The sequence below is a fragment of the Amycolatopsis sp. NPDC000009 genome (genome assembly GCF_055563465.1).
The window spans coordinates 73,010-130,369 of the sequence record NZ_JBVHDI010000022.1 but is presented as its reverse complement, the minus strand read 5'-3'; the positions used below and the strand labels follow the sequence as shown (position 1 = coordinate 130,369).

51 protein-coding genes and 1 pseudogene (1 of these 52 running past the window's edge) are annotated in these 57,360 nt (G+C 65.1%); 26 read left to right on the top strand and 26 right to left on the bottom strand.

Annotation, left to right across the window (positions count from 1 at the left end; all coding sequences use genetic code 11):
* Positions 1 to 280: the 3' portion of a WD40 repeat domain-containing protein gene (locus ACZ3HL_RS37560; RefSeq protein WP_465536216.1), read on the top strand. The gene continues 572 nt to the left of window position 1, outside the view; the window shows 280 of its 852 coding nt (coding positions 573–852); its start codon lies off the left edge, out of view; the stop codon is at positions 278 to 280.
* Between the two features lie 606 nt (positions 281 to 886).
* Positions 887 to 2,056, top strand: coding sequence for a hypothetical protein (locus ACZ3HL_RS37555; protein ID WP_465536215.1), 1,170 nt, complete (start codon positions 887 to 889; stop codon positions 2,054 to 2,056).
* Positions 2,057 to 2,516: 460 nt separating this feature from the next.
* Here the strand turns inward: ACZ3HL_RS37555 and ACZ3HL_RS37550 are convergent, their stop codons facing one another.
* A complete protein-coding gene (locus ACZ3HL_RS37550) occupies positions 2,517 to 3,401 on the bottom strand; it encodes a hypothetical protein (RefSeq protein WP_465536214.1) in 885 nt (294 codons plus the stop codon).
* Between the two features lie 756 nt (positions 3,402 to 4,157).
* Between ACZ3HL_RS37550 and ACZ3HL_RS37545 the strand changes: the two genes are divergently transcribed.
* Entirely contained in the window at positions 4,158 to 4,595 is a 438-nt protein-coding gene (locus tag ACZ3HL_RS37545) for a hypothetical protein (protein WP_465536212.1), read from the top strand.
* Positions 4,596 to 4,608: 13 nt separating this feature from the next.
* Here ACZ3HL_RS37545 and ACZ3HL_RS37540 read toward each other — a convergent pair whose 3' ends face one another.
* Positions 4,609 to 5,736 (bottom strand): hypothetical protein, encoded by a 1,128-nt coding sequence (locus tag ACZ3HL_RS37540; RefSeq protein ID WP_465536210.1) that lies wholly within the window; start codon positions 5,734 to 5,736, stop codon positions 4,609 to 4,611.
* Between the two features lie 147 nt (positions 5,737 to 5,883).
* On the opposite strand from ACZ3HL_RS37540, the gene ACZ3HL_RS37535 reads away from it, so the two are divergent.
* Positions 5,884 to 6,615: a sugar phosphate nucleotidyltransferase gene (locus ACZ3HL_RS37535; RefSeq protein ID WP_465536209.1), complete on the top strand. Its 732-nt coding sequence runs from the start codon at positions 5,884 to 5,886 to the stop codon at positions 6,613 to 6,615.
* Here ACZ3HL_RS37535 and ACZ3HL_RS37530 read toward each other — a convergent pair.
* The 3 genes and pseudogenes from ACZ3HL_RS37530 to ACZ3HL_RS37520 all read right to left on the bottom strand — a co-directional run bounded on the left by ACZ3HL_RS37530 (position 6,581) and on the right by ACZ3HL_RS37520 (position 11,099).
* Positions 6,581 to 9,313, bottom strand: coding sequence for a WD40 repeat domain-containing protein (locus tag ACZ3HL_RS37530; RefSeq protein ID WP_465536260.1), 2,733 nt, complete (start codon positions 9,311 to 9,313; stop codon positions 6,581 to 6,583). The two genes, ACZ3HL_RS37535 and ACZ3HL_RS37530, sit on opposite strands and share 35 nt — an antisense overlap.
* A gap of 42 nt (positions 9,314 to 9,355) precedes the next feature.
* A pseudogene (locus ACZ3HL_RS37525) lies at positions 9,356 to 10,024 on the bottom strand (NB-ARC domain-containing protein); the annotation flags it as partial.
* Between the two features lie 121 nt (positions 10,025 to 10,145).
* Positions 10,146 to 11,099, bottom strand: coding sequence for an aldo/keto reductase (locus ACZ3HL_RS37520; protein WP_465536207.1), 954 nt, complete (start codon positions 11,097 to 11,099; stop codon positions 10,146 to 10,148).
* A 743-nt stretch (positions 11,100 to 11,842) separates the two neighbouring features.
* On the opposite strand from ACZ3HL_RS37520, the gene ACZ3HL_RS37515 reads away from it, so the two are divergent.
* On the top strand, positions 11,843 to 14,284 hold the full coding sequence (locus tag ACZ3HL_RS37515; RefSeq protein ID WP_465536205.1) for a hypothetical protein: 2,442 nt from the start codon (positions 11,843 to 11,845) through the stop codon (positions 14,282 to 14,284).
* A 612-nt stretch (positions 14,285 to 14,896) separates the two neighbouring features.
* Here the strand turns inward: ACZ3HL_RS37515 and ACZ3HL_RS37510 are convergent.
* Positions 14,897 to 15,025, bottom strand: a complete 129-nt coding sequence (locus ACZ3HL_RS37510; RefSeq protein ID WP_465536203.1) for a hypothetical protein — start codon at positions 15,023 to 15,025, stop codon at positions 14,897 to 14,899.
* Between the two features lie 505 nt (positions 15,026 to 15,530).
* Here ACZ3HL_RS37510 and ACZ3HL_RS37505 point away from each other — a divergent pair.
* Together ACZ3HL_RS37505 and ACZ3HL_RS37500 are read left to right on the top strand one after the other, a co-directional pair.
* Positions 15,531 to 17,927 (top strand): NACHT domain-containing protein, encoded by a 2,397-nt coding sequence (locus ACZ3HL_RS37505; RefSeq protein WP_465536201.1) that lies wholly within the window; start codon positions 15,531 to 15,533, stop codon positions 17,925 to 17,927.
* Positions 17,928 to 18,020: 93 nt separating this feature from the next.
* On the top strand, positions 18,021 to 19,658 hold the full coding sequence (locus tag ACZ3HL_RS37500; protein ID WP_465536200.1) for a hypothetical protein: 1,638 nt from the start codon (positions 18,021 to 18,023) through the stop codon (positions 19,656 to 19,658).
* A gap of 168 nt (positions 19,659 to 19,826) precedes the next feature.
* Here ACZ3HL_RS37500 and ACZ3HL_RS37495 read toward each other — a convergent pair whose 3' ends face one another.
* The 4 genes from ACZ3HL_RS37495 to ACZ3HL_RS37480 form a co-directional block, all read right to left on the bottom strand.
* Positions 19,827 to 20,501, bottom strand: coding sequence for an integrase core domain-containing protein (locus tag ACZ3HL_RS37495; protein ID WP_465536198.1), 675 nt, complete (start codon positions 20,499 to 20,501; stop codon positions 19,827 to 19,829).
* Positions 20,502 to 20,782: 281 nt separating this feature from the next.
* Positions 20,783 to 22,696, bottom strand: coding sequence for a DUF7380 domain-containing protein (locus ACZ3HL_RS37490; protein WP_465536197.1), 1,914 nt, complete (start codon positions 22,694 to 22,696; stop codon positions 20,783 to 20,785).
* Between the two features lie 229 nt (positions 22,697 to 22,925).
* On the bottom strand, positions 22,926 to 25,001 hold the full coding sequence (locus ACZ3HL_RS37485; protein WP_465536195.1) for an ATP-binding protein: 2,076 nt from the start codon (positions 24,999 to 25,001) through the stop codon (positions 22,926 to 22,928).
* A gap of 404 nt (positions 25,002 to 25,405) precedes the next feature.
* A complete protein-coding gene (locus tag ACZ3HL_RS37480) occupies positions 25,406 to 26,275 on the bottom strand; it encodes a hypothetical protein (protein ID WP_465536193.1) in 870 nt (289 codons plus the stop codon).
* Positions 26,276 to 26,417: 142 nt separating this feature from the next.
* Here ACZ3HL_RS37480 and ACZ3HL_RS37475 point away from each other — a divergent pair, with 142 nt between their 5' ends.
* The 4 genes from ACZ3HL_RS37475 to ACZ3HL_RS37460 are packed head-to-tail and all read left to right on the top strand — an operon-like array spanning position 26,418 to position 29,010.
* On the top strand, positions 26,418 to 26,714 hold the full coding sequence (locus ACZ3HL_RS37475) for an acyl carrier protein (protein WP_465536191.1): 297 nt from the start codon (positions 26,418 to 26,420) through the stop codon (positions 26,712 to 26,714).
* A complete protein-coding gene (locus ACZ3HL_RS37470; protein ID WP_465536189.1) occupies positions 26,707 to 27,120 on the top strand; it encodes a helix-turn-helix domain-containing protein in 414 nt (137 codons plus the stop codon). Before ACZ3HL_RS37475 ends, ACZ3HL_RS37470 begins: the two co-directional genes overlap by 8 nt.
* On the top strand, positions 27,113 to 28,135 hold the full coding sequence (locus tag ACZ3HL_RS37465) for an ImmA/IrrE family metallo-endopeptidase (protein ID WP_465536187.1): 1,023 nt from the start codon (positions 27,113 to 27,115) through the stop codon (positions 28,133 to 28,135). The genes ACZ3HL_RS37470 and ACZ3HL_RS37465 overlap by 8 nt, the downstream gene beginning before the upstream one ends.
* Positions 28,135 to 29,010 carry a hypothetical protein gene (locus ACZ3HL_RS37460; protein WP_465536185.1) on the top strand — a complete coding sequence of 292 codons (876 nt, stop codon included), beginning with the start codon at positions 28,135 to 28,137 and terminating at the stop codon, positions 29,008 to 29,010. Before ACZ3HL_RS37465 ends, ACZ3HL_RS37460 begins: the two co-directional genes overlap by 1 nt.
* Here ACZ3HL_RS37460 and ACZ3HL_RS37455 read toward each other — a convergent pair.
* The 3 genes from ACZ3HL_RS37455 to ACZ3HL_RS37445 form a co-directional block, all read right to left on the bottom strand.
* A complete protein-coding gene (locus ACZ3HL_RS37455; protein WP_465536184.1) occupies positions 28,988 to 30,061 on the bottom strand; it encodes a nucleotide kinase domain-containing protein in 1,074 nt (357 codons plus the stop codon). The two genes, ACZ3HL_RS37460 and ACZ3HL_RS37455, sit on opposite strands and share 23 nt — an antisense overlap.
* 208 nt (positions 30,062 to 30,269) lie before the next feature.
* Positions 30,270 to 31,046: a hypothetical protein gene (locus ACZ3HL_RS37450; RefSeq protein WP_465536183.1), complete on the bottom strand. Its 777-nt coding sequence runs from the start codon at positions 31,044 to 31,046 to the stop codon at positions 30,270 to 30,272.
* Positions 31,047 to 31,701: 655 nt separating this feature from the next.
* Positions 31,702 to 32,289, bottom strand: coding sequence for a helix-turn-helix domain-containing protein (locus tag ACZ3HL_RS37445; RefSeq protein WP_465536182.1), 588 nt, complete (start codon positions 32,287 to 32,289; stop codon positions 31,702 to 31,704).
* A gap of 60 nt (positions 32,290 to 32,349) precedes the next feature.
* On the opposite strand from ACZ3HL_RS37445, the gene ACZ3HL_RS37440 reads away from it, so the two are divergent.
* On the top strand, positions 32,350 to 33,354 hold the full coding sequence (locus ACZ3HL_RS37440; RefSeq protein WP_465411702.1) for an alpha/beta hydrolase family protein: 1,005 nt from the start codon (positions 32,350 to 32,352) through the stop codon (positions 33,352 to 33,354).
* 140 nt (positions 33,355 to 33,494) lie between these two features.
* On the opposite strand, the gene ACZ3HL_RS37435 is transcribed toward ACZ3HL_RS37440, so the two are convergent.
* Positions 33,495 to 33,803, bottom strand: coding sequence for a hypothetical protein (locus ACZ3HL_RS37435; protein ID WP_465536180.1), 309 nt, complete (start codon positions 33,801 to 33,803; stop codon positions 33,495 to 33,497).
* Between the two features lie 457 nt (positions 33,804 to 34,260).
* Here ACZ3HL_RS37435 and ACZ3HL_RS37430 point away from each other — a divergent pair, with 457 nt between their 5' ends.
* Positions 34,261 to 35,205 carry an RNA-binding protein gene (locus tag ACZ3HL_RS37430; protein ID WP_465536178.1) on the top strand — a complete coding sequence of 315 codons (945 nt, stop codon included), beginning with the start codon at positions 34,261 to 34,263 and terminating at the stop codon, positions 35,203 to 35,205.
* 256 nt (positions 35,206 to 35,461) lie between these two features.
* Positions 35,462 to 35,785, top strand: coding sequence for a hypothetical protein (locus ACZ3HL_RS37425; RefSeq protein WP_465536177.1), 324 nt, complete (start codon positions 35,462 to 35,464; stop codon positions 35,783 to 35,785).
* Here the strand turns inward: ACZ3HL_RS37425 and ACZ3HL_RS37420 are convergent.
* Complete coding sequence (locus ACZ3HL_RS37420; protein ID WP_465536175.1) at positions 35,782 to 36,846, bottom strand: DUF6348 family protein; 1,065 nt, start codon at positions 36,844 to 36,846, stop codon at positions 35,782 to 35,784. The genes ACZ3HL_RS37425 and ACZ3HL_RS37420 overlap by 4 nt on opposite strands.
* A 438-nt stretch (positions 36,847 to 37,284) precedes the next feature.
* Between ACZ3HL_RS37420 and ACZ3HL_RS37415 the strand changes: the two genes are divergently transcribed.
* Positions 37,285 to 37,437, top strand: a complete 153-nt coding sequence (locus tag ACZ3HL_RS37415; RefSeq protein ID WP_465536173.1) for a hypothetical protein — start codon at positions 37,285 to 37,287, stop codon at positions 37,435 to 37,437.
* A gap of 333 nt (positions 37,438 to 37,770) precedes the next feature.
* A complete protein-coding gene (locus ACZ3HL_RS37410) occupies positions 37,771 to 38,313 on the top strand; it encodes a YrhB domain-containing protein (RefSeq protein WP_465411706.1) in 543 nt (180 codons plus the stop codon).
* Positions 38,314 to 38,488: 175 nt separating this feature from the next.
* Here ACZ3HL_RS37410 and ACZ3HL_RS37405 read toward each other — a convergent pair whose 3' ends face one another.
* Genes ACZ3HL_RS37405 through ACZ3HL_RS37385 form a run of 5 tightly spaced genes read right to left on the bottom strand, consistent with a single transcriptional unit; the run spans position 38,489 to position 40,971 of the window.
* A complete protein-coding gene (locus ACZ3HL_RS37405) occupies positions 38,489 to 39,085 on the bottom strand; it encodes a DUF3558 domain-containing protein (protein ID WP_465536171.1) in 597 nt (198 codons plus the stop codon).
* Positions 39,082 to 39,813 carry a hypothetical protein gene (locus ACZ3HL_RS37400; RefSeq protein WP_465411708.1) on the bottom strand — a complete coding sequence of 244 codons (732 nt, stop codon included), beginning with the start codon at positions 39,811 to 39,813 and terminating at the stop codon, positions 39,082 to 39,084. The genes ACZ3HL_RS37405 and ACZ3HL_RS37400 overlap by 4 nt, the downstream gene beginning before the upstream one ends.
* Complete coding sequence (locus ACZ3HL_RS37395) at positions 39,810 to 40,193, bottom strand: hypothetical protein (RefSeq protein WP_340682540.1); 384 nt, start codon at positions 40,191 to 40,193, stop codon at positions 39,810 to 39,812. The genes ACZ3HL_RS37400 and ACZ3HL_RS37395 overlap by 4 nt, the downstream gene beginning before the upstream one ends.
* Positions 40,190 to 40,501 carry a hypothetical protein gene (locus ACZ3HL_RS37390; protein WP_465411709.1) on the bottom strand — a complete coding sequence of 104 codons (312 nt, stop codon included), beginning with the start codon at positions 40,499 to 40,501 and terminating at the stop codon, positions 40,190 to 40,192. Before ACZ3HL_RS37390 ends, ACZ3HL_RS37395 begins: the two co-directional genes overlap by 4 nt.
* The gene (locus tag ACZ3HL_RS37385; protein ID WP_465411710.1) at positions 40,498 to 40,971 is read right to left on the bottom strand and encodes a YbaB/EbfC family nucleoid-associated protein; all 474 of its coding nucleotides are present in this window, start codon (positions 40,969 to 40,971) and stop codon (positions 40,498 to 40,500) included. Before ACZ3HL_RS37385 ends, ACZ3HL_RS37390 begins: the two co-directional genes overlap by 4 nt.
* A gap of 474 nt (positions 40,972 to 41,445) precedes the next feature.
* On the opposite strand from ACZ3HL_RS37385, the gene ACZ3HL_RS37380 reads away from it, so the two are divergent.
* From ACZ3HL_RS37380 to ACZ3HL_RS37370, 3 genes are all read left to right on the top strand, one after another.
* Positions 41,446 to 42,393 (top strand): cold-shock protein, encoded by a 948-nt coding sequence (locus ACZ3HL_RS37380; RefSeq protein ID WP_465536169.1) that lies wholly within the window; start codon positions 41,446 to 41,448, stop codon positions 42,391 to 42,393.
* Positions 42,394 to 43,035: 642 nt separating this feature from the next.
* Positions 43,036 to 43,296 carry a hypothetical protein gene (locus ACZ3HL_RS37375; RefSeq protein WP_465536167.1) on the top strand — a complete coding sequence of 87 codons (261 nt, stop codon included), beginning with the start codon at positions 43,036 to 43,038 and terminating at the stop codon, positions 43,294 to 43,296.
* A 93-nt stretch (positions 43,297 to 43,389) separates the two neighbouring features.
* Positions 43,390 to 43,890: a phosphotransferase family protein gene (locus ACZ3HL_RS37370; protein WP_465536165.1), complete on the top strand. Its 501-nt coding sequence runs from the start codon at positions 43,390 to 43,392 to the stop codon at positions 43,888 to 43,890.
* A 348-nt stretch (positions 43,891 to 44,238) separates the two neighbouring features.
* Here ACZ3HL_RS37370 and ACZ3HL_RS37365 read toward each other — a convergent pair whose 3' ends face one another.
* The 3 genes from ACZ3HL_RS37365 to ACZ3HL_RS37355 all read right to left on the bottom strand — a co-directional run bounded on the left by ACZ3HL_RS37365 (position 44,239) and on the right by ACZ3HL_RS37355 (position 46,640).
* Positions 44,239 to 45,105, bottom strand: a complete 867-nt coding sequence (locus tag ACZ3HL_RS37365; RefSeq protein WP_465536164.1) for a hypothetical protein — start codon at positions 45,103 to 45,105, stop codon at positions 44,239 to 44,241.
* Positions 45,102 to 45,470 carry a hypothetical protein gene (locus tag ACZ3HL_RS37360; RefSeq protein ID WP_465536162.1) on the bottom strand — a complete coding sequence of 123 codons (369 nt, stop codon included), beginning with the start codon at positions 45,468 to 45,470 and terminating at the stop codon, positions 45,102 to 45,104. The genes ACZ3HL_RS37365 and ACZ3HL_RS37360 overlap by 4 nt, the downstream gene beginning before the upstream one ends.
* Before the next feature lie 570 nt (positions 45,471 to 46,040).
* Positions 46,041 to 46,640 (bottom strand): TetR/AcrR family transcriptional regulator, encoded by a 600-nt coding sequence (locus ACZ3HL_RS37355; protein WP_465411726.1) that lies wholly within the window; start codon positions 46,638 to 46,640, stop codon positions 46,041 to 46,043.
* A 93-nt stretch (positions 46,641 to 46,733) separates the two neighbouring features.
* Here ACZ3HL_RS37355 and ACZ3HL_RS37350 point away from each other — a divergent pair, with 93 nt between their 5' ends.
* On the top strand, positions 46,734 to 48,224 hold the full coding sequence (locus ACZ3HL_RS37350; RefSeq protein WP_465536160.1) for a carboxylesterase/lipase family protein: 1,491 nt from the start codon (positions 46,734 to 46,736) through the stop codon (positions 48,222 to 48,224).
* A 430-nt stretch (positions 48,225 to 48,654) separates the two neighbouring features.
* On the top strand, positions 48,655 to 49,605 hold the full coding sequence (locus ACZ3HL_RS37345; RefSeq protein WP_465536158.1) for a DUF3048 domain-containing protein: 951 nt from the start codon (positions 48,655 to 48,657) through the stop codon (positions 49,603 to 49,605).
* Positions 49,606 to 49,803: 198 nt separating this feature from the next.
* On the opposite strand, the gene ACZ3HL_RS37340 is transcribed toward ACZ3HL_RS37345, so the two are convergent.
* Together ACZ3HL_RS37340 and ACZ3HL_RS37335 are read right to left on the bottom strand one after the other, a co-directional pair.
* Complete coding sequence (locus ACZ3HL_RS37340; RefSeq protein WP_465536156.1) at positions 49,804 to 51,072, bottom strand: vanadium-dependent haloperoxidase; 1,269 nt, start codon at positions 51,070 to 51,072, stop codon at positions 49,804 to 49,806.
* A 703-nt stretch (positions 51,073 to 51,775) separates the two neighbouring features.
* Positions 51,776 to 52,336, bottom strand: coding sequence for a peroxidase-related enzyme (locus tag ACZ3HL_RS37335; protein ID WP_465411730.1), 561 nt, complete (start codon positions 52,334 to 52,336; stop codon positions 51,776 to 51,778).
* A gap of 137 nt (positions 52,337 to 52,473) precedes the next feature.
* On the opposite strand from ACZ3HL_RS37335, the gene ACZ3HL_RS37330 reads away from it, so the two are divergent.
* The 4 genes from ACZ3HL_RS37330 to ACZ3HL_RS37315 all read left to right on the top strand — a co-directional run bounded on the left by ACZ3HL_RS37330 (position 52,474) and on the right by ACZ3HL_RS37315 (position 55,441).
* On the top strand, positions 52,474 to 52,869 hold the full coding sequence (locus ACZ3HL_RS37330) for a BlaI/MecI/CopY family transcriptional regulator (RefSeq protein ID WP_465411731.1): 396 nt from the start codon (positions 52,474 to 52,476) through the stop codon (positions 52,867 to 52,869).
* Positions 52,866 to 53,807, top strand: coding sequence for a M56 family metallopeptidase (locus ACZ3HL_RS37325; RefSeq protein WP_465411732.1), 942 nt, complete (start codon positions 52,866 to 52,868; stop codon positions 53,805 to 53,807). The genes ACZ3HL_RS37330 and ACZ3HL_RS37325 overlap by 4 nt, the downstream gene beginning before the upstream one ends.
* 78 nt (positions 53,808 to 53,885) lie before the next feature.
* Positions 53,886 to 54,617 (top strand): DsbA family protein, encoded by a 732-nt coding sequence (locus tag ACZ3HL_RS37320; RefSeq protein ID WP_465536154.1) that lies wholly within the window; start codon positions 53,886 to 53,888, stop codon positions 54,615 to 54,617.
* Positions 54,614 to 55,441, top strand: a complete 828-nt coding sequence (locus ACZ3HL_RS37315; protein ID WP_465536152.1) for a cytochrome c biogenesis CcdA family protein — start codon at positions 54,614 to 54,616, stop codon at positions 55,439 to 55,441. Before ACZ3HL_RS37320 ends, ACZ3HL_RS37315 begins: the two co-directional genes overlap by 4 nt.
* 129 nt (positions 55,442 to 55,570) lie before the next feature.
* Here ACZ3HL_RS37315 and ACZ3HL_RS37310 read toward each other — a convergent pair whose 3' ends face one another.
* Entirely contained in the window at positions 55,571 to 56,062 is a 492-nt protein-coding gene (locus ACZ3HL_RS37310; RefSeq protein ID WP_465536150.1) for a hypothetical protein, read from the bottom strand.
* Positions 56,063 to 56,385: 323 nt separating this feature from the next.
* On the opposite strand from ACZ3HL_RS37310, the gene ACZ3HL_RS37305 reads away from it, so the two are divergent.
* On the top strand, positions 56,386 to 56,982 hold the full coding sequence (locus ACZ3HL_RS37305; RefSeq protein WP_465536148.1) for a hypothetical protein: 597 nt from the start codon (positions 56,386 to 56,388) through the stop codon (positions 56,980 to 56,982).
* The last annotated feature ends 378 nt before the right edge of the window (positions 56,983 to 57,360 follow it).

Sequence of the window (57,360 nt, the reverse complement as noted above, 5' to 3'; positions counted from 1 at the left end):
TCACCTAGCAAGTTCCAGCGGTGACAGGTACGTCCGGCTGTGGAACGGCCTGACCGGCGAAGCACTCGCGGTCCTCGACATACCCCACGACGTCCTCGACCTGCACTGGACACCGAACAGCCAGCACCTCGTCGCGACGACCGGACGCAACACCATCCACACGTGGACCTTGCCAAGCGATGTGCCGGCACTCATCGCTACCGCTGAACAGCACACCGACCACACACTCACGCCGATCGAGCGTGAGAGATTCGGTCTCGGCCCAGACGGTCAGGAGTAGCGATGCCCCCCAACATCCGGGGGCAGGCAGAATGACGGTGGAGCAGGAGAACTGGTCTCGGCGAGGCCGGCTCCGGAACCGGCGGATACGGCGGCGCGACGAGTCTCAGAGGTCGAGCGCCGGGTGGCGGCGCTATGATCAGCGCCGCCACCCAGCCGGGTACCCACCCAGCCCGAGGAAGTCTCGGGCGCGCGGATCATCGCATCCAGCACCGACAATCCCGCCACATTCACCACCGCCACACTCCGGCATACGTCATACACCGCCTATTTACCGCCGACACTGTGTACGGCATGTCGCTCAACGATGCAGGTCACGCGATGTTCGATGTGGACGGTCAAGAGGCGGGACTGCGCCGTTCGAGGGACGACGAGGGCTGCGGTGAGGAGCCGCCCGCAGGCCGGTCGCAGGGGAGGTGCGGGATGGTGCGCAGGCCACGACCGGACAGGGCCCGGGTCCGCCGAGAAGGCCCCTTGCCTGTGTCGACGGTGCCTCCGCGGTACCGGGACTGCACCCGTCAGGCCGCCCGTAAGGGCATTGCGGGCCGTCACGGGTCCGTTCGACGCTGTCCGACAGGAGTTCTTCCGGTGCAGCGGGGAGCGGCGAATGCACGAACGGGCGGAATCGGACCGGGACGCACCTGTCGCTGCTCCACAGCGAGTGGTGCCCGCCGCACGGCAGAGCCCGGAGACGGCGATCGTCGCGTTGCAGCGCACAGCGGGCAACTCGGCGGTGGTTGCCGCGCTGGCCACTGGCGGGCCGCTTTTCGTTCAGCGGGGCAAGAAGGAGAGGAAGGCAAAGCGGCAAGCGGCGAAGGAGCAGGAGACCGCCAAGTCGGACCGCCGCCGGAAGGGCAAGAGTAAAGCGGCCGAGAAGGTGCAGGAGGACGAGCGGGAGAAGGAACGGGAAGATGAGCGGGAGGACGAGCGTGTCGAGGCCAAGCCCTCTTCGGAAGACGCCAGGTACCACGCCGCCCTCAGCTACCTGGACAAGGAGCAGCGGGCCAGGCTGGCGGCGAATCCGCACGGCCGCGCACTGTTCATGTTGAAAGTCGACGAACTGATCGGCCTCGGCCAGGAAATACCCGTGAATATGCCCGAGGAGGAGGGCGCGCCCACCTCTGCCGACGTGGAGGAGGGCGAGTCCGACTCGGCCGAGAGGACACCGGAAGACCTCGACCGGGCCTACTACGAAGACGTGGTTCGCACCGCCTTCACAGGCGCCGCTTTCGGCTCGGGCTTCGACGAAGGCGGTGGCGCGCACAGCACCTGGGCGTTCAAGAGGACCACTTCGCAGCAGGCCGCTCTGCGGCTGGCCCCGGACTCACCGTGGGGGATGCAGACTTCGCTGCACCACAAGATCTCCCGCCACCAGCTGGGCAAACTCCACCAGCGGGCGCAGGACGACCAGGACGCCGGCCCGTTTCGCGATTACCTGGCGGGGCTCGCCGAGAGGATGAGGAAGCCCCCGGGCGTCGATCAGCGCAGGTTGTTGCAGAACATGCCGGGTAATTTGGAGATGGGGCCCCAGGCCGAACAGCGGAAGGACGACCCCGGTTCCGGTTTCGACGGCAACTACGCGAGCGGCAAGCTGACCCCGCGTTCGAGTCGGCTGGACCAGGTCGACGGGATGATCGACGAGCAGAAGATCGACTGGCGTCGAGTGGCAGCCCTGCTGGCCGAGGTAGAAGTCCTGCACGGCGGCGAGGACCTGAGCCCGCCCGACCCAGGCAAATGGGCGAAGAGCGGTTCGAAGTGGCACAAAAAGAACGACTGATGGCGAACAACTGGCGGCTTGAACCGGACTCGCCAGCAGCTCACCGAAGCCGGCGACCGATGCGCCGGAGTCTTGCGGGTCGAGGCGGCACTGGCGCCGCAGGACTCCCGCAAGCAAGCGGACGCCAACTTCTACCGCGCGATCTGGGCCCCGATCTCCGGGCCGGTGAAGCCCTCAGGGGTCGATCTCCGCCCCAGCTGGGACGGTGGCGGCGATGGCGAACAACGTCATGCGCCGCATCGAGACCTTCAAAGCCATCGCCTGCCTGGGACCACTGGGCCCACGGCCACGACGGCTGCGCCTGGGCAAAGATCACCGGAGGCATGCTCCTGGGCCTCGGATTGGGAAGGTAGGCCAACGAGTACTCGCCGCTGCTGTTGAGCTCTTTGCTGATATGACGCAGCGCAGGACATGCGGGCCGCCTGGCGGGCAATCGCGAAACTGACCAGCGGATTGGGGCCTAGTCAGGCCACCGCGACCTGTCGCAGGATGGCTGATGACGGAGCCGCCGCGTCCCGGGCGGGGCAGCGCCCTCCAGGCCGAGGGCATCCTGCTGGCCGAACCCGGCCGCGCCGAGCCGCTCTACCTCGCGGCCGATCCGTGTGATCACCGTGCCCAGCGGCACGTGTCGCAGGTTCGGGTGCACGTCCAGCTCACCGCGTCGGATCGTCCCCAGCACCTCCACAACGGCCTGGCTGAAGTACCCGTTATAGGCGGGATCGCGGGGTCCGGTCGCCGCGATCACCCAGGCGCGGGCGGGCTCGGCGGCGCCTTCCAACCGCCAGCCATGCCGGGTCGCCGAGCCCGAATAGCACAGATCCAGCAGGAACAGCGTCGGCGGACGATCCGGGAAATCCTCGACCCATGACAGCCAGTTCTCCACCCTCGTGTCCAGGTCATGGCCGCCGTCAGCGCCGATCGCATACAGACCGGACGGCAGTACCTCGCCGTGGCTGAGCAGGTGTACCACCAGCACGTCCCCCGGCCCGGCCGACGTGATCACCGATCGCAGCCGCTCGGCGAGCTCAGCGGACCCGACCACCGTAGCGAATGCCCGCCGCCGGCAGGAGCCGGCGAGCACCACTAACGAGGCGATGATCAGCAGTTGTGGCATGGTGTCCTTGGCCCCGGCGCACCCCTCCCCCTTGTCCCAGGCAAGGCGGACGACCAACTCACGCAACTCATCATCGACCCTTGGCCGTCCAGGCTGGTTGGGGTAGGTCCATTTCCGGGGAACCAGGCGGCGATGCCACGCCAGCAACGTGCCCGGCGTGACGATGCGGTGACGGCGCAGGTCACGGGCAATAGCCGCGCCAATGCTGACAAGACCGCACGATCTGGCCACGAGGGACGCGGTCGGCGGACCTGACGCCGCAGGATCGACACCTCGTGCCGGAGCACCAGTATCTCGACATCCTTGGCCCTAGCGGACCGAGCAAGTAAACCTACCAGCCGAACAACCTAACCATGATCAAATACATCAGTCGAAACAGCACAGCCGGAGAGCATCGCATAACCCTCACACGAACAAAACAGCAGGTTAGCGAACCACGGTCGAGTTATGGCACGGTACAGGCGATCGCGAAGAGCGCCACTCCACCCTCAACGAAATTCGGTGGCAACGGTGGCGAAGAGCCGAATTCCCGTTTCACACCGCGTTCCTGGTGTTGCTGGCGGTGGTCTTCGGGTGTCTGATCGGCGGTCTCACGTTCGCCGCCTCGTTCAACCTTCCCTCTGCGGTCATCGCGGGGCTCAGCACCGCGGGCGTTGTCCTGTACTTCAGCAACAAGATGATCGACCGCCAGCAGTGTCGAGAACCGAGATGCTCGGTGATCCGCCACTCGCCGTCGAGCAGCCTCGCTGACGCAAGATGACCCAAATGTCCGTGCAGGAGCACCTTTGCCTATTCGACGAGTCGGCCAGCGAGATCTTCGGCTCCCGACTGCAAGGTCGAGATCAAGCTGGTCCTCTACCTCAACGGCAGCAGGCCACCCGAGGACTGCGCCCTGGGGAGGGATCACCCCTAGCAACCCTGGTCCGCCAGATCAGACTGGAAATGAATCGATGGCGAGCCTACCCTCTCAGCAACGAAAGGGGCGCAATGTCCGCGAGAGTTCGCCACGTATGCACTTGGTCGGTCGCCGTCGGTTCTTCGCTGACCATCATCGCCTTGATTATCACAGCGATTTTCGATCTACAGGTGGGTGACAGCACATCTAGTGTGATCGCGGGCGTGGCTGCTGTCATCGGACTAGCGATCTCAATGATCACCTTAATCAGGGCTTCGGACCCGGTTCGGACACCCACAGCAACACCCGCTCAGGTTCGTTCAAAGGGCCGAGGCGCTATTGCAGCGGGTGGTAACATTCACGGGAACGCGATCGGCAAGAACGCCAAGGTAACGGGCACATCGAGTGCATCGGCTCCAGCCACCTCCCCGACCTCACCCCGGACCGATGTTGCCGCCGAAGGACTCAGAGCTTTGAGCGCGGGCGGCGACATCGTCGACAACGCGATTGGCGAAGACAGCGAACGATAAAGGGCGCAACGTTTCAGGATAGCCGCACGGACTCGCCAGCTTTCTGCTCGTGCTGCAAAAACCCGTGCCGGGAGTACGAGGCAAGCTGGACTAGGTCTACGACAGGTTCGCCAGGTGTGTGAGACCTGATGAGGTGTAGGAACTGCTGCATTCCGCCGTCGAACGCCCTAGGGACGACGTCGCCGTGATCCAGCAGAGAGACTCCAGGCTTCAAGCTGTAACTCTGACCGTTGAGTTCCAGTTGGTCTTCGGACTGCGTGAGGTGCAGCGCGCGTGAAGCCGTCATACCCCAGCCGTGGGGAACCACAAGTCGCGTTCCTCCCTCCAGCAGTCGCACTCTGTTCAGGCCGCCGTCAACTGGACGGAAGATGGTAATCGGCTGGCCGACCGAACTGAAAACGGGAACTTCCTCACCCGGCTCACACAGGTAGCAGCCAATAACTGCGGAGGTCGGTGTAGGCATGAAGTAGTGATGTTTGTGATACTCGTCGGTCATGCGAACCCGATCGTCGAGCAACATCGTGGCGATAAAACGGTGACGCACCACATTGAACTCCTGAAGCATCTGCGCCATCTGTGCGAAGAGTATTGCCCGGTCGCCGACGAGCAGGCGGATGCGCCGGTCGGCCCCGAAGACGCAGATCGAATTCTCATACCAGTTCCCGACTGTGGGACTCAATCCGTTGAACTGATCCTTGAATTCTTTCTCATTGCTGTGCAGCAGCAATGCGTAACGACCATCGGAGCCACGACGACAATTCAGGATAAAATGATTCCCTCGATGGAAATTCCACTGATAACTACTGTCAACCTCGATCCGCCGTCGCAATTTCTCGATAGCACGACCAGTAAAAGCGACACCCGGGTTGCGGTCCAGCCAAAATATCGACGACGTATCAATGTTCATTGTCGTATCAACAGGGACCACCGGCACGCAACATTTCCACTCTACGAAACATCCTGTGGCAAAACCACCCCCCAGGCGCAGTACATCGTAAGGAATTCCCAGGTCGGCAGCAGGTATAATCTGACACTCAGCAAGCGGATCTAGATTACGCAGCGCCGCCAAAAGTAATGACTGAGTTTTCTGCAAATAGGGAAGCAGAAGAGCCTGCGCAGGGTCATCCGCGATAATCTCCATAAGATCCGACACAACCCGCCCCCTGTCGCCTCGGTATAGATCGCCTACTATATCACGGCAGACTCTCCCACTCTAGGCACGAGTCGCCACGATCCCAATACACGGAAGGAGCAATGAACATCGTTGAAAGTAAGGTAATGTCACCCTATGCTGACTTGCGTCATCTTGGCAGGGGGCCGCGGCACACGAATGCATCCTCTCACCGAAAATCAACCTAAGATCTTGCTACCCATATCCGACGGGAAGTTCCTAGATTACCAGCTGGATTGGCTTCATCGACAGGGAGTCGCTCGGGTCGTATTCTGCCTCGGCTATCTCTCCCATCTCATAGTGACCTATTTGAGGACGTGCCCCTGGAGGGACGTCATGGACCTGCGGGTGTCAGATGAACAGAAGCAGGCGCTGGGAACCGCAGGCGCAGTACGGCTCGCGATCGAAGCCGGACTCCTCGGGGATTCCTTTCTCACTCTGTACGGCGACACGCTTCCAGACATGGATCTGCCATCTGCTGTCGATGCGTGGCAGGAGAGCGGTCTGCAGGGAATGCTCACGGTTTACCGCGTCATTTCTGGAGCGGAAAAACCAACTGCACTCATTGAAGATAACAAGGTGACCGAGTTCGCGCGCGGCGGGCACCGCGATAATCAGCAGCTGTCACACGCAGACTACGGCGTGTCGGGATTTCACCAGGAGACATTCCAGGAGCTGACTGTGGGCATGAGATCAGGATTTGCCGCGCTCCACCGAGAGCTAGCGCGAGCCAGACAACTCGCAGCCATCGAAATCGGCGAGCCACCGATCGAGATCGGTTCGCACGCTGGTTACCGGGCCGCGTTATTGTCCCTTACAGGTCGTCCATGTCGGCCTCCCTCAGCCTGAATACGTATACTCCGGCAGAACCCGCCGCGGCGAGCAGCCACGCCCGACCGTGAGATACCCACGAGAGACGTCTGAGTGGGGCTGCAACGCGAACGCCGGTGATCGCACTCCCATCACGTAACCTCCACAAACCGAGATATCCGTCCTCACCGCAGGTGGCGATCACCGAACCGAACGGCGCAATCGCACAACCGCTGACTCGCCCACGTCCGGAGTGAACGGTATAGATCCGCTCCTTACCGGCGACTTTCCAGACACACATCACACCGTCCGGCTCACCAGCTGCGACGACGTACTCGCCATCTGGCGAAAAGTCACACACCCAGAAGGCGACGTCTTCATCGGCGACGAGCTGCCCTACGGCTTCGAGCGAAGCCGTAGCCCAAAGGCGCACCGCGCCATCGTCTCCTGCGGTGGCCAGCAGATCCCCGTTTGGCGACAGCTGGCAACCGAGGGCTGAACCGGCGTGCGCGCCTCTTAGCTGCCTAAGCTCACCGGTTCGGGCCTCGTAAACTGCGGCAGCCCCACTTTCCGAAACGGACGCGTAGCTGTCGCCCTTACATGCGCACGCCCAGAGTCGGCCGCCTGGTTCGTTCAGTTCCCTGACTTTCCGGCCGAGACTGGACCAGTGGCGCACTTTCCCGTCCCCGCCGACCGACAGGTAACCGTGCCCAGTGTCCTGGACCCCGAAGACCCTTCCGTTGTGCGCCGGCCACGATCCGACAGTGGTACCGTCCGCTGCACGCATCAGGGCCATCGTTCCGTCGGCGTATCCAGCCAAAACGCCCTGCTGGTCGACCGTCGCCGAGCAGCACTCGGCAGGACTGACCTCTCCCGCGTAGCAGAATTGAAGCTTACCCGTGGTCGAGGACCACCTGCGCACGGTCGCGTCGCCGCCACAGGTGTAGATGAACGCGCCCGAGGGGTCGAAGGCGCAGCCACCAACCCAGTCTGAGTGTCCCACCAGCAGATGCTGTTCCTCACCGGTTCGCGCGTCCCACAGCCGTGCGGTGCGGTCCTCCCCCGCAGACACCAGGTACCGGCCGCACGCTGAGAAGGCGCACCATCTGACTCGCCCTTGGTGCCCCTCCAAGCGGTGAACCACCCGACCGGTCGACACGTCGATTACCGTGAGATGGCCGTCGTTTCCGGCAGCGGCCATTTGCGTCCCTTGGCGGTTGAACACGCAGCACCGAACACGGCTCGACTGAAGTGCCAGCGTCCGCACGGCGTTCGGCTCGTCGACCCCCCAAAACCGGAGGCAGCCATCCTCCCCGCAGCTCACCACGCACGAATCGTCCGGAGCGAACGTACAGCCCCACTCGTATCCGCTGTTGCTCACATAGCTCCGACGTATCTCACCTTCCCAGGGATCCCAGACGGTTACGCGGCCCAGAGTGTCGACGGAAGCGACTGCCGTGCCGTCGTGCGACCAGGAGGCACACAGGACTCGGCTCCTCCGGTCACCCATCGCCCGCACCAAGGAACCGTCCTCGACGCGCCACAAACGCACGGTGCCGTCCATCCCCGTAGATACCAGATGCCTCGAGTCAGGCGAAAAGCTGCAGGATCGTGCTCTGCGGCGGTGGCCGTGCAATGCACGCAGCGGGCGCACCGTGGCGGCGTCCCAGATGATGATTAGCCCGTCGTCGGATGCCGTGGCCAGGTGCACACCGTCTTCAGACACGGCGATGTCGCCGATTGGGCCGGTGTGCTCTGTGCGCTGGAGAAAGTTCCGGTCGGGCAGCGTCCAATGCGGCGTCAGCATTGGGAACGTCGCTGCTTGCAGTCTCCTTTCGACGAGCTCCTCAAGCTCGGGCTCGTCACATATGCGGCTGAGCAGCGTAGCCGTGAGCGCCTGCGGATCCTCGGGCACGAGAACCTGGAGGCTATCCACGAGAGACCGCTGCAGGACCTGCGCAACCTTTGCACTCGATGCCTCCAGGGCTGCCACAGCAGGGAGCGCAGATCCCAGCGCTTGAACCTGTAGTTCGATCCACCGGAGTTCGATGACGAGTGCCTCGTACTCAGACTCCAGTCCGGCGCCGAGAAGGTGGGCCAACAAGTGCTCGATGATGAACGAGGAGTCATTGCTCAACGTCCACCACGCCGTCATGGTTCGCTCCGTCGGCAACTCCCTACGCCAAGCCTCGACTAGCCTGCGGTTGACCCGCACCAGTCCGGAAGCCCCCAAGCACTCGCGGAGGTAGTTGCGCAACACGTCATGGAGCTTGAAGCACGGTTCTCGGTCCTGCCAGGACAGCTCGATCAGCCGTAGGTCTGCAACTTTGGTGATGAGGGCACCGGCTTCCGCCGAGGAGAGGCCGGCGGACTGCGTCCACAACCGCATGGCGATCGACGCCGGGACCACAGCATCATCCCGGAAGATACCGAGCTCCAGATATCGTTCCCGCTGCTTAGGCTCCAGCAGGGACAAGCTGGTCTCGACGGCACGCTCGAGGCTGCCCACTTGATCATGGGCTATCGAGCTCGTTCCCTCAGACTTGAGTATCCGGAGGGTCCACGAGGTGACCTCGTCGATGCGTCCACCGGCTTGGACGAAGATTCGCATCGTCGCGTTGATCAATCCAATGACGAGCGGCCATCCGGCGGCGAACTTCAATAGCGCAGCCGCATCGTCGGAATCCTGTGGACTCAGACCGGCCCAGAGCGCGTCAGCTGCCTCATGTGCCACCATAGGGCCAATTTCCATGGACTCGCCAGTAGGAACAACTGCACGGTTCCTCGTGGTGAACAGACGTGGTGAGCCTCTCGCGCCACGGAGAAAAGGGAGGGCTTGTTCTCGTTCCCAGACGTCGTCCACGACCAAGACAGATTGCCCCGCTTCAGCCAGCAACTCGCCAAGGACTGCACCCGCTATCAACGGGTCGGACGTGGCGGGCCGGTGTCCGCCCACTGCCTCGCAGACGTCGCCTATGTACTCCGCCAGGCTGGCGCCTGTACGTGATTGACCGAGTGTCAACCAGAGAATGCGCGATGAGACCCGCAGTCTGAGCCGGTCATCCTGGCACACCTGCGCGGCCAGCGTCGTCTTTCCCGACCCGGCTCCGCCTTCTAGGATGACAACGCGGCCAGGGCCGTCCGCGATCAGGAGGTCAACGACCTTCGCACAGACTTCAGTACGCGGTGTGGACCCCGTGGGCAGCGCGGGCGGAAGTGCACCGAAACCCACGGGTAGTTTGTCGGCGCCGGCCTTAAGAACGAAGTTGTCCACTCTGACTGCGACACTGCCCGCACCGATAGCGTTACCCGTGAGGTCTCCGCCAGCGCCGACACTGTCTCGACCCGATGCCCGCACTCCGCCTCGCGAGGGCAGCACAACGCTTCCGACCTCCTGGGCAGGTTCGTGCCCGCTATCACGAGATCTTTTGAACGGCTCACCGAACATCCCTCTCCACCACGAGCGCCTCATAGAAACCACGTCCCGTGTCCGTGACCGCTGTACCTCTCGAAAGCGTGGGACGCTCCCGTCCCGGCGTCACCAGCGAGCGCGCACCCGATCGCCATGCTCAGTCGATCCGTAGCTGGCCGATGGCGGACAAGACGGCCGGGCCGACTTCTCTCGCCGGCGCGTTGATCCAGTCATCGATCTGCTCCGGCAGGCGCGCACCAACAATGGCAGCATCGACAGATTTCTGGTGTAGGACCCAGGCAACAGCAAGCTCCGCGACCGAGCAACCCTCTTTCCCGGCCAAGGCAGCCATCTCGTCTACCCTGGTCAGCTTCGCTGTAAGCTCCTCGCCGCCGAACCTCGGCGACCGTGCCCGCCAGTCGTCCGCGGCCAGCCTGCTCTTGTCGAAGTGCCCGGAAAGCAGGCCAGACGCCAGGGGCGAGAAAGCTAGGACCCTGGTGCCATTGGCCCGGCATGCTTCCAGGAGGGGCTCATCCGCTGGACGGAAAAGGTTCAGCCCGACCTGGACCGTATCCACATGCCTCACCGCGGAACATGCCTGATATTGGTCCAGCGAGACATTGCAGAGTCCGATCCACCGGACCTTGCCCACCTCGGCCAAGCTGACAAGGGTCCCCCAAGACTCTTCCAGCGGTACTACCGACTTCGGATCAGGACGATGGACCTGATATCCGGAGACATAATCGACACCGAGCCGTCGAAGGCTGGCAACGCACTCCGCTTCGATACTTGCCGGTCGCAGGTCGGTTCGGACCCTTCCCGGCGCACCCGGATCCCACACGCGGCCGCACTTGGTGAAAACGGCGATGGGATCACTAGCCGAGCCTTTCCGGAGAGCCTGGCCCACGACCTCCTCGGAGTGCCCTAGGCCGTATGCCGGTGCAGTGTCGATCCAGCCGATCCCGGCTTCCCGCGCGGCGTGAATGGTTTCGACGGACTTATCGTCGTCGACTGGCCCCCACCCGAACTCGTATGGTCCACCCATTGCCCAAGCACCGAGGCCGATCCGGGTTACCTGGCTGTCGATGTCGCTCGCGTCCACTTCGCTCACATGTACTCCTCAATTTTCGGTCGAAACCGTGATACCGGACCAGCCCTCTTCCAGAGCACAAGGCTGTGGAGCGGTTGCGCAGCGCGAGAATAGCGAAGCATCGCGTCGACGCGCCAGGTGGTTCGCGCCGACGCAAGAGCGATCAAACCAAGTCCAGCGCAATGGGGCCAGAAGATTATTGACAGTCTTCGTGAATTTCATGGCAGGCGGTAACGGCTCGGGCTTGTTCTCCCGCTACCTGTCGACGATTGCGCTCCATAGGCCTGTGGCCGGACTCGATCCCCCGGCGAGCGCGATATGTCGAGCGCGATATGTGTTGAGCACCCCATGGCAGACCAGGTGATCAACACCTCAAAATACCGGTCGGCCCGATGTTCACCCCAAAGAGGAGCCGCGACTGTTTCACCTCCCATCACAGGACTGCTTTCATGAGTCGCAACTCTCAGCATGAACGTTTCACACGGCTGCCCCGAGACAGCTGGACTGCGCAGTCGCGCAGCCTCCGGCACATTCGCAACATTGACGGAGAGACTCTCCGGCTCGGCGACGCATCTGGATTCAAGCCCTACAGACACCTTGCCGCTCAAGCCACTCATTCAGCTCCACCGCGAGCCCGTGCACCATGAGAAGATCACAAACGCGCGTCACGATCATCATCTACGGCCACCGTCCTTCGCTGGGAGCTGCACACCCAACCGGCGCTTCCAGTCGGTCCCGGTGAGCAACCTGGGTAGATTGAACCAATGAGCGGGAAGCGACATAAGGCGCACCGGGCGAGGCAGAAGCGCGAGAAGGCGCAGCGTCAGCGTGCCCTTCCCCACGCCGTATCAGACGTGGCCACCGAGATAGCTGTAATCGCCGACCGGTTCGCCCAGTACGTCGAAAATTCGAATGGCTACGAGGGCGCCGCGGAAGCCGCTCGTCAACGGCTGCGCAAGCTGACTCAGACGATCGAGCAGCGGGCCTGCGGCTTCGACCTGCTCAAAGCGGTTTCCGCCGTGCGCGTCGGAATGATCATGAAGCAAGGGAGCCACGGGGGCCAACCGTCTGCAACAGCCCTCGAAGTGATCGCGCTGGTACTGGCGTGCCGCGACCGCTCCACCGAGCCGGCCGTTGCTCACCAGGACCCCGCTCGGTTCACACCGGATCCGCTTGAGGGAGCCGCGCGGGAGGCTCTGCAGGTGGGCAGCTTGATCGGTATGTTCGAGTCCCCGCCGGGCAGCGCGGAGCAGGCTGTTGTCTTCCGGTCGGTGCAGCGCGAGGTCAACCTGCGAAACCCGGTCTACCCGCACATGCTGCTCGACACCTTGCTAGGTCTGTTCGGCGACGAGAAGGTCAACGACGTCTGTCGCGAAGTACTGGGATTTACGGGTCTAGAGGCGGTGCACGTGATGGAGGCGGTGCGCACCGCGCCACTCTCCGCGATACGGCAGCGGTTCTCTCGTATGGAAGAGGCCCGCGACGCGTCGCTTCCCTTCCTCGAGGCATTCCGACACGAAGATCATAATTCTATGCCAGAGCCTGATCCTGATGCCGTACGCGCGGCCCGGGAGACGTTCGATGCCGTGAACGACCTGACGACGAACATCTCCGATGCCACGCTCATCGACGTCAATGCAATCGCCTCACTGACGGGATACGAGCCGACCGTCGTCGAGGCCGTGCTGGACACCTTCACCCTCGACAGGGTACTCGGACCGGACGAGACTCTCGAACGCTTCTTCAACGGCGACAATCCACTGCGGACAGCCCCGATCGTGAGCGATCCCGCCGGTCGGCGCATGCTCGTCCACGACAGCCTGGCCCTACCCGCCGTGCGGGAGGTCATCGAGACCCGGCTCAAGGCGGCGGGCCGCATGACGGCCTACGAGGACCACCGTGGGCCGTGGGTCGAGAAAGCGGCGATCGACCTCCTCGAACGAGCCCTGCCGCATGCACGCGTGTACCGGTCGCTCAACTACTTTGTCCCTGACCCGCGAGCAGCGCAGCCACAACTCGAACCGGCCGATTTCACCAAGCGCGTCGAAGCCGACGGTCTTCTGGTCATCGACGACGTCGCGCTGATCATCGAGGTCAAGTCCGTCTCCCTCACCTGCGAAGCACGCCGTGGCGTCGCACGCCGGCTCCGCGGGAAACTTCGGGACATCATCACCTCGGCCGCCGATCAAGCTGGCCGTCTTCGTGACCGCATTCTTACCGACAAGCGCCTCCGCCTTGACAACAGCGAATGGCTCGACCTCAGCGGAGTGCGCGAGGTCCACACCATCGCGGTCGGCCTTGAAGACCTGTCCGGTGTCACCACCACCATCCCCGCTCTGCTCGCCGCAGGGGTTCTCCGTCGCGACAACATCCTCTGGACCGTCTCGATACACGACCTGCGCGTCGTATGCGAACTGCTCGACCGGCCAAGCGAGCTGATCCTCTACCTCCGCCGGCGCACCCAACCGGAAACCACGTGGAAATACCGGGCAGTCGACGAGCTCGACCTCTTCATGCTGTTCCTCGAAGCACACTTCTACTTCGAACCCGATCCTGAACGCCTCAACGCAGACCTACCGTGGTCGCTCGCACCGCGGACCGGAGAGCGGCGGCGACATCGTGACCAGGTCCCCCAGGTGGTTGAGAGCAGGACCGAACCACTTGACGCCTGGTACTACGCCAAGGATGAGGGCACCAACGCAGCCAAACCCAGCTACAACGCCGACGACGCCGTCCTCCACTTGGTTGATGCCATCACCGAAGCCGCCGAACCCGGCTGGCTGGCGACCTGTGTCGCGCTGCTTAGCCTGAACAAAGCAGCGCAGAGAAAGGCCGGCCGCCGCGCCAGCGATCTGGCCAGAGTTGTCCGTCAAGATGGTCAGCACCACTCCATGACGACCATGATGGGTGACGACACCGGACGGCACATGTTGCTCATCTGGGCCTGCATCGGACGCCACGAACAACCGGCCGAAGCAGCCGAGTACCTGACGCGTTACCTGAAAGCCAAGAAGATCCAGACAGGCGCTTACCGCGCGGCCTGCCTGGTCTTCGATAGCCGCGGCCGGACCCTGCAGCAGCTTCTGTACGACAACACGCCGGTGGATCGAGAAACAGTACTCGAATCAGAACCCGGCTTGTTCCCACTCGAACGGATGAGCCGACGTATTCCCCGTCCTGGACGAGTACGCGGACCGAAGCGGTAGCACGGCACCGAGCACAACGCCAGCCCCCCCCGACAGTCGTACGAAACGACGAGCAGGACACACCGCGCAACTTGATCAACTCGCGACCACGTGCGAGTGTTGTGATCCGAGTACCGCCTCCTGGCTGTGCCCTACGCAGAGACTTTCCGCTCTGCTCGTACCAACTTCACCAGGGCGCTCGCCCGGTCTGCACCTACTCCCAGCGCCTTCCGGAGGTTCTCAGCAGAGACCGGGCGCTCATACCGCTCACGATGCCACCTCTCCTCACGCCGTGCCCGCTCCAGCAACTCGGCTTCCACGTCCACGCCTTCTGCCTGCTCCGCCGAAGTGCTGCCTAAGTCGGCGGACTCGGGGCACATGCTTCCTGTGGGTGAGCTCGTGGCGCCCTCTGATCGCGCCATCGCCGCCTGCCGGAGGCCGGATAACGCCTGCTCCGTACCGCCCACAGCTCCACCAGACACTGCGGCGGCCCAGCGCGGATAAGAGGGCGGACACTCGTGAGGCGCAGGCACGGTCGACACAACTGACGTGGGCAACGCCGGGCGGCCCGGTCCTGCTCAGCGCCGACTCGAGCTCGTCAACACCCGCAGTGCGCATCTCAAGGGCCGGTGATTAGCCGACCAGCAGTGCGGAGGTGGCAACGTAGGCCTGTTTGACCTCGGTGAAGGTGCGCCAACCATCGAAATAGGCGAGCCGCCGTTCGCTGTCGACTACGGCCTGCGCCCGGCGCACTGGTGGCATTCCTCGTCTCCGACCGCGTCAGTTTCTCCACCGGAGCCGTGTACGACATCAATGACGGAAGGGCAACCTACGGACCTTTGTGGGACACGGGGCCTTCGAGTTCCTCCAGACGTATGATGCGCGTTTCAAAATCGTTCACTCCCCCTGATTACGGACAGCCACCCCACCTGTAACGCTCAGCGCGATCCACACGACCTTCTCAAGCGTCGAACCCGATTCCCAACCTGCCATCTAGTACTTTCGCTCGAGTAGACCCGTCGTGGAGGCCCCGGAAGTTCATCGACACCAGCGCCAGCCCCGTGCACTCGGGCGACGCAGGCAGCGACGAGCGCCTCGTGCCGAGGACACCCTAAGCCCCGGAGAGATGAGCTCCGGGTTTCTTGGAGCGACTCCGCGAGACCCCGCCTTCGCTGCCCACGCCGGCACGTCAGATGATCCGGGCGACAACGACCCGGCTCGCCTCGATGGCGGCATACGTCACCCCCGACAAGACAGAAAAGTGCTCATGCCCGAATGGCTAGACTCCGGCGACAAGATCGCCTCGATCGTTGGCGGGGCTAGCGGCCTGCTGTCGCTAGTTGTTTCCGTGATGCCCCGACGCGCTCAAACGGACAGGTCTCGAAGCAAGCGCCGGTTCCTCCTCCACGGCGCGGTCGCGTCCGGTGTGCTCATCATCCCGGCGCAGTTGCTGAAGGTCATCCCGGCGGTGTATTACCTCGCAGGCCTCGCCGTGGCACTTCTGGTCACTCATTTCGTACTCGCCGCTCGTGACCACGTACCGTTCGATCCACTCATCGTAAAACTGCTGAAAGCGCAAAAGCTGCACGCGGAAGGCATCAAATACCGATTCGGCAGCTTGCACGCGCCGACGATCGGAACCGTCTACGTGGAACAGCGCGGCCGCGGCTCCGCCGACGATTCCGGCCCCGCCGAGGCCGTACCACTGACCACGTTGCTGACGGCCGCTCACAGTTCGCTGCTCGAATGTGGTCCCGGCGGCGGGAAATCGACCTTCGTCACACGCTCTGTGGCGAGCTCGACCGAGTATTGGACGACCGCGGGCCGGTTCCGCGTCCGAGCCAGAGCCCCGCATGGGCCTCACGTCGCACTTTACCTGCCTGCCACAATGCTCGTCGGCTGTTCGGTATTGGACGGCCAGCTCGCGTTCGCGCGCGAACTCGGCGTCGAACTGCCACGAGAGCTGCTCGAACGCCGGCCGTGGCGTGGCGTGCGGTGGCTTCTGCTCATCGACGGGCTCGACGAGATTCAGGACACCCACGAACGGTCCCGCGTGCTGCACACGCTGCATGACTTCCTGGACGAGGGTTCTCACCGGGTGATCGTGACCACCCGGCCGCTGAGCCCCACAGAGACCAATGAGCTGGTGGGCGCGCGGCATTTTCGGCTGCGATCGTTCACGCCGCACGATCTGGAAACCTTCGCCCTTACGTGGGCCCGGGCTCGATCACAGCTCGGTCCACCCGCCGCCTTCCTGGAGAAGTTGCGGACCTCCGGTCTTGCCGCACTCGCCCGCGTACCGCTGATCGCCACTATGACCGCGCTGCTTTACGAAGACGACCCGCAGCGCGAGTTGCCGACAAACCGCACCAAATTGTACGAGGAATTCGTGGCCCTCCTCAGGTCAGGTCGGGTGCCGGAACGCCAGGTCACCGGCAGCGACCCATTCTCCCGATGGATGGGCGAGCACCTGGACGAACTTCTCCATACGCTGGCGCGGCACACGGTCTTCTCGTCGGCCCCCCACTTGTTCGAGGAAGCTTCGAAATGGCTGCGGACACGTCTCCCGCAGTTGCCGGAATCGCATTGGCGCGGGTTGCTGCGCAGCGAACTCACGGCCAGCGGCCTCCTGTTGCAGCGGGGCACGGATGTTGAGTTTCTGCACCAGAGCATCGCGGAGTACTTGGCCGCCAGGCCCGACTCGGGCACATTCGACTTCGCCAGCTGGCGCGTGCTGATGCGTGACGCTTCTACGAGAAGTTTCGCGTTGTTTCTGGTCGGGCGCCGTCCGCAGCTGGCGGGCCGGGTGTCCCGCGAGCTGGTCGACAGCGGTTCCGGCAACGCCGACTTTGTCGCCGCGGGCCGCGTGCTGGCCGACGGCGCCACGGTCGACGAGCACCTGTTCAGCGAGATCGTGACCAGGGTGTTGAGCGTATACGCGTACGACGAGGCGCTCCTTTCGGACGGTCTGGAAATCTTGGTCACGTTGGTTAACGGCCCTGGCGTGTTGGAGAAACTGCGGACCTTCTGCGCCGATGAAACCCAGGGCGAGTGGCAACGCGCGTTGCTAGCCGACGCGCTGCTTCCGTTCCCGGCGGCAGACGGGCTCGCACTGCTGAGACGCATCGTGGTCAGTCCCACGGTCAGCAACTCGTGGACTCGCACTTGGGTTCTGCAACGCCTGGTGGCTGAAGGCGACCTCTTCGGTGAGCATCTGGCGGGGGCCGAGATAGAATTGGAGGGGCAAGCATCCTTGACGGACATCGGTCAAGTCGGGATAGAGGTCGCTCGCAAATTGCTCTCCGACCCGCGTCTGCCTGCCGAGGATCGGATCACAGTGGCGATCAGGCTCCTCGATGCGGGCGATCCCAGCGGCTTTGTGCTCGTCAACGACCGCGCACGGTCGGCCGGCACGAACTCGGCCGCGCGCTTCGAGGCGGCAAGCGCCCTGCATCGCAACAACTGCGAAGGAGCCACCGACGCACTACATACGTTGGGATGCGATCCCAACGTATTTCCGGATACCAGGCTTGCCGCGATCCGCCTGGTGTCCGAGAGTTCGCCCGACCTTGCGCGCACAGCGTTACACTCTCTATTGCGGGACACCGAAATAGAGAGAAGACAACTACCTCCCTGCAGCCGTCCACATATGGTCTTCCTGTAAGTGGCCCTGGACAGGTCCGCCGGTCTAAGATCTGCACACAGATTGGCGCTCCGGCCACAGGAGACTGACTCGGACAGACTGGACTTCGCCAGGATGTTGAACGCTTTCAAGTCACCTCTGGCCTATGACGCGTTGAGATCGATAGCACACGACAAACGCGTCGCAGCGATGTATCGCGAGCACGCAGCCAAGATCTTGTTCGAGTCCGGCCAGGCTGATGGAGCAGACCTCTACGTCGAGATCGGACTCGATCGGGACCTGCCCGCCGGATTTCGCGAGAGAGTCGTCACCGGCCTACGCGAGCACGGCGACCCTCGTTCCCTTGACGTGCTGCGCGCGATGGCATCGACTCGGGGCGGAGACGATCAGATGCGCGTCGCCGCGTGCTCGGCACTGATCGAGATGGGAGCGGCGGCAGGGGCGAAGGAGCTGCTCGATATCGCGTTCGACTCCGAGATCGGGATATTTACTCGTGAATTGGCTCTGGACAGCCTCTCCCGGGCAGTGGGTGCTCTGCCAGAAGGCGTAGCCAGCAAGCTGATCGACCTGTTGCACCAAGATGTAGAGCTGTTTCGCGCCGATTCCGATCCGACACGGACAGGTGTAGATGTACAGCACCGCATACGATCGACTTTCCAGGTGACCACGATCGGTCTCAGTTGCCGTATGAAGGTGGCGGTGGCGCTGGCCGGTGCGGGGCATGAACGGGCAAGCTCGTTCGTCACCGAGTTTGTCACGGCCGACGCGCTTGAGCTGACCGTCACAAGAGCGGCCGTGCGTCATCTGTGCGCTACTTCGAGAGCCGAGGACCTGCTCCGGCTGCTCAGCCGCCTTGAGCGGAACCCCGTGAAACAACGGCTGGTGGCCGGGATGATCGCCTGGGGGGCGGAGCACGTCGAGGCTCTCGTCGCGGCCCGGGCCCTGGTGACCGACGTCGAGGCGCCCGCGCTGCTGCGCCGATCAGTCGCTGGAGCGCTCACGTGGCTGCATGACCCCTACGGCACGGAGTATCTGCGCACATTGAAGGGCGACATGTTCGCCGCACGCACTTTGTTCGACGCGAAACTCGGGGATGCTCCCGAGATCCCGCTGCCGACGGTGAAGAAGTTCGCCCAAGTTCACCAGGAGCCGGAGTTCGAGACAGCTGTGCTGAAATCGATCGCTCTGGATCCGAGTCGGCCCGCGGACCGGCGCCTGGAGGCTGCGGAAGAGATTTTGCAGCGTGGAGATCGGGAGATTTCGCACACTTTAACTGCCCTCGCGGCAGATCTGACCGTCGATTTCGCCACCAGGGTCGCTGCGACAAGCAGAATGTTGTCTTTCGATGAGGTGCGTGGTGTCGAATTGGCGAAGTCGCTGCTCGACGAGGACGGGTTGTCCTGGGAGGAACGCCACTCGCTGGCCAAGGCTCTGATCGGGAGCTCTGGATCACGCGGCGCGAATGTTCTCCTCAAAGCGACTCGGCAAGACGATGCTCTCGAGATACTTGGCGACCTCGAGGACCGCGGATCCGACCACGCCGCCATTCTGGCCTCCGTGATCAGCCGGGACGAGCGGTTCGCTCCTCAGACCCGGCTGGACGCGGTCGAGTACGCCACAAGTCACGGACGGATGGAAGCGTTCGATTCACTCGACAGTATCGCCAAAGCACTGCGTGCGACCCCAAACCGGCACGGTCTCCGAGCTCGCTCGCGATACAGGCGAAGGTCCGCCTTGGCTTCGCGCCGGTGACGAGACACGGCCGCAAGCTTTGGAGACAGGGCCGTCCACAGGGTCTTGCCCCGCGGTTTGGCCACCGACAACCACGCCATGAACAAGAACGCGACGACGTTCAACATCGCACCGTAGGCGAGCTGACCTGCCGGGGTTCAGCAACTCTGCCATGCCGCTGAGCTCGGCTTATGCTGCAGCGTCATATTCGTTGATAAGACCTCCGAAGATCTTCGTTCGGGTGATCCGTTGAGCTGGGAGCGGGATGAGATCCGGGTCGTCCAGGGGCGCTCGTAGATTCAGGCCATGGTCTTGGTGGGTCCGACCAGAGTTGTAGTGCTCGGCGTACTGCTCGAGTACGACACGCAGGTGCCGATCGCTGGCGATGAGCATCCGGTCGGTGCACTCGGCTCGGACCGTCTTCACCCCGCGCTCCGCGAAGGCATTCATCTTAGGGCTTTGCGGAGCCGATTTCTTGATCTCGATGTTCACGGAACCGAACACGGCGTCGAACGCGTCCGTGAAGATCGAGTCCCGGTCCCGGATCAGATACCGGAACGCACTGGCCCGCTCCCCCACATCAGCCAAGAAGTCCCGGGCGAGTTGAGTCGCCCGGCCCGCATTTGGATGCTCGGTGATCCCGAGGATGTGCACCCGCCTGGTCCGGTGTTCCAGGACAAAGGACACGTAGAGGCGTTTGAGGGTGACGATCTCGACCTGGAAGAAGTCAGTCGCTAGGATCGCGACGGCCTGGGCTTGGAGGAACGCGCACCGCGTCGGACCGTCGTCCCGCGTCGGCGCGGGCGGGATGCGGGGGCTGCGCAGCGTCTTCAGAATGGTGGCGGCAGCGATCAGCACCACCACAGCTGCCCCGGTAGACGATCTTCCATGGCGAGATCGGCGGCAGCACTGGCCGCGGCGACGGCACACTCTCGACCGGCAACTCCTGGTCCAGGCAACATGACGACAAACGATATCGTCGTCGGGAAGGTAACGTTACTACTCGCGACCAACTCCCCACCGAAACCGGTGTGCCCAGAGCCCGTGACGGTGCAAAGCACCGCGGCCACAGCGAGGATGATCACTGTGACTTCAGGGCTTGGAACCCACCGGTGTGTCTCCAGTGCTGTTTGCTCTAGCTCACCTCATCCGCGGCGCAGTTCGACCCTCGCTGCCGAGATCGCTGCTGCAATGCGTTGCCACCAGTTTCGACGCCGCCGCGGCCTGGCTGGTTTGGCCAGAGCCGCTTTGACGGTTGCAGTGTCCCGTTGCAGGGCAGACTGGGACGTAACCAGAGCCAGCACTGCTAGCGCCCGTAGTGAGACCGCGGCGTTAAGTGGGTCGATATCGTAGGCGAACCCGTGTGCCACTAGGTTGCGCACATTCGAGCCTTCTCCGAGTAAGAAGGTGCGCAGGAACCGTTCCCAGTCAGGATCGATGTCGTTGGCCAGCAACAGCGGCAACAGACTCCCCAGGCCGGGAAACTGTCCAGTGGCATCGCCGACTGCCGCCCGGTAGACGGGTTCGTTGATCTCCAGAAGCAGGGCTCGTGCGGCAGCCTCGACCTTTGGTACGGCCAGGTGCACGGCGGCGTCGTACTCGGCGACCCAGAAGAGCTGCAGTGCGGTGGCGAGCACCTTCATCAGCGTCGGATCACCTCCGGAACTCCGTAGGAATGTCTCGAGATCATCGCGCGGCGGAATACCAAAGCGCTCGGCGATCAAGTGAAGAGCGTTGGCCAGGAAGATCCCGCACATACCGAGGTAATGAAGTTCCGTATGGGCAAGATCGCGCGCGAAGATCTCGTCTTCACCGGACAGCGTTCGCGCCGGCATGTCCCCCTCGCGAAACATCACCGTGGTGAAGAGGTACCGAAGTACCGAAGCTTGCTGGGTTTGCCGGGTCGTTGCGAGGTTGGTCTCGTAGTGGCCGGTTGGCGAGTGGGTGAGAAGCCAGATATTTAGCGCTTCACGCCAGTCGGTCGCCTTATCGAAACCGGGGAGGTACGTGTCGAACGCCGAGGAGGGAAGGTTGACCGAGTACGCGGTGGTTTCCCATTCCAGCGCAGGCGCCGACTGCAGGCTCGCGACCGCAATCCGCTCCAGATCCTCCAATCCATGTTGCCTCGCGACCGAGGCAACCTCGTTGAACAGTTGACGGATGACCATCGGCTCGGTCGCGGCTCGCGCCCTGTCCAACATGGCCTCAACCAGCCTCCGGTCGGCAGCCTCCACCCTGGCAAGGTCCCCGGCCGCTCGCTTCCGCACGATGGCGACCAGGTCTTTGAGGACGTGTGTCTCCCCGTAAGCCGACAGTGCCCGGTCCAACACGTCATCGACACGCGAGTCAATCACGTCTGCCTTCTTGCCCCGGGGCGGCGCGATCAGCGCACACAGCATCGGGATGATTTCGTAGGGATGTTCGTCCCGGCCGAGCATGTCACTGGCCATACCCAGCATGAGCTCGGCGCTCTCTTGTTCCAGCGTCGGATTGCCCACCGAGCGGGCCAGCGTCCATGCACGAACCACGCCGTTGGCCTGCGCTTCCGCACGCTGACTTCCTCCTGCTCCGTCGAGGTAGGCGCGTGCGGCCTGTTCCGCAGCATGCCGACCGTTCGACATCAGGCGCAGTGAAAAAACGATGTCGAGCAGACGCGCACGCGCCACCGGATGCGTGACTTCACCGGCAAGTGCCAACCAGGCTTCACGCACGTCGTTCGACGCGTCGCGCAATGCCTCCGGGAGCAATGAGGGACCGTCCAGCGGCGTCAACATAACGCCAGCTTGCGGCACTTCCTCGTAGCGCAAGACACATAGGAACGCGTTGACCAAGACCAAGACAGCCGGCCGCTCCACCGGAGGATTCACCTGCTTGGCCAGCTGCTCCGCGCGCCAGCTTGCTTCATGCGGATCTTCAGCGCCACAGCAAGCCGCGTCGGCAAGCTGCGCCAACACCGGAACAAGCGCAGCGTCGTGCCGGTACGGCTTCGGCGGACCGCCGACTTCATCCAGTGAGTCCGACGTCGACGGCTCCGCATCGTCAGGTTCAGCGACGTTCACGTTCGTTCTCCAACACGGTGGCGAGGCTGACCAGTCAACCAGTCGTCGCCCCGGACTCAAACCGAGTTACACGACCCGGTGATTCGGGGGTTGAGCGGCGCACGCCGTTGACCACCATGATCAGCGAACGCGCTGAGGTGTCAAAGACGTCCTCCGCGGTAGAGGGCACCCCTGAGCATCTCAGGCTGGTTCATCAAGTCTAAGAGAGAGGTACCCGAGAAACCCGATGTCAAGGCGCGGTGGTTTGAGCATCGGCGACACAGTCTTTGATCTGCGCAGCACGGCCGGGCTGGCCGCAGCCAGCGAAGAAGGTTGCCGCTTCGTTCCAGCACTGGATGGCATCGGGCAGATTGCCGGTGTGCTGGAGCGATATGGCGAAGGTGTCCAACAGTTCGGCAACGCCGAAAAGGTCCTCGTGGTCACGTCCGACAGCGATGGCTTTCCGGCACAACGCGATCGCTTCCTGATGCTCACCCGTCTTCTGAAACGCACGGGCGATGTGGTGCAGCGAGTAAGATTCACCAGCGATGTCACCGACTTTTCGTCGCAAAAGCAGGCCGCGGTTGCCGTGCATGATGCCTTGCTGGTAGTTACCAAGGCCAGTACATGCCCGATTGAGATTGTCCTCCACCACCGCCTCCAACCGCTCGTTGTTGAGAGTACGACTCACAGACAGCGCCTGCCGGAGATAGTCCATAGCCGCCTCGAACTGCTGACGCTCAATACATAGAAGTCCGAGGCCGTTCAGCACCCACCCCTCCCGCTCAGAATCGTCCCTTCCATGTGCAAGGTTCAGTGAAAGGAGCAGGTCAGTCTCCGCGTCGCTCCATCGCCGTAGAGACATGAGCGTCTGGCCCCGCCGGCTTCGGAAGGTGACTTCGGCAGCTAGGTCCCCATCACGGAGCGCAGCAGCTACGGCCACATCGAGGAGGCCGAGTTGCTCGTCCCAGTTGCCTCGCAGGAAGAGAAATCGGGAGCATTCCGCGAGATGGAAGACATGGTGACGCAGGTCGTTGAGGTCAGCGTGGCGCTGTGCAGCCTTCAGGTTGGTCATTTCGGTCTCCAGCCACGTCAGCGCTCGTGCACGATCACCGATCGGGACGGGCGACGAGGGGGCTGCGAACTCAAACTTAAGCCGCGGGTGTTTGGGGTAAAGCAGCGTGTCACATACAGAGGCGGTGTGGGTGTACCAGGTCAGAAGGGCGTGCACAGCCCGCTCACGCTCGTCAGGATCTTCGAAGCGATCGGCCTGTCCGGCGGCGTAGGCCCGTAGCAGATCGTGAAACTGAAATCGGTCTCCAGCTACTGGCTCGAGCAGATGTGCCGAGGTCAGGTTTTCCAGCAGCCACCGCGCCTCGGTCAGGTCGAGTTCAGCCGCGACGGCGGCCGCATGCACACTGAAATCGGGTCCGGGGTTCAGCCCGAGACGCCGGAACATACGAGCCTCTCCCATGCCCAGCCGCCGGTACGACCAATCAATTACCCGTCGTACAGCCGTCCGGTCATCGCCACCTCGACTCAGAGCGTCCAGCCGCCGATGTTCATCGGCCAGTTCGGCGATGACATCGGCCACGCCGGTGTAGGGACTGGCGGCGATTCGACTGGAGGCGATCCGTAGCGCCAGGGGTAGTCGGGCGCAGAGTCGGATCAGCTCACTGACCGCGGCCGGCTCGGCGGCCACACGCGAAGGCCCGATGATGCTGGTCACCAGGTCGAGCGCTTCGGAGTCGGTGAGCAGGTCAAGGACGAAGCGGACGGCACCTTCGGCGATCACCAGGCCGGTCAGGCTGTCGCGGCTGGTGACCACCACCACACACCCCGGCGATCCTGGCAACAGCGAGCGGACCTGCTCGGCGTCGTTGGCGTTGTCGAGCACTATCAGTACCTGCCGTCCAGCCAGTAACGATCGATACAGACCAGCTCGGGCCTCCAGGCCTGAAGGCATCTGTTCTGCCCTCGTCCCGAGTGCGCGGAGAAACCCGTCCAGCGCTTCGCCGGGGTTCATCGGCTCGCCGGGGCCGTAACCTCGCAGGTTGACGTGCAAGGTGCCGCCGGGAAACCGGTGTTGCACTCGTCGTGCCCAGTGCAGGGCCAGTGTCGTCTTGCCGATTCCAGCGGTTCCTTCGACCGCCGAGATCACTACCGCCCCACCGGTATCGTGCTCGTCGGCGGCGGCAAGAAGCGAGTCCAGGGCGGCGAGATGCTCGGTCCGGCCAGCGAAATCTCGAATCGCCAACGGCAGCTGCCGTGGAGGCGACTCCGGCGGCCGCCCGAAACCGCCCCGCGCGGACTCGATCAGCGACACGTGCTGATCGGCCCCTGGCCCCGCAGGAAGCCCACGTCTGTCACCTCTGACCTCACGACCCAGCGTTTCGTCAGCCACACGTCAAGTCTGGCGTGACCATGACCACGCTGTGCCATAGTGAAACGAGACCACCCTCTTGGAGCACGACTCATCAACCTCGAGTGGGTCACGGCCATGCAGACAACGACTGCCGTGCTACCTCGTGTGCGACGAGAGGAACTGAGCGGCTCCGTGAGGATGCGTCAGTGAATTGTCCGTAGCTGCGCGAGGTTGAGCCCGATGCCCGCATCGACCTCAACCCACAGACGGTCGTGTGACGTCAGTCTTCCTGTTGAGGTTCGCAATCAGGTCCCGGTTGGCGACGCGGGCTGCGTCGAGTTCTTCTGCCCACCGGCCACCGCTGTTCAACCCTCAAACTGCATGGTCCGCGCGGTCAGATCAGCGCGGACTAGCCCGTTTCCGTTGTGAGCTTCGAGCTGGTTCCAGATGTCGAATCCAACGAGGATTGCCCGTTCCCAGTCTGCAGACGTTCGCATGCCGACCTCAAGCTGGGCGGTCGAAGTGGCGATCGATGCAAGGATGTCACCGTCGATGTGGCGAGCGCCGCGGAGGTAGTCGCGAGTGGCGGCGTAGGCGAAGAGTGTAGCGGCGAGACCTTCTTCGATGGCGATGGCGCGGCCGCCGTCTTCATTCTCGTCGATCGCTGGGTCACTGCGGCGCTTGCAGCCCAGGAGGGCTCGGGTCACTGGCGACCAGCCGAGCATGCAGGCATAGCTGAGGTGGAACACGTCGTGCAGTCGGTAGCTGTCGGTGTTTCGCGACGCGTCGGTGAGGGGGTCACCGACTTGCCTGCCATTGCACCGGACCGTCGTCGTGAGGGCACCTCCGGGCTTACGATTGGTCTGGAACTCGTAGCTGATCGACACTGGCAGCTGTTCAGCGGCGGGGAAGTCCGCATCGAAGACAAGCCAGTCCGCGGTGGGGATCCAGCGGTCGGCGGTCTTCGTCAGGTTGGCGACCGCGACGTCGGCCATGTCCAAACCGAGGTTGTCGGCGAAGGCGGTGAGGTGCCACAGGACATCGCCAATCTCCTCGCGCACACGGAGCTTGCCCCAGCCCTGGTGCACGCCGTCCCGGCGTGCGCGCTGATATTGGCGGGACAGGTCGCCAATCTGAGCAACGATGCTCAGCAGATGACTTGCCGCGGCCGGGACGTCCTCCGACAGGGGCTGGCGGGTGGTCATGGCTTTTCGCTGATATTCACGCAGGTGCATGGAGCGTCTCCTGAGTCGTCGACAACGGGGAAGATTGTCGGCGATCACGACATCCGTGTCCTTGATCCCGACCCTGCCTATGTCGTACCATAGGACACGGCGGTCGGCAAACAGGACAGAGGTGGCTGTGGAAGACAGGTCAGTGACCCGTGACGAGGTCGAGACGTTCATCGTCAGCCTCCTGGCCGAGGAGGTCGGCCGGGATCCGGACGAGCTTCTGGCAGAACTCGTCGAAGTGTCGCCGGACATGCCCTGCGACTCAGTGATCCTCGTAGAGCTGATGACCCGGGTGTCGGCTCGCTTCGGAGTCCGGTTCGAAGCAACGTTCGACACCGCACGGGACATGCGTTCAGTGCGGGGTTTCGCGGAGCGCGTCTGCGACGAACTTGCCGCCGCATCCGTCAGCGATCTATCAGGAGGAGTCCCCGCCGATGAGTGAAACATCAAACAAGTCCAGTACTGAGTCCGAGGAACAGGGCGGCGTAGCCACGGACCCGGAGCAGACCCGCCTCGGCGCCCGCCTCCGTCAAAGCAGAGAGTACCTCGGACTGAGCCAAAAGTTCGTGGCCGACCGCACCGGGATCCCTCGTTCGGCCATTTCCGACATCGAACGCGGCTTACGAAAGGTCGACAGCCTGGAGCTGAAGAAGTTCGCCCTGGTCTACACACGGCCGATCGGTTATTTCCTCGATGAGGACGACGATGCCGATCCGAGCAATCACACCGTGCAGGTGGTCGCTCGGCGGCTCGGCGGCATGAGCCACGATGATCTGGCCAAGGTTGTCGACTATGTCGAGCTGGTGGAAGTCAGAGCCCGACTGCAGAGTCAGACCACCCATGAGTAAGTGGGGAGCGGCGCATCGGATCGCGCAAATCGCCGCACAGAACGCGCGTGGCGATGCGAAACTCAGTCACGACCAGCGCGCCGACATCATCTCCGTGATCGACGCCGCCGGCGTCGATGTATTTGGGCAACATAGTTCGAAATTGTTTGGCGCCACGATCCCTGCCTCGGGTGAACGGCCGCTCACGATCTGGCTCAATGCCAACTCCACTGTTCCAGGGCAAAGACACACGGCTGCGCACGAGTGGGGTCATCGTGTACTTCAACATCCGGCCACATGCGAGCTCAAGATCGCTTCATTCCCCGATAGCTCGGCATCCGACGGAGGCACCGCCGCGGATCCGGATTGGCATGCCGCTCGTTCCCTCCCTGAAGTAACCGCGGAGGCGTTCGCCGCGTGGCTACTCATGCCACGTGGCGCTCTGCGCTCAGCGTTGCGTGCCATCGGAGCGGCCTCTCCTTTGACGCCTGCCGCGTGTTATGCCGTGTCGCTCCTGCTCGGAACGTCTTACGCGGGTACTGCTCGGCACCTGAAGACAGCACACCTCATCGATCAGCAGATGTCAGCGGCATTAATGCGCGTTCCACCGGGTCGCATCAAGAAGAACCTCGATGTGGCAGGTGCGCCACCTCGCGAGCCTCGCACCGACGTCTGGCAACTCGCCGAGTTAGCTCCTTTCGGGGAGCTCGTCTTCAGCGAAGGCGACAGAATCATCGTAGATGCGACAGACGGCGCCGAACTTCTCGGAAGCCAGCTGGTCGAACTCGAACTCGCAAAGCTTGTTTGGGAATCACCGGAACACAGGGTGCTGGTCGCGACTGCAGCAGACGATCGCCTGCACTCGGAGCGACTTCGCTATCACAATAGCGAGGTCCTTGTCCGCGTAGACCGTGTTCTCCGAGGCCTTTCGGACCCCTCAAGCATCCCCGATCTCTCCAGAATGTCCGAGGAAGAGATCGTTGCTCTTCACCATGCCCAAGAACGGATTTTCCGCGAGGTTAAGGGAGATAGCTGATGTCCGAGGCAGTCCAGCACGCAACGAATCAGGTCATCCGCGAAGCAACCACGGGAGCCGCGTGGCTGAAGGTGGTCGATCTCGCTGCAGCGAGCCATCCTGACCGGCTGCTACATCTGAGACTAACCATCACCGGACCCGGCGCGGAGGACCCCAATGTCCGCGTCCTCGTCGACCGCATGCTCACCGCGCTGGGCAAGTCTCCTGTTCAGACAGTGGTCAACACCCTGTTCCCTGCAGCCTTCGCCCGGCTATGCAAGGACGCGAACGAGCTCTCGTCCCGGTATACGGGCATGTATAAGCGGATCCAGCGTGAAGCGGGCGCCAACAGCCGCGGCACCTACTTTGGCCGGTTGGTCCACTATCCAGCACGGGACAAGCCAGTCAATCAGCTGACCCGGCTCATCGAGCAGCTCCGCCGTGACCAGAGTGCGAGAACTTCCCGGCCCGCGGCGATCTACGAGACCACCACAACCACATCCGCCGCCGTTCCCGCACAAGACCGCCGACCGCTCGATGACGAAGTTCGTACCAGTGCCTCAAGTCCTGATGGCACCCCGGCGTCGACTGACGAAATGCAGGTGTACGCCCCGACACCGGATACCATCCCGATGGGATTTCCTTGCCTTTCACACCTGTCCTGGCAACGGGTCGACGGGCACCTTCACCTGTTAGCTCAATACCGACACCAGTACCTCATCGAACGTGCTTACGGCAACTACCTGGCGCTCGGACTCCTCCAGCGCTACGTCGCTGATGCCGCCGGGCTGAAGGTCGGAGAACTCTCCGTCGACGCCGGGCTGGCCACACTTGAGGTCACCCCGACCGCACTTCGAGCTCACCTGGCCCGCCTCAACCAGACGTCGCTGTGGTGAGTGACGTCAACCGGCGCACCTGATCGCTCACAGCGTCGTTAATACCCCACTTGGGCGGGAACCACGGCTCCGGAAGGGGATCCGCCGCACGGCGATAGACCTGTTTGATACGCGTTCGCCCAGAGATCCCCGCGATATCCGGGTGGGCAACACGGGAGTACTTGTCGACCTCGCAAAAAAGGTTCTGGCAGTCGATGAAGTGAAGCGGGCGGCCCCCGAGGGCACCGAACGTCAGGCCGAGCCGCTCGAAGTGTTCCTCCTGCGTATCGGTCATGTACGCGATGACCTCGGCTTCGATGCCAGATGCCGCGCGGCCGAAACACTTGCGTATCCCGTCCTTCGCGCCAGGGCCTGCTACGACGAACTGGTTCTCGTCGAAGTCCACCGCACTCGTGTAGTTCAAGTCGATCGCGAACTGGAATCCCAGGAAGTCGCCGATGCCAGAGTACTGACGGAGCAGCCCAAATACATCTGCCAGTCCAGCAGCACTCTGCACCTTCCGAGGCAACTGGTCGCGCATCATCGCCTCGAGCAGTGCTAGGTGGTCATGGTGTTTTCGAGGGCCGCCGAGCCTCGGAGGAGGTATGACATAGGCAGGCGAGTAGAGCCGTCGACCAGCGGCCCATGCGGCGTCAAGCACGGCACGGGCGACCTCGGGCTTCCAGCTGCGCCACGTGATCGGTCCAAGCTCGTCGTTCAATAAGTGCCAGGTGTCGATCTTATTGAACAGCTTGAAGAGCAGAACCCGGAACACCACGTCCCGCGGGTCCTGGCTGCCGGTATACGCGACATCCTGGATGCAGAACTGGCTCACTCGATCGGCTGCACGGTAGCAGTTGGTGAACCGGTGCGTGCGCAGGATGTCATCGTGAGGAGCAAGATCGTCACGGTCTGCCAACCTGGCAAAGAACAGCTTCTGCCGCGCTGCTGCAAATCGCCAGTACGTGTCGAAGACTGGGCTCAGCGTGAGCTGTCTGCCGGCTACCTTAACCTGCAGACCTTCACGCTCAGCGGGCGGAGATCCAGGGGCGCTAGATTGCCGAGTGAGCATGATTCTAACTTAGCGGTCTCAGTACCGAGGGGCCGCCTGCGCCACGTCGGACCGCAATGACCATTTTGGACGAATTTGCGGGGTGCACGGCACCGACATGCAATTGCCCTTGCCGCAGGGACGAATGAGGGCCGGCCGAGCACGTATGTCTCAGCGGATGCCCCTTGCGCGACCCCTACTCACAACCCATCGTTCGGCACGACGCTGACTACCTGGTCCCGCCTTCAGCAGCGTCTCTGTGATCTCCAGTGACAATGTGCTCGGTGTCCCACCGCGCACGGACGATACGCATCAGCAGACGCGAGCGCTCGGCCCCAAGACCGAAATGTCGCATCAGGCCTTCCGCCGAGATCGGGCGTTGGTGCTCTTCGCGATGACGGCGGTCCACCTCGATGGCTCTCCCGACGAGGTCGTCGTCGAGCTTCGACAAGCTCGACCGCTTCGTAGGTGGCGGGGATGTACCGATCTCCTGAGGCCGCGCGTCCGTGCGAGCTTCAGGCACCGTCGGGGCAAGGCGGTTTGGCGACGTCGTCAGAGCTGCAGGTTCCTCTGCAGGCGGCGCTGCGGTGGCGAGCTCACGAAGTAGCGCTGGGCCGACGTCGGCCCAGCCGATCAACAAGAGTGGGCCGACTGCGTCGAACAGGGCCCGGCCGATCTCTCCAGCGATGAGCGGTTCAGCCACGTTCAAGGCCAGCGTGACGAAACTCGAGGCCAGCAGTAGCCGCCGCGCCGGCCGGACTATCTCGGCAGAGGCTCCACGCAGCGACAACTGCCGGATCGCGATCAGAAGCGCCAGCACCGACAAGTCCACGGCCGGCGCGACCAGCGGAGCGACCCAACCAGGTACGCCGAGCCGGAGACCGAAGGCCAGGACGTTGCCGAACCCGAACAGGAACGTCAGTCCCACGATCACCCCGACAATGGCGGTGACAAGCTGCAGGACAGCGTCACGCTCAACTGGAAAACCAATAGCTTTGGCAGACACGAAGTAACTCCTCGTAACCAGCATTCCAAGATCAACTGGCGATATTCAGGCGACCGGAACGCGCCGTAACGCGTTCGAAGCCGCCCCAACGAGGAGGAACGAGAGACCGGAGACCTGCGAGAACAGGGGAAACGCCTGGCCAGGAGTTGGTTTGATCTTCCCTGACACGGAAGAGGTCACTGGTTCAATCCCAGTATCGCGCACCATCTGTTTTCGCAGGTCAGAAGCCCTGCTCTCCTCGGAGGGGCGGGGCTTCAGTCGTTCAAGGGCGATGAAAAGGCGATGGCCTTCGGGGCCGTCTCCAACTGCCCGTCACGGAACGTGGCGTACAGGCGCGGGAACCACTCCCCCAACTTCGTCCGCTCACTCGGGGTGAGGGCGACCAGCGACCCGTGGACACTGTCGAAAGGCTCGGCAAGGCCGGGATCCTGCAGGCCTCTTGTGCACGCCGAACACGTTGGCAGAGAACGATGAATACGCGAAGCTGTGCGCGTTCGCCCGCGCGAACGGCGCGCTACGTACTGCTGAACCCGTTGGGCAGTATGGGCCGCGGGGTCAAGTCTCGGGCAAAGCTGGCGAAGTCACCGTGTGCCCGTGCCTGGTGTCCGCCGCCCGGATCCCTCAGACCGTGAGACCCGCCGGCGGGTGATTCGTCTTACCGATCATGGGACAAATGTTCGTTTTCGGCCGCCTCGAGCTCCGACTGTGTGTCGATCCGGCCGCCGATCGGGAACAGGATCGGGCTCAGCAGATACTGTGCGCGATCGGGGGTCGGCGGATTCCGCAGACGCTTAAGGATCGCCGCACGCAGATCGTCGATCATGGCCGCGACCTCCTCAGGGGAAAGCCACACCGCATGCTGCCGATATCCGACCAGGTCGGCAGCAGGGTCGGCGTCTTCGCGATCGAGATAGGTGTTGAACTCGGCGAGCAGGGTGGCCATGGCAGCGGCGAAGATCGCGCGGTGCTCCTCGGGCGTTACCGCGGCGACCGCGTCGGCGTCGATGGTCGCGCGGTCCCGGCGCAGACGGTAGGTGCGTTCCACGGCGCCACGCACCCGGTGCTCGTCGGCGATCTCGAGAATGCCCGCGGTGGCGAGCAACTCGACGTGCCGATACACGGTTGCCTTCGACACGTCGGTCAGGCGTGCGCACAGCTGCGCGGTCGTGCGTGTCTGTCCGCCGGACAGAGCGTGCACGATCCGCAACCGTACCGGGTGCGCCAGCAGTTCCAGGGAATCCATGGAGCCTATGTTCTCACTTATGATACTGTTCTCAAAGTTGAGAATGTAAGGATGGTCGCTGTGGAGGACATCATGGATCCAGTCGAATCGGCCGTTGTGGACGTCGAGGCGTGGCAGCCGCCGGAGTATGCGGATCCGGCCATATTCGACGAGCATGGAGTGACTGTGGGATCGGGCCCGTTCGCCGTGCCGGGCACAGTCACCCTCCCGCACGGAAAGGGGCCTCATCCGGCGGCTGTGTTGCTCGCCGGCGGCGGACCGTTCGATCGGGATGGCACGGCAGGCCCGAACAAGAATCTGAAGGACATCGCGTGGGGTTTGGCCAGTCGTGGTGTGGCGGTGCTGCGTTTCGACAAGGTCACCTACGCGCACCGCGAACAGATCGCCGCCACACCGGAATTCACGCCGACCGAGGAATACGTTCCCCACGCTGTCGCGGGAATCGAGATCCTGCGTGGGCTGCCGACGGTCGACGATGAACGTGTCTTCGTGATCGGGCACAGCATGGGCGGCAAGTTCGCGCCGCGGGTGGCCGCCGCCGAACCCACGGTGGCCGGCGTTGTCGTCCTCGCCGGGGACACGGTGCCGATCCAGTGGTCGATGGTGCGCGTCATCAAACATCTGACGGAGGTCGATCCTGCGACCGCGGCGGTGCTACCCACCGTCGAGGCAGCCACCGAACACGCGAACCTGGTGGACAGCCCGGAACTTTCGCCTGCCACGCCCGCCGAGAAGCTACCGTTCGGGATGCCCGCACCGTACTGGCTGGACATGCGCGCCTACGACCCGGTGGCGGTCGCCGTGACGCTGGATCTGCCCATGCTCTTCATGCAGGGCGAGCGCGACTATCAGGTGACCGTCGACGGCGATCTGGCCGGATGGCGGGCCGGCCTGGCCGACCGCCCGGATGTCACGATCCGCATCTATGCGGCCGACGACCACATGTTCTTTCCCGGGACCGGACCGTCGATGCCCGAGGACTACACCCATCCGCACCATGTGGACCCCGAAGTCGTCGCCGACATCGCCGACTGGCTGACCTCGCGCCGACGGCAGGAGGCGTAACTACGCGCGCGGCCGATAACACCAAGACCGTCATCCAAACCACCTCAGTGTCCCGGGGGGCCAACTACCGGACTCACCTGGCCAATCGAAGCGCTCGGTCCCCCTGTCCGGCTGGGACCGGAACTACCTTCAGCGTGGAATCACGGCTTGTTTCTCAGGATGAGCTGCGGGAAGTGGCTGAGGCCGACCGGCTCCGCCTCCAGCCAAGGCAAGCACTCTGAGTTGCTCAACTGCAGCCAAACATTGGAATCGACCGCCAATGAACCCGCGCATACTCCAGCATCGATGCCGCACAGGGAAAAGCGGACCTCACCGAAGATCGTGTGCCCCATGCGCAGCTGGACAGCACCGATCCCTGCAGCCGTCGACGGCGGGAGCAGCACGAGCCGCAGTCCGTATTCGTCGACCTGGACTTCGGTGATCTGCCGTGACGGGGCGGGGTGGATCAACGCCCACACCCCGTCACGCCCGGGCAGGCCTCACATAGCCGTTCCGGCGCCCGGTAGTCCTGCGACCAGCTCTGCCGAACCCGCGCCACCGCGAGATCATGACCCTACGGACATCGTTTCGGCGCCCCAGAACCTGGTCGGGTCAGTACTTCCAGAGTCGTCCTGTAGGTTCTCTCCGCTCGTGACATGTCTATCTTGTTTGGCCTGGGATCAGTCTCAAACTCTTGGCATTTCCTGCATGGGGCCTGACGGCTGCGGTGGCCGGGCCGCGGGGCTGGTACAGCCGCCTGGCCTGATGGTCCTCATCGCGGCGTGCGAGCACGGAAACACAGCTGAGTCGAGGTCACCGCGTTGTCACCCCAGGACTTTGCTGTTTATCGGCTCGCAGTCGCCGTGGTGACCCGGCTAGCGTGACCACGTCGATCATCCGCGATTCCGAAGGACGCCCCAGCCGATCATGAGCACGTCGTACGTCTACCGGATCACCAAGTACGACCCAGTCGATCGCGACGACAGGGGTGCGTACCGAGGGACCGAGGACGTGTCGAGCGACCACGGTCCGGTGGAGGCCGCCTACCTTGCCGCGGTGACAGCCTTCGCCGAAGACACCGGCGTGACCATGATGACCATCCGCGACCCCGAGGTCAGCGGATTCGTCCACTTCGGAGTAGAGCCACCCGTCGACGGCCACGGACTGCACGGACTGTTCCCACCCGACCTCACCGGCTATCACGACGGCGCACAGATCACCCTGGACGTCGGACGTGAACTGGTACGCGCCATGCTGCGCGACAACGGCGCGTGGTGCCGCCTCGAAGCCGAAGACCGGTTCTTCGTCCACGTCGGCTGGGACCAATACATGTTCATCGGAAGCGACCAACCGTGCGGACACGCGATCGCGCTGACGACCGCGAGCGGTTTGTTCGTCGAACCGCTGGACGGTTCGCCTTACGCCCCGGACGAGGACGAACCGTATGAATCGCGTCCGGCGGACGCGGCGTTCTGGGGCGAGGTGGCGGCACTCATGGCACAGCGCGGCAGGGTCCTGCTGCAAGAGCAGGTCGTCGCCAACCACTCCCGCTGGCATCGGCTCACCGGCGACGCCGTGCCCGACCTCGGTCCACGCGCCCTGCTGAACGTGTGGCCGGACCTACCCACCGACGTTCCAGCAGTGCTACGAGCAATGTCCCCGGACTTCACCGGCTTGGCCGTCCTGGAACACGCGGACGGCAGCATCCACGGCTTTTACGTCGACAGCGACGACCAAGCGGGCCTGGCCGACGCGTTCGCGGGCGCACGCGCGGCCATCCTCCTGCCGCTCACCACCGCGGACCACAACCCGCTGCTCGTGGCCGTGCGACCGGACGACGACGGGATCGTCCGCGCCCGCTGGCCCATCTGAACCCGCGGCCGACGAACCAGCAGCCCGCCCCGCCCGCCTCTCGTCACAACCCTGCGGTCACCAGCACCCCGGGTGTCCTGACGTCGGCATGAGCGGGAAGTCACGGAAAGCGCTCCTCGCGGCATGAGAGTGCGTTGGCGCACAGTGGCACGCCTTGCGGGTCTGACCAGTGTCAAACGGCCGATGCCCGGTAGAGGTCGAGGATGTCGGTCTCGCGGGACTCCCAGACGTCGTAGAGCGCTGCGGGGTCGTCATCGTGTTCGCGCACAAACTCGAACTCGCTGAGGGTGCACGGGAGCAGGGTTACGAAGCGCAGCGCAGGCTCGCTTCGATCGTCGTGGTAGAGGTCGAACTCCTTGTCGGCGAACGGGTGTGGGGCGGCGAGCAGGAACGCGATGCCGGTGCCAGGGATGAGGGGTTCGGCGTTGACGTAACGGGGGCGCCGGCACCGCTCATCGCCGTGTGGCTGGTCGAAAAGCAAGGCCCCACGGCGGTCGTGCTGTATCTCGTGGCCACGATCGCCGTCACCGTCCTCGCACTGCTCCTCAGCGCCGAAACCCGTGGGTCGGAACTGAACTAGGCATCAGTGGGCACCAGCAGCCCGAACACCCGCGTCGCGACCCGTCCCTCGGCAATCAGTGCCGGGTGGTCCACCACCACTGCCTCGCCGCCGGACCACGGCCGGCTGTCCAAGAGGACTTCGTTGTTCAGCAACGCCCCGTCGTTGTGCGCGACGAACAACCGGAGCCCGTGCACCCTCCGGCTGAGTTTCTCCGCGCGCAACGCTTCCAGCAGCCGGTCGAGCAGCGGCTCGACGGAAGGAACGGTCTCGGCGAACAGGGTGCTCTGCGCGCCCAGTACCAGCTCGAAAGTCCCGTCCGGATGGTCGTATCGCTCGCGCTCGACCTGATCGGCCGCGGCGCCGGGAAGCAGCAACCCGTCGACGATCGGATGTAACGCCCCGAGGCGGAAACTGTCCACCGCACGGCCGATCGCCTCACGCCAAGTGGTGCCGTACCCGGCGAAGCTTTCGACCAGCCACTGCTCGGCCAGCGCGGGATGCGACACGGCGAAGTCAACCTGAGCCATCACCGTGCCTTCCGGGGCGGGGTGGACGACGAGTTTCGTGTCGACCCGAGTGTCATCACCCAACGAGACCCCGTGCTCGCGAAGGAAGGCCTCGAATATCGCTTGCGGTGAAGGCACACCTCCGTCGCCCTCGACGGCCGGTTCCAGATCCTTGAACAACACGGGTTCGGCGAGTGCCAGGTCCGCGAGTTGCGACCCGGCGTTCAGCGCCTCGTTGATCACGGCGAACGTGCTGCTGCGGAACGCGATCCGCTCGAATTCCGCACGGTTCGCGTACTGGGCGCGCTCGTACGCCGCGACGAAAACGGGCTCCTGCGCGAGGAGGACCTGCCCGCGGGAGTCGCGCACGGCGTCCGGATACGTCACGTCCGGCAGCAACCGCCGGACGTAGGCCATCGGCAGGAAGACCAGCAGCCGCTCGGCCAGCCACGGCTCGACGCCCGCGCGGGTCAGCCGTTCCCAGAACACGTCGTCGCTCGGCGGTTCTTCGCCCGCGCAGAATGCGGCGATCCCGATTTCGAGCGCGGCATCGAGCCCCCATGATGCGATCACCGCTGAAGTCTAGGGGAGGAACGAGGGGCCCGGTTCACTCCAGCCCTCGACGACGGCCGCGATGGTCTTGGTGGTCGCCTCCCCCACGTCCGCGCTGACGACATGCCCGGCCCGGGGAGGACGTGTTCGACCACGCCTTCGGCCTTCGCCCTGCGGGGCATCGCGGTCACGATATTGCCGGTACGGTCGTCTTCACTGCGGATGAGGGCGAGCGGAACGGGTGTGCGATACGCCGGATCCGGGTCGACGAGCGAGACGGTGGCCCGCCAGACGTCGAAGAAGACCCGCTTGGGCATCCACGCGAAAGTCGCCTCGAATTCAGCGACCCCCTCCGGGGTCACGGCCGAGGCGCGGACCATGAGCCCAGGCAGCCGCCCGGCGGGGATGAGCGCCAGTGAGGGCCCGGCGAGTTCAGCAGACACCGTTCGGCGGCTCACCGTGACCACTGAAACCTGGGACGGACCGCCGGAGCCTGACCTCGATTCCTGGGAGGACGTGGCCGAAGTCTCGGTCACCTGGCCTGCCGGCCCGATCGCGGTCTGCGGGACGGACGCGGACGACACCGTCGACATCCCCATCGCCCTTCCCTAGCCTCGGACGGCAACTATCGCGTACGGGACTCGGTGCGCCACCGCGACGCAGGCGAAGACCGCGGCCCGGACGCCCTACAGGAACAGCACCTGATCCAAATCTGGCCGGAAACACCGCGCCAGGACGAACTCCTGAAAGCTACCGACAACACCGGCGCACTCTGGCGCGCCCACTACCCCACAGGAAGCAGGGCAGCACAATGTGCGCGCCATCCCGCTGTCACAACGACGAGGACTTTGGCGACCGTGAACCATTTGTCTCCCTGCGTCGGAACGCATCCTGCTTGTCTAGCTCCTCGTGCTACCCGCGAGGCGTCTCCTCTAGCCTGGTGCTGTGGTGTCCAAGGAATGGGCTGTCAAGATCGTAGAGCGGCATGTGACCGGGTGGGCGGTGCACGGGCCGGAGATGGTGATCACAAAGGTCAGTCCGCACCGGCTTGGTTGGGTGGTGTACAGCCAAAGCGAGCGCTACCTGCGCACCGGCAAGATCACGGACGCAGTGGTGGGCCACGGACCATTCCTCGTCGATGCGGTGGACGGCAGTCTCCACGGACTGCATGCGACCGCTGATCTCGAGCAGGGCGAGTGGATCGGAGAGTATCTCGAGCAGGTCCGCGGGATCGAACGTCACGATCCTCTGCGAGCACGCCTCACCGCGCTGACCGATCGCGGCCGACGGTTCGACGCGCTCCGACTCGTGCGAGCATCCGCCCCCGACCTCAGCGTGCAAGAAGCTCGAGATTACGTCGAGGCTGTCGCGGCCCGTATGTCGGTACCGGAGCACATTCACTCACTCCTGCCTCGAACACGGACCGGTCGAAGGGTGTGTTGGCGTTTGTCTGGGCCGAATCCTGAGCCAGCAACGTGCATCCCTTGATTCCGTATCCGCTGCTGACGCGGTTGACGACAAAGGGGCACGCCCTGTTAGACGCAGCTCATGTCGGGCACACGATCAAGCAGACGTCACAGGCCCTCACCAGAGCAGGCAGGTGATGCAGTCGGCTTGCGTTGTCGTCCGGCCACAGCGATTCCACCGGGCCGTGGCTTCTCGGTCAGCTTCGGAGGTTGTCGATGACGAACTCGGCGATCTTCTTGACCGCACCGCAGGGATCGGCTTGCCACGGACCGGCTTCCGGCTTTCCCCACGTGTTGGCTTTGATGTGTACCAACGTGTTGTCGTCGACACCGAGAGCCAGCCTGCACGCCAATGGCCCCTGGTCCCGCCTGCTCGGGATGTTCTCTTTGATTTCCACGATCACGGCCGGGTAGCCGTTGATCGTGACCTCTTCCCAGTGGTTGCCGGTATCGCGACCTAGGGCACGATCGCTGTACAACGTGCGGATGCTCTCCCGCAGCGGCGGAAACCACGATGTGGTCACGTCTACCGACGGGCCGAGCACGATCAGGCATTGGCCATCCCGGGTCTGCTCATGCCTGCCCTCACCGAAGCCGATGCTCTGCAGCTGCTCCACCGTGATCGCCGAGCACGGATCGGCGATGAACTTGGCGCCGTTCAAGGGCGCCGGGATCGACGGAGCCGCCACCGACGGTTCGGGTGGCGGAGGTGGCGGGCTCGTTCCGCAGCCGGACAGCACCACCATGCCGCCGGCCATCAAGGTGGCGAGCCATCGGGCCAGACGTCGTGTCACGAAGGATCGGCTCCCGGCTTGATCCGCCAGCGACGGGGTTCTCCCACCACCTCGACACTCGTGCCGACATCCGGGATCTTGGGGAAGTTCGTTTCGATGACCGTCAGCTCGAAGCCGCTCCCGATCAGCGCCTCGACAGAAGTGATCATGCCGGAGATGAGCGCGATGCAGTCACTCCAGAACTTCTCGAAAGCCGAGTTGACCGCGTCCACGAAATCCTTCACCGCAAGAACCGCAAGCGGCGGAAGAGCTGTAGACGCGAGCAGGATTCCGAACTTGCCGGCCAGCGCCGACAGGTTGGACGCACAGTTGCCGAGCGCGACCAACAGGTTCTTATAGGTAGCGATCACCGTTGTCGCGACCGTGCTCATCGTTTTGGTCAGGCTCGCGATGGAGACCTGGCCCTTGTTCAAGCCATCGACGACCATCCCCGAGTACATCGAGAACTGATCGTAGGCATCCCCATGCCAGGCGGCCGCTAGCGAAAGCTTGGCGTCATTGACGACTTCAGCCGCTTCCTTTAGCGCACTCTCCCGGGCGAACGCCTCTGCCAGTCTCAACGTCTTTTTCAGGTCGCCGGCGACGAACACGCGGAGCTTGTCGAGCAGTCCGATGATCCCGTTCGCGCCGATCAGGTTCGCATACTCCCGGATCTTCTGATCCGCGGCCTCCGGATAGCTCATGGTGGCGAGATCCGCGGCGGCCTGGCCCGGGTCGGGGGTGGTCACTTGATCTCACCCTCCAGCTTTTTCATCCGCTCATACGCTTCCTGATCCAGCTGCTCATAATGGTTCGCGGCCTTGCCCAACGCCGCGCTCAGCACAGCCAGCTGGGTCGAATTCTCGGCCGTGATCCGCTGAATCGCGTCGATGGCCGCGTTGTACCTGTCCACCGTCCCCATCCCGTTAAGCCCCGGCATGATGTTCGTGACCGTTCCCGGCAAACCAAGGTCGTACGGGCCGAGCGCGACATCCGCCAAGTCCACCACCGCGAAGTCCTGCAGCAGCCCCGCGGCGTCCGCGATCGCGTCGGCCGCGGCCCGCAGCTTCTCCGGATAGACGTGATACCCCTGGCCGGCCCCAGGGTCGAACGGATCCGGAAGACTCATACCAGCCGCTCCTCATCCCGAACGGCCGCGATCGCCGCGTCATATCGCCGGGCCGCGGTCTCCTCGGCCTGTTGGATCCCCAGGAGCAGCTGACGAGACAAACTCGGCGCGCTGTAGGCCTTCATCGCGGCTACGTCCACCTGCAGGTCGACCAATTCTCCGGCCCCGGTCACCGTCACCGACCCTAGGTCACCGGGCAACGCCCACGTGACACGATCCCGCGCCGCGGCCACCGAGGCATGCTCGACCGCGGCCACGGTCGCGTCGATCTCTCTCGCGAGGTGATACAGCTCGTCCTCGTAGCTCACCAGCGATCCCGCCCCTCATCCTCGAGACCCTCGTCCAGGAAGTCGAGCTGATCGAAACTCTCCTCCTCGACCTCATCAGTAACTCGGCGAACTGCGCGCGACTCGGCTGCCGTCCCAGCTTTGGGCGCAGGCGGCGGAACAGAGTCGTCCCGACGATCGGTCACCGATCCGCGGCCCGGTTCGGGAACCCATTCCTGGCCCTTGTCCACCACCGCGCGCATCTTGACGACGCCGACCTGCGCGGCCGCACGCCGAGCCGCCGACACCGCCTCCAGCACCGCGGGCCCCAACCGCTGCGGATGCGTACTCCGGATCACATGATCCGCGATCGTCAGATCCACCAGCCTGCCCTGACCGGACACCACCGCCGACGCGACACCGTCAGCAGACCGCCCGGTAAACCGGGCCTGCTCCAGCTCAGCATCAAGCTCACCAGCCTGCTGCCGCAGCTTGGCCACATTCAACGACACGCCGGCCTCCCCTCCCCGTCGCCGACTTCTCTCCTGCTAGCCGCCCCTACGGCCCGACCGCCACACGATGATCAACACACGAGCGTGACCGGTCGAGCGGCCAGCGTAGTCGAACCCGCTTGTCGGTGTCCCGTTGTTCCCATCACCCCTCCCGGACACGCTCAACGATCCGATCGCCGGTGGCCCGCTGCTCCGCGTCGCACTCAGTTGCACTAACGCCTAGGCCGGGCGCGCTCCGGAAAGTGGCTATCGGCCGGTCCGCACATGCTGGCGGGACGTGCCCAGCCCACCCCTCTCGGCTTCTTCGTCCCGGACCTCGACGCTAAGACCTGGTCTCAAACTCGGCGTGTCGCTAGGTGAACCAACGGCCCGCCCCTGGCTCCGCACCGCCCGCCTGTGGGCCCGGCCCGACGGACCGGAGGTCTGTCAGGGAGACTGGGGGTCACTGCCCGCCCTCTCGACCTGGAGCTTTTGATGCCGCAAGGGACTGTCCGTTGGTTCGACGCCGAACGGGGTTTCGGCTTCCTCGCGCCCGAGGACGGCTCGCCGGACGTGTTCGTGCACGCCTCCGAGATCGTCGGGGACGGCGGCGCGAAAGTGCTCCGCGAGGGTCAGGCCGTCGTGTTCGAGGTCGGCGAGAACGACCGCGGGCCCCAGGCGCTGCGCGTTCGCGTCACCGCCGATGCGGCCGCCGGCAGCGCCGTGGGCCTGCTCGGCACCGTCAACTGGTACGAGCCGGGCAAGGGGTACGGCTTCGCGTCGCCGGACGGCGGCGGCGCCGACATCTTCGTGCACAGCTCCGCCATCGTGACCGGCGGCGTGGTCACCGAGGGGCAGCGGGTGGCCTTCCTGATCGTCGAAGGCGAGCGCGGCCCGCAGGCCGGGCACGTGATCCCGCTGGGAGCAGGGGCCGGCTCACCCGCTGCGGCCGGTATCGCGGACGGTGCCGACGGCACGGTGGCCTGGTACGACGAGGACAAGGGCTTCGGCTTCATCAACCCCGACTCCGGCGCCGGGGACGTCTTCGTTCACGCCCGGGCCCTGACCGAGGGGCTGACGTGGCTCGCGGAGGGCGACCGCGTCGCCTACGAAGTGACTAGTGGAGACAAGGGCCCGCAGGCCCGCGACGTGCACCTGGTCCGGGGCGCCGAGCCCCAGGCGGCGCCGCAGCGGCCGGCACCTGCCGCGGCCGCAGGGCCCGCGACGCGGGACGTGCCCGTACGAGGCGGCGAGGGCGTCGTCGCGCGCTACGACGACGACCGCGGCTTCGGCTTCATCACCCCGGACGCAGGCGGCGACGATCTCTTCGCCCACGCGTCCGTGATCATGGGGTCGGAGCCACTGCAGAAGGGTGACCGGGTCCGGTACGCGGTGCGTCAGAGCGACCGGGGCCCGCAGGCCGACCGCATCGAACGCCTCTGAAGAGGCGGCCCCACCGATCGCTGATCACTTCCCGACGAGAGTGCTCGTTCATCCCCGTCGATGGTGCCGTCAGCAACGCGGCTGCAGCCACACTCCGGCCAAGGGCTCCTGGATCCGCGCTGGGCAGCAGGTCTGCTTGATCGGCGACTCGGGGCACCGGCAAAAGTCACCTGCTGATCGGGTTGGGCACCGCCGCGGCTGAGGCCGGTTCAAAGTCCGCTACGTCACCGCCGCCACGCTGGTCCACGAGCTCGTCGAAGCGGCCGATGACAAACACTGTCCAAGACCATCGCCCGCTACGCCCGCGTCGGCCTGCTCTGCCTCGACGAGCTGGGGTATTTGGAGCGGGACCGACGCGGCGCGGAGCTGCTGTTCCAGGTCTTCACCGAGCGTGAGGACGCTCGAGCATCGCCATCGCGAGCAACTCCGCGTTCAGTGAATGGGCCCGCACCCTTCACCGACCCGCGGGCTCTGCGCCGCGATCGTCGATCGCTTGACATTCGACCGTCCATCAGCCAAACCGGCACCGAGTCGTTCCGGCTGCGGACCACCAAACGCCGACGCACAACCGCGCCAGCTGACAACGTCCGCCTGATCGCCGTGTCATCGTGGTCGCTCGATATCAGGCGCGACACGGGGGGCGTGATCACGGTGCGCGAGCTGTCCGAGAAGGTCCAGCGCTGGGTGAGCCACGCGGTGGGAGGCGGCGCCCAAGTGGCCGCAGCCACCGGCCTACGGCAGGGAGCCAATCCGTGGTTGTTGACGTTCGAACCGGGTGGCCGCGTCGACGCGGCCGTGCTGCGACTCGGGGACCCACTGATCCCGACCACCGCCAGCGGTTCGCCACCGAGGTCGCGGCACTGCAAGTCGCCGGGGAACACCAGTTACCCGCGGCCCGCCTGATCGCCACAGATCTCGACGGTTCCGCGGCAGGTGTGCTGGCGGTGCTGATCACCGTCCTGCCCGGGCACAGCCGCCGCACTGCAAGCAGTCCCGTTGGCGCCTCGGACTGCCCTCCCGAGGCGGACCCGCTCGATCGAGGACGTCGACTTCGCCGCCCAACGCCGGGAAAAAGGCACCACTCCACTGCTGACTGCTGCGGAACAACGCCTGGAACAGCTTCCCGCGCCCACCGGGCCGACAGTCTTCGTGCATGGCGACCTGTGGTTCGGGAACACCCTCTGGTCCGGTGACCACTGCACAGGCCTGGTCGACTGGGACTGCGCCAGCGCCGGATCGCCGGGAATCGACCTCAGCGGTGCACGCTTCGACGCGGCCCTGATGTTCGGACTACCCGCCACCGAGCAGGTCCTGAAGGGGTGGGAGCGCGCCACCGGCCGACGAGCAGAACAGCTCGCTTACTGGGATGTCGTCGCGGCGTTAGGCACCTGGCCGACATGGCGTTCTGCGTTCCGGCGCTCCACGACCAGGGCCGATCAGACCTCGACGCCGACCTTCTCGGGCAACGGCGGGACGCATTCCTCACCACCGCACTGAGCCGGCTCGACGCCGACGATCAGTAGCCAGCGGCCGGGGACCGGCACCGGTCACAGATGACCCAAGCATCCCGGGAGTCAGGGCAGCACGAACGGTCCCCAAGATCCCCTGTCGGGCTCCATGCCGACCGAGCCTGCAACTCAGCTGCCGGGGCCAATTCGACTTTCCGAAATCATTTCCCGACATCGCCCGCTGACGATCGCACCGGCGGTCCCCAGCCGCGGGTCGAGGAGGTCGTGAAACCCCGACTGGCGCGGAACAAGCTCCCGCCACGTCCGAGGTAGCCCCGGGCAGGCTCAACCACGACGAACGCCACGGCAACCCACTAATCCAGCTGCCGGTGCAGCACTAGCTCACGTCGACGTTCAGTTGCGGAGGGTCGCGTAGTTCGTCGTCGACCTTGTCCAAACGGCTGGTCAATTGGTTGATCGCAGCGCGGGCATCGTCACAGATTCCGTTGGCGGCCACCAGATACGAATCGCAGATCTCCCAGTAATTGCTGCCGCCGATCGCCGCAGGATCCTTCGTCCGCTGCGCGCCTTGCACAGCCTCGGCCAGCACCTTGTCCAGCCCAAGGACCTTGTCGGCAGCGAACGGGAACTTGCCCAGCACCCAATCGCCGATGACCTTGTACAGCGTCAGGCCGAGCTGTTCGAACTCGGGGTCGGTGAACGTTTTGGCCTGCAGCGCACCGACGAACTGTTTCATGACCTTGACCATGTCGGCCCGCGCTTGCTCGAAGATCTGGGAGTAGGCGATGAGGCACTGCCCCAGCTTGCCGACTGCCAGAATGTAGGGCTCGGTGTAGTTCGCCAGTTCTTCGCGATATGTCTGCACGCCGACCGCGACGTCGCCTTCCCATCTACCGAGGGCCGCACCGAGCGCGCTGTCGAGGTTGTTGAGCACGTCGATGCTGGGATCGGCGTCACCGGCTGATTTGTAGCGCAGCTCGTCGATGGTCTGCCATGCCTGATGCATGACCTTGAGCTGCTGCTGCGCGATCACGTCGGACGGATAGAAGAACCGCTCGAACGGATAGTTGACCCACCGATCTGGGTGCGGGCCGGTGGGGCCGTAGTCATGGAGCAGCCAATCCACCCAGCCGGCGACCCACCGAGCCCAGCCGGCGAGCTCGCCACACTGGTCCTCGTACCGGTCGAACTGCGGATAGTACCCCGGCGGGCGGTCTGGCCAGTACGGTGGCTGTCCCATCATCGACCCCCGTCCATCCACGGCTCGCCAATGCGCCGGAGTCGCTCACTCGCGGCGGCTTCGGTCTCGGCATAGAGCTTCGATGCCGTCTGCAGGCCACCTTGCAGCCGCCGAGCCGTGTCGACGAAGCTGTCATTATGTGAAATGAGAGTATCGAAGATTTCGTTGAACTTGACGTCGAAGCGCTCGCAGGCGTGAAAGAACACCCCGGCGTCGCCGTAATCGCCGAGTAAGACAGAATTCCCCTCGATCACGGCCTGCGCGCGCTTCACAGCCGTACCGTGCGATTCGAAATGGGCAACGGCCTCGCTCGCCCGTTGGGCGGCGTGTTTGACCAGTTCAGGGTCGACCTCGAAACCTTGCGCCACCGTCCCCTCCTTTACCCCTGCTCAAGCAGTAGACACAGACCCCTGAAATCGTTCTAAGACGGTACTACGGCTCCCGGCATCTGCGAGGGACTTTAGGGAAACTCTCCGCGGAACGTCCCGGCGTCGAGTCATCGAGCCGAACCACAGGTTGCTCGTCGACCACTGCTCACTCACCGAGAGTGCTGTTGATCTACTCGGCCTATATTCAACGCAACAACTGTCTGGCCACCGCTCAATCCGTTTCGTCTCGCATAAAGAACCTCTGACCAAGACACGGCCTGAGGCAACGCACCACTCCGCCGTAAGCGCATCTGGCGTTTGAGCATCTTGATCCGGTTGACGTGGCCTTCGACCGCTCCGGAGTTCCAGGGCAGGGTGGGCCCAGCGGTGACCGCGGGCAGGTCCGGCAGGAGGCCGGCGGCGAGGTGCAACCTGGGCAGGTCGTCGGGCTGGATGTCGTTGATCCACGAGGGAAGGCGTTCGCCCGGAGTCGGATCAGCATGTCCGCGAAGGACCGGACGTGGCGGGCCTGGAGCCGATCTTGGCGCCACATGCCCCGTGCCCGGGGGCTCAGGTACTCCTGAACAGCCGGTCCAGCTGCACGTCGATCGCGGCGAGCGCGTCCTGGGGCTTGATCACGTCGAGTTCGATCAGGGAGGTGAAGCCGGTGAGGGCGAGGAGCAGGTTGGTCTCGGTCGCCGGGTCGCGGCCGGAGTCGATGTGCCCGTCGGCGATCGCCTGGCGGACCAGCTGCTCGACGAGGGCCCGCCCTTGGACGAGGCCGCGGCGCGCCTGTTCGTGCACGGCCTCGTCGTGCAGCGCCTCCAGGACGTAGGCGGCGCTCATCCGGCTGGTCGCGCGGGCGTCGGCATGCAGGGGGAGCATTTCCGCGAGCGTCAGTCGCAGCACGTCACGGGGGTGCGGCCGGTCACCGAGCTTTTCGAGCCCCTGCTGTACGCGCACCGAGGTCTGCTCGGACGCGAAATCCATGGCGAAGGAGAGCATGGCGGTCCGGGAAGCGAAATAGTGCTGCAGCTGCCCGAGTGACATGCCCGCCTCCTGCGCCACCACGCGCATCGTCAGCTGAGTGACGCCGCGCTGCTCCACCACCCGCCACAGTGCGCGGGCGATCGCTTCGCGGCGTCCGCGGTGATCCACCTGCTTCGGCATCGCCGGCCCCTCCTACCCCGGAACTGTTCCAATACAGTTGACATAATACACCTGACCTATAACCCTGGGATGCACTCCAGGGAGGGAATCGTCATGTCCGAACAGCCAAAGGTACGAACAACGGACGGCGTGGTGCAGGGGCTCTGGCGGCAGGGGCACGCGGTGTTCCGCGGCATCCCCTACGCCCAGCCCCCGGTCGGAGCGCTCCGCTTCGCCGCGCCCGAGCCGCCGCACCGCTGGGAGGGGACGAGGCAGGCGGTCGAGTTCGGCCCCGTGGTGCCACTGTCCCTGCCGATCGACGTGCCCCCGCAGGGCACCGACTGGCTGACGCTCAACGTCGGCACCCCGGATCCCGGCGCGGCGGGTCTGCCGGTGCTGGTGTGGATCCCCGTGGGCGGCTACCTGTCGGCGGCGTCGAGCGACCCGATGTACGACCCGGCGGCGCTGGCCGAGGCGGGAGTCGTCGTGGTGACCATCAACTGCCGCGTGGGTGCGGAGGGATTCGCGTTCCTCGACGACGTGCCGCCCAACCGCGGATTCCTCGACCAGATCGCGGCACTGGAGTGGGTGCAGCGCAACATCGCCGCCTTCGGAGGCGACCCCGGCCGGGTCACCGTGGGCGGGGTGTCCGCCGGGGCGGGCTCGGTCGCCGCGCTGCTGACGATGAAGTCCGCGCGCGGCCTGTTCCGGCGGGCCATCGCCCATTCGGTGCCGGGGCTGCACAGCACCCCCGCACTGGCACGGCAGGTCACCGCCGCGTTCGCGGACCGGCTCGGCGCGGCGGCCCCCACCGCCGAGGCCCTGCGCGACCTCGACCCATGGCACCTGGCCGCCGAACTCACCTCCTTCAACGCCGGCCTCCACGCACACCGTGAGAGCTGGGGACGCCTCACGGAGACCGGCACCGCGCTCTGCCCCGTCGTCGACGGCGAGGTCCTCCCGGAAACGCCCTGGCCCGCGCTGACCGGCGGACGCGCGAGCGGGACCGAACTGCTCGTCGGCCACACCCGGGACGAATTCCGGTACTTCAGCGTCATGAGCGGACGGTACGGCACCTTCACCGAGGAGGACGCCCACGCAGCCCTGGAACTGCACGCCCCGCAGCCGGGCGGCACGCGGGCCTACCGTGCCGCGTTCCCGCAGGCGGGCCCGGAGGAGCTGGTGGAGGCGGTGTACTCCGACGCCCTCTTCCGCATGCCGTCACAGAAGCTGGCCGAGGCGAACACCGAGGCCGGCGGAACCTCGTACCTGTTCGAACTGTGCTGGGCTGCCCCGGCCCTCGGCGGCATCCTGGGCGCCTGCCACAGCCTCGACGTGCCACTGGCGTTCGGCACGCTGGACAGCCCCGTCGGCACCCAGCTCATCGGTGAGGAGCCCAGTCCCGAAGCCGTTGCGCTCTCCCACGAACTTCAGGAGGCATGGGTCCGCTTCGTCAGCACCGGCGACGCGGGCTGGTCCGCCCACCGGCCCGGCGGGCACCTCACCCGCGTCCTGGACACCGAGTCGAAGACTCTGCCCTACCCCGAGCAGGCATCCCGCCAGATCTGGGAAGGCCTCTCCCCCGCCCCCTTCGATCTCTCGTGATCCAGCCCAGTTGACGGCTATCGCGTGATCTTCGTGCCGACGGGCGACCCTGTCGCCGAACCTTGAGCCACACCTTCGGTTCGAATGCGACGCACGTCGATGTCAGGAAGTCGTCGGTCCCGCGCTCCGTGACCGCTGGAGCCGGGCCAGGTCGATTCCTGTCTCAGGAACACGGCGGACTGTACGGCAGCTCAGCCGGCACGGGCTTGTCCCACATCTCGCGAGGAAGCCTTCTCCCGTACCACGCCCCCAAGGCTCCGAGTGCACCACGGCGTTCCGCACAAGCAGGGTCCGCGGGATCGGCCCTGTTGCGGCCCGGGGACCGCGCTGATGTGCTGGTTCCCGACGAACCATGCGGCTCCGGAGCATCGTTACCGGTCTGGCCCCAGGTGCCGTCGTCGAGCCGGATGCGGGAAAGGGGCCGATCTTCGTGAAGAAGTCCTGGTGGATCGCGTCGACGGCGGGGGCATTGGTGGTCGTCGCGGCGGCGGTCTTGATCGTGCGAGAACTGTCCGGTCCGGCGAACGGGACCGACCCGGCTCCGCCGTCCAGCGAAGCCGCCTCCCCCGATCGGCGGGCGGTACTGGCCGTCAAGGTCGACAACGTGGCCGCCGCCCGGCCGCAGACCGGTCTGAGTGCCGCCGACCTCGTGTACGTGGAACCCGTCGAGGGCGGGCTGACCCGGCTGCTCGCGCTCTACCGGGGCCGCCCGCCCGCGGTGATCGGCCCGGTGCGCAGTGCGCGAGCCACCGACCTCGGCCTGCTGGCCCAGTACGGCCGACCCGCCCTCGCCTATTCGGGCGCCGCACCCGAGCTGTTGCCGTCTCTGCGTTCGGCCTCACTGACGAGTGCTTCGCCCGCGGAAATCCCGGACGCGTACTTCCGCGACGACTCCCGGCCGTCACCGCACAATTTCTACCTTCGCCCGCATCAGGTCCCCGACGGCGAGGCTGCGCCCGAAGGTGCGTTTCCCGCGGCGGGCGCAGCACCGGGCTCGGGTGCGGCGGCCACCACCGCGGCGATCCGCTATCCGGCGGCCGCTTTCACCTTCACCTGGTCCCCAGAGACAGGCAGATACCTGATCGGCCTGGACGGGACGCCGATGACCACAGTGGACAGTGGCAGGCTCGGCGCGGCGACGATCGTCGAACAGCGGGTCGCCGTCCGCCTCGGCGAACGCGGGGAGACCGGGACGGTTCCCAACTCCCCCATCGCGCAGACGGTCGGCAGCGGGCAGGCGAGGGTGTGGCGGGACGGACAGCGTTTCGACGCCACTTGGGAGCGTGCGACGGCGACCGCGCCAACCCGGTTCACCACCGTGTCCGGGCAGCCGCTTCCGGTGTCCGACGGTCCTTTGTGGATTCTGCTCGTTCCCGCCTGAACGGCGCGGCGGGTCAGCCCGTCCGCAGCGTTGCCCCGGTCCGCCGACGGGTGCGAACAGGATCGCCGAGTCAAGGGTTAGGGCGACGGTTCGGCGGCCTGGGCGTGCCGCTACAAGCCAGGCTGACCGTGTGACGGCAGGGGCCCAGGTTCATGCTTTGCCGTTGTCCCGGGTCGCAGAGTTCCCGATACGGTAGGCCTATTCGCCCGGTCTTCCCAGGTCGGTCGTCGTTCGGCCGAAGGCGTGGTCGAGGACGCGGCGGGCAACGGTGGTGCCGAGTTGATGCCCGTCCTTGGTGGCGAAGCGGTAGTGCACTCCGGCCCAGATCCTGGCCTGGTTCAGTTCTGCCAAGGCCTGGGAGAGGCTGTGGTAGTGGCGGGTAGTGCCGGAGTCGATGCTGTGCGCGCTGAAGGACAGGTCGTCGCGGCCGAAGAACTTGCGCAAGGCTGTCGTGGTGGCAGCGGTGAAGCAGGCGTGCCCTGACGGGTATTCCGCTGACGGCGCGGTGATCCGCAGTGGGGTCCAGGCTGGATCGGCGTCGGTGGCAGGGTTGCCGTCGGTATCGGCGAGCGGGATCGCTGTCACCGGGCGCCAGAAGCTCCAGCGCTTCTTCTCCTTGTAGCAGGCGATAAGCGCGTCGGCGGTGGCCAGGTCCACCATTGCGAACAGGCGGGCTGTCTGGAGGGTGCCGAGCCGGTGGGTCGTGGCGAGCTGGCGTTTGATCGGCCATTCCACCAATCGCGGGTCGTCCCACCAGACAGCCGCTTCGGTCTGGTCGGGTGTACGCGTCGTGCTGGTAGCCGAGCCGAGGGCCTTGACCTCATTCAGGTCGCGGGCGTAGGCGGCGCCGTTCAGGGCCGGCGGCCCGGGGGTGCGGTAGCGGTCGGGGTTGACGATGAACGGCTTCAGGGTGGCGAACCAGGCGCCGACCTGGAGGAAGCCTGGCGGGGTTGGCCGCCACTGGCCCGGCGCGGTGCCGACGGGCCAGGTCGCGTCGGAGAATGCACCGTCGTTGCGCCGGGCATTGATCATCGCCGTGGCGGTGCTCTGGCCTACAGCGATGCCACCGCGCTTGGAATGGCCGTCGGGGATCACGGCGAGCGACTCCTCGTACCGCGTGCGCAGGGAGTCGGCCTGGGCGGGAAACAGCCATACGAGCGTGCGGTAGGCCGCAGTGGCGACGGCCGCCGAAGTCGAGTCACCGGGCCGGCTGCGAGGGGCGATCAGGTACGGCTCATACGGGGTGCCGGCGATCGCGTTGACCGCGTCGTACACCGCGCCTTGCGCTATCGCGAAGCTGCGGGTGGCCGCGGTCGGCGACTGACGGGCGACCTCGTAGATGGCGTTCTGGGCATGGAGGTTCCAGGCGATGACGGCATTGGACCGAGGGCTGCTCGTGACGGCCTGCCGGGCCTGTGCCGCGGTGGCCGTGAATACCACCGGCACGGTCACGGAAAGCACGGTCATGAGAGTCAATCCGCACAGTCCGCGGAATTTTCCAGGCTCTCGAATACGACGGGTCATGGGATCCCCAGAGGCTGATCGGTGCCAGTTGCAACGAAAGTTCCAGTATCCAACCGCGGTGAGCCATGGGCAACAACCCTTGCCGAGTAAGCACATAGTCCGAATGCTGTCCGGGCGACCATTCGAGACGAAAACTTGCCGCGGACGAATCTCGCCGAAATGTCATATATGACCCTGCATGAAATTACGAATTCGGCCGTGAGGCACTACACGAGACAGCAGTATCGCGGTTCAGGCAGGGGTTTGACGCGTTCCCCGAATGAGAAGCGAAGAGGACGGCGCGACGTGCTCGCGTGGGCGCAGAGCCGAATGGGGAAGACTGGGACTCGGTCTGGATGCCAAGGCTCGTTCGCGCTGGTCGCGTGATCTAGAGCGAGGCGGTGAGGTGCTTCTCAACAGGTCCAGCAAAGGGTTGGTCGCGGCCGGCCGCTTCTTCCTTGCGGCACTGGCCACAGGAATGGCGCCGGCGAGCCCCATCGGCGACTGAGAACGGCGGCGACCACGCATCCGCGGAACAGCGCGGTTCCTGGAAGCGCAGTAAAGGACTCCAGCCTGACGACGGGGATCCGCGCGGTGTCTCCGGGCGCGTCCACCGATACTGGAGCAAGGGCACGCCAAGCGCTGAGCCCGTGGACGGAGGGAGGTCTCAGCGGCCCATCGAGTAGAACTCGGCGTTGGGTTTCAGGGCGGTGAGATGGGCGAGGCGGTTCGATGCGGCGAAGAACGCGGTGATGGCCCCGACATCCCAGATCTCGTCGTCGGTGAGTCCCGCCGCGCGGGCCTTGTCGATGTCCTTCTGGCCGAAGAGTTCCGGTTCGCGGGTCAGGGCGAGCGCCACGTCGACGATCGCGCGCTCGCGGCCGTCCAGTTCCGCTCCCCACGGGTTGGTGGCCACTCGATCGGCCAGCTCCGTGTCCTTGGACCGCACACGCAAGATCGCGCCGTGCGCGACCACACAGTAGACACAGTGGTTCGCCCCGGACGTGGCCACCACCACCAGCTCGCGCTCTGCCTTGCTGAGCCCGTCCGGCTTCGCCATGAGCACGTCGTGGTAGTCGAGGAACGCGCGGAGTTCGTCCGGCCGATGCCCGAGAGCCCGGAAGATGTTCGGGACGAAGCCGGACTTCTCGGCTATCACCCCGATGCGCTCGCGAAGATCCTCAGGCAGGTCTTCGGCCTCGACGACACCGAATCGGCTTTCAGCCATGATTCCTCCTTGGGTGTGGGGACCAGGGTACGAAGGTTCACTGGGTGGCCTCGAACGCGGTCCAGCGCCCACCCGCGAGCTTCGCCACGCAGGAGGCGACGTATCGGCACCGCGAGGTCCTGTGGTAGATCAAAGGGATGGCCAGTCTCGGTGATTTGGAGAGCCGGATCATGGCGGTGCTGTGGGATACCGACGCGCCGCTGACGGTGCGGGAGGTTCACGCGTCGCTGCAGGCCGAGCGCACTCTGGCCTACACGACGGTGATGACCGTCCTCGACAATCTGCACACGAAGGAATGGGTCGTGCGCGAGCGCGACGGCCGCGCGTGGTCGTACCGCCCGGCTCGCGCGCGGGAGGAGGCCGGTGCCCAGATGCTGCGGGACCTGCTGACCTCGTTGGGTGACCCGCGGGGTGTGCTGATGAGCTTCGCCCGCGACATGAGCTCCGAGGAGTCCGCGTTCCTGCGCCAGGCCCTCGACGAGACCGGCACGGAAGAGTCCGGCCGTCCGCGGCGGAAGCCGAAGCGGTCATGACGCTCGCCGTCGGCCTGCTGCTCGCCTCGGTGGTGATTTCCGCCGGAGCACCGCGGTATCTGCGTCCCGGCAGTACGCCGCGGGTCCACCCGTCTCTGTCGCTGTGTGCCTGGCTGGTCGCGGCGCTCGCCATGTTCGGGAGCGCGCTCGCGGCGACCGTGATCCTGCTGAGCCCGGATCCGGCGGTTCCCGACGGGGCGTTCGGGCTCGCCACCGCCTGCTGGCAGGCGATCGGGGAATCCGCCTTCCCCTGGCTGCTGCTCACCCGGCTGGTCACGGGGGTCACGGTGCTGGCGCTGCTCCTCCGCCTATCCGGCGTCCTGGCCTCCGATCTGATCACCGGAGGACGACGGCGGCGCGACCACGCGACCAGTCTCCGCGCCGTCGCGCGCGTGACCGACGGCGTCTGGTGGGTGGACAGTGACCTGCCCGTGGCGTTCTCGGTCGGCGAGTACCGACGTGGTGTCATCGTGGCCTCCACTGCCGTGGAGCACCTCGGGAAGGACATCACCGAAGCGGTACTCGCCCACGAGCGAGCACATCTGCGCGGGCACCACCACCTCGCGCTCACCCTGGCCAACGCGATGGCCCGCGCGCTGCCCTGGATACCCCTGTGCCGCGCGGCCCCGGCCGCGGTGTCGGTCCTCTGCGAACTGGCGGCCGACGCCGCCGCCGTCAAGGCCTGCGGCCGCAACGCGGTCTCCCAGGCCTTGCGGCAGATGGCAGGCGGAGCTTCTCCGCCGGGCGTCGTCGGCTTCGGGGCACACATGCAGGCACGGCTCTCCTGGCTGAACCGACGACGCTCGTCGTTGCTCCGCAACAGCGGGCCGATTTCGCGCGGGCTCGCCGGGACCGCGGCACTCGTCCCGCCGATGGCCTCGGCCGCGCTCGCCATCACCTCGATCACGGTCCTCTGCCTGAGCCGCACCGGTGGCTGACCCCCGCCCGGGCGCCCGGCCCATCGTCTACTAAGTTCTTAGTAGTAACTACTAACGACTTAGTAGAGAGGTCGCGGAATGGCACGGGGAAACAGCGGCGCGCGACGGAGCCAGGGCGTTCCGAACCTGCTCATCGTCCTGGCGCTGGTGGCCGCCTTGGCCGGGCTCGTCATCTACGCGGCCACATCCTCGAGCACCACGACCGGCGCTCCGGCCGCCACCGCCACCTCGGCCGCCAAGCCACCCCTGGGTCCTCTCGGTGACCTCGCGCGCCGGACGCCGGGCGACCCCCTCGCCGTCGGCCGCGCGGACGCCCCCGTGACCATGGTGATCTTCTCGGACTACCGCTGCCCCTTCTGCGCGAAGTTCAGCCGGGACACCGAACCCACGCTGAGGACGAAGTACGTCGACACGGGAAAACTCCGCATGGAGTGGCGCGACTTCCCCATCTTCGGTGACCAATCCGTGCAGGCGGCCTTGGCCGCACGCGCGGCGGGCCGTCAAGGAAGATTCTGGGAATTCAACCGCGCGCTCTACGCCGCGGCACCCGACAAAGGACATCCGGATCTGCCTCCGGACCGGCTGCTCGCCTTCGCCCGCGAGGCGGGTGTTCCCGATCTCGCGCGTTTCCAGCAGGACACGAAATCCCCGGCATTGCTCCAAGAAGTGCGGAACGATCTCAACGAAGGGTCTTCGCTGGGGGTGACCAGCACACCCGCCTTCTCGGTCAACGGCCATCCGATGCTGGGCGCGCAACCCGTGGAGCTGTTCGAGCAACGGATCGAGCAGTCGCTGGCGGGCCTTTCGTGACCGGGGTCAGCCTGCTCACCGCGTTCCTGGGCGGGCTCCTGTCCCTGGTGAGTCCTTGCGCGGCGCTCCTGCTGCCGTCGTTCTTCGCCTACGCGTTCACGAACGTCGGCACCCTGCTGTCGCGTACCGCCGCGTTCCTGGCCGGGTTGCTGGTCGTCCTCGTGCCGCTGGGTGCGGGCGTGGCCGCCATCGGCGAGCTCCTCACGCGCTACCGCGACATCGCCACGACGGCAGGCGGCGCCCTGCTGGTCCTTTTCGGCCTCATGACGATTCTCGGCCTCGGGTTCGGGAGCGCGACGGCGGGCCGGATCACCGGAAGGCTGCGGATCTCCAGCACCGTGTCGGTCTTCGCCCTCGGGACCGTGTACGGGCTGGCCGGGTTCTGCTCCGGCCCGCTGCTCGGCGGCATCCTGACCGTCGCCGCGGTCGGCGCGCAGCCTCTTTACGGAGCCGCGCTGCTGGGCGTGTACGCCGTCGGCATGGCCGCTCCCTTGTTCCTGCTGGCGCTGCTGTGGGACCGCTTCGACCTGTCCTCGCGACGCTGGCTCCGAGGCAGGGAACTGAGGATCGGCCCCCTGCGGACCCAGTCGACGTCGCTGCTGTCCGGCCTGCTGTTCCTCGCCGTCGGGATCCTCTTCCTGGCGACCGACGGCACCGCCGCGGTCGGCGGCGCGCTCGGTGTCGACCGGCAATTCGAGGCACAGCAAGCGATCCAGCACACGCTGGGACCGATCCCCGACGTCGTGGTGGCACTCGTGCTGGTGGTCGTCGTCCTGTCGGCGATCCTGCTGCGCCGCGCACTGCGGCAACGAAGCCGTGGCTGATCACGACATCACCGCGCTCGACGACCCGGCGGACCGCTCTTGAGCCAGGTGAAGACCGCGACGCTACGCAGTTGAGCGGAGAACCGCTTTGGGGGCCTCCCCTGCCGACCGGCGGCGCCGGGCGCGCGCTCAGACTCCGCCGCCGCCCGACAGCGGGGACACGTTGAAGCTGAAGTAGCTCTTGTGGGACTCCGACCGGCTCCCGGAATCGTCCGGCGGGAAGATGGCGTCGATGAACAGGCCGCCGCCACAATTGGGTTCGGAGAACAGGTTGAGCACCGACGACTTTGTCCGGTTCGCCAGGTAGCTTGCCTGCTCCCCGAGCAAGCCATGGACGTTGTAGCAGACACGCGGTTTCAGATCGTGGATGGTGACCGGGATCGGCACCGTCGGTGCCGACCAGATGGCGCGGTCGCCGGTCGGATGCGCGTTCGCGCTCCCGGCCGTGGCGGTCAGCAATACGGCGGACACGCCCAGCGCACCCACACCGGACAGAACATGGCGGACGACCATCACGGAACCCTCCCAGAACAGCTTGATCCTGCCCGGAATGCTGCCAGACGCCCCCGTCTGCCGGAAGGCCGCCTTCACCGCGCGCCGCGGCGCCAGGTAATGCGCCAAGGTGGCGCCATAGAGCTGAGCACGAGGGCAACCATGCCTGCTTTCGCCTCCGCCGCTACCGTTCCGACGTCGTGGTCGAGGTAAGCGCGCTGTCGAAAGGCTCCCGGAATACCGCCGGCAGGCTCACCGCCTCCCGCAGTGACAAGGCTGCGACCTCCACCGGCGGGTGCCGGTCGGTCCAGCCGTGGTCCTCGCGCCGCCGTGTCACGGCGAGCCAGTCCGACGTCAGCCTGGCGCCGAAGCACAGCGAGCTGATGCCGCAACACCAAGAGCTCCAATCCAGTAGGCAACCCTTAGCCACGGCCCACGTACAGTGGCGCCCCATGCCCAGCAAAAGACCCCCGGTCGGCCTCTTCGTAGTGGCCAGCGTCCTCGTACTGGCCGCGTGCGACGGCTCTGCCGCGCCGGACGCCACCGGCCTCGACCCCGCGAAGTGCGCCGACCCGAATTTCACCAGTGCCCACACGGACTTTTGCGTCGACAACGCCTCCGTGCCGGAGACCCCGGCAGTCGAAGCCGCCACCTTGTCCAACGGCTTGAAGGTCCGGATCAGCTCCGCGAAGTCCGAGACCGTGGATTCGAAAGGCTATGACTCCGGCCCGACCGAGAGCGTCCTGGTCACCATCACTACCGAGATCACGAATACCGGCAGCACGACGTTCGTCTTCCCCACGACGAAGGGCACTGTCCGTGCAGAGTTGCTCTACGGCCGCAACCACGCCAAGGCGACGAACTCGGCCGTTCGGAAGGGCGACTCCACCGACCTGCCGGAGCAGCTGGTCGCGGGCAGATCGGTAACGATGACGTCGACCTTCACGATGCGCGCCGGGGGCGCGGACAACGTCGTCTTCCGGTTCAATCCTGACAACACCGCCGCAAGCGACGTCACCTTCACGAACGTCCAGACCTTGTACAAGTAGCGCCCGCGCGCCATCCGGCTCCGTCGTGCGATTCTGGGAGAACAGTGGAACCCTGCGGGTGGACGCCGAGACCGACCACGGTTTCGCCTACATCGCGCTCGACTTCACCGCGCCGTCCGGACCCCTGCAAGCCGGAACCTACGGCCACGCGGAGGGAGTTCACGATCGACCACATCGAACGCGGCACCGACGGCCTCGTCGCTCTCGACGCCAGGTTCGAGCAGCGCTGTGGCAGCCCCACGTCACCTGCTCTGCGGGGCGAGGTCCACTACCGGCGCTGAGCCGGATTCGACAGGGCGTTTGCTCCACCGGCGTGTTCGGGCACGCCACACCGAATCGGGCCGGGTCCATTGTGGACCTCACCGAGACCGGCCTGCT

What these genes read in the sequence shown, in the direction of transcription:
- ACZ3HL_RS37555 (WP_465536215.1), top strand. Translation starts at nt 887, where the DNA reads ATGCACGAACGGGCGGAATCGGACCGGGACGCACCTGTCGCTGCTCCA.
- ACZ3HL_RS37545 (WP_465536212.1), top strand. Translation starts at nt 4,158, where the DNA reads ATGTCCGCGAGAGTTCGCCACGTATGCACTTGGTCGGTCGCCGTCGGT.
- ACZ3HL_RS37540 (WP_465536210.1), bottom strand. Translation starts at nt 5,736, where the DNA reads ATGGAGATTATCGCGGATGACCCTGCGCAGGCTCTTCTGCTTCCCTAT.
- ACZ3HL_RS37535 (WP_465536209.1), top strand. Translation starts at nt 5,884, where the DNA reads ATGCTGACTTGCGTCATCTTGGCAGGGGGCCGCGGCACACGAATGCAT.
- ACZ3HL_RS37530 (WP_465536260.1), bottom strand. Translation starts at nt 9,313, where the DNA reads ATGGTGGCACATGAGGCAGCTGACGCGCTCTGGGCCGGTCTGAGTCCA.
- ACZ3HL_RS37515 (WP_465536205.1), top strand. Translation starts at nt 11,843, where the DNA reads ATGAGCGGGAAGCGACATAAGGCGCACCGGGCGAGGCAGAAGCGCGAG.
- ACZ3HL_RS37510 (WP_465536203.1), bottom strand. Translation starts at nt 15,025, where the DNA reads ATGCCACCAGTGCGCCGGGCGCAGGCCGTAGTCGACAGCGAACGGCGG.
- ACZ3HL_RS37505 (WP_465536201.1), top strand. Translation starts at nt 15,531, where the DNA reads ATGCCCGAATGGCTAGACTCCGGCGACAAGATCGCCTCGATCGTTGGC.
- ACZ3HL_RS37500 (WP_465536200.1), top strand. Translation starts at nt 18,021, where the DNA reads ATGTTGAACGCTTTCAAGTCACCTCTGGCCTATGACGCGTTGAGATCG.
- ACZ3HL_RS37480 (WP_465536193.1), bottom strand. Translation starts at nt 26,275, where the DNA reads ATGCACCTGCGTGAATATCAGCGAAAAGCCATGACCACCCGCCAGCCC.
- ACZ3HL_RS37470 (WP_465536189.1), top strand. Translation starts at nt 26,707, where the DNA reads ATGAGTGAAACATCAAACAAGTCCAGTACTGAGTCCGAGGAACAGGGC.
- ACZ3HL_RS37465 (WP_465536187.1), top strand. Translation starts at nt 27,113, where the DNA reads ATGAGTAAGTGGGGAGCGGCGCATCGGATCGCGCAAATCGCCGCACAG.
- ACZ3HL_RS37460 (WP_465536185.1), top strand. Translation starts at nt 28,135, where the DNA reads ATGTCCGAGGCAGTCCAGCACGCAACGAATCAGGTCATCCGCGAAGCA.
- ACZ3HL_RS37455 (WP_465536184.1), bottom strand. Translation starts at nt 30,061, where the DNA reads ATGCTCACTCGGCAATCTAGCGCCCCTGGATCTCCGCCCGCTGAGCGT.
- ACZ3HL_RS37445 (WP_465536182.1), bottom strand. Translation starts at nt 32,289, where the DNA reads ATGGATTCCCTGGAACTGCTGGCGCACCCGGTACGGTTGCGGATCGTG.
- ACZ3HL_RS37430 (WP_465536178.1), top strand. Translation starts at nt 34,261, where the DNA reads ATGAGCACGTCGTACGTCTACCGGATCACCAAGTACGACCCAGTCGAT.
- ACZ3HL_RS37395 (WP_340682540.1), bottom strand. Translation starts at nt 40,193, where the DNA reads ATGAGTCTTCCGGATCCGTTCGACCCTGGGGCCGGCCAGGGGTATCAC.
- ACZ3HL_RS37380 (WP_465536169.1), top strand. Translation starts at nt 41,446, where the DNA reads ATGCCGCAAGGGACTGTCCGTTGGTTCGACGCCGAACGGGGTTTCGGC.
- ACZ3HL_RS37365 (WP_465536164.1), bottom strand. Translation starts at nt 45,105, where the DNA reads ATGATGGGACAGCCACCGTACTGGCCAGACCGCCCGCCGGGGTACTAT.
- ACZ3HL_RS37355 (WP_465411726.1), bottom strand. Translation starts at nt 46,640, where the DNA reads ATGCCGAAGCAGGTGGATCACCGCGGACGCCGCGAAGCGATCGCCCGC.
- ACZ3HL_RS37350 (WP_465536160.1), top strand. Translation starts at nt 46,734, where the DNA reads ATGTCCGAACAGCCAAAGGTACGAACAACGGACGGCGTGGTGCAGGGG.
- ACZ3HL_RS37340 (WP_465536156.1), bottom strand. Translation starts at nt 51,072, where the DNA reads ATGACCGTGCTTTCCGTGACCGTGCCGGTGGTATTCACGGCCACCGCG.
- ACZ3HL_RS37335 (WP_465411730.1), bottom strand. Translation starts at nt 52,336, where the DNA reads ATGGCTGAAAGCCGATTCGGTGTCGTCGAGGCCGAAGACCTGCCTGAG.
- ACZ3HL_RS37330 (WP_465411731.1), top strand. Translation starts at nt 52,474, where the DNA reads ATGGCCAGTCTCGGTGATTTGGAGAGCCGGATCATGGCGGTGCTGTGG.
- ACZ3HL_RS37325 (WP_465411732.1), top strand. Translation starts at nt 52,866, where the DNA reads ATGACGCTCGCCGTCGGCCTGCTGCTCGCCTCGGTGGTGATTTCCGCC.
- ACZ3HL_RS37320 (WP_465536154.1), top strand. Translation starts at nt 53,886, where the DNA reads ATGGCACGGGGAAACAGCGGCGCGCGACGGAGCCAGGGCGTTCCGAAC.
- ACZ3HL_RS37305 (WP_465536148.1), top strand. Translation starts at nt 56,386, where the DNA reads ATGCCCAGCAAAAGACCCCCGGTCGGCCTCTTCGTAGTGGCCAGCGTC.